General features: G+C 44.3%; 38 protein-coding genes (1 of these 38 running past the window's edge). 29 read left to right on the top strand and 9 right to left on the bottom strand.

Features of this window, described 5'->3' with window-relative positions; genetic code table 11:
* Positions 1 to 1,855, top strand: the 3' portion of a protein-coding gene (locus tag LLW17_RS04945) for a TonB-dependent receptor (RefSeq protein ID WP_228229154.1). The gene continues 554 nt to the left of window position 1, outside the view; 1,855 of the gene's 2,409 nt are visible here — the last part of the coding sequence; the start codon falls outside the window, past its left edge; its stop codon occupies positions 1,853 to 1,855.
* A gap of 21 nt (positions 1,856 to 1,876) precedes the next feature.
* Positions 1,877 to 3,241: a DUF4374 domain-containing protein gene (locus LLW17_RS04940; RefSeq protein ID WP_228229153.1), complete on the top strand. Its 1,365-nt coding sequence runs from the start codon at positions 1,877 to 1,879 to the stop codon at positions 3,239 to 3,241.
* 82 nt (positions 3,242 to 3,323) lie between these two features.
* On the opposite strand, the gene LLW17_RS04935 is transcribed toward LLW17_RS04940, so the two are convergent.
* Positions 3,324 to 5,246, bottom strand: coding sequence for a family 43 glycosylhydrolase (locus LLW17_RS04935; protein WP_228229152.1), 1,923 nt, complete (start codon positions 5,244 to 5,246; stop codon positions 3,324 to 3,326).
* 187 nt (positions 5,247 to 5,433) lie between these two features.
* A complete protein-coding gene (locus tag LLW17_RS04930; protein WP_228229151.1) occupies positions 5,434 to 6,912 on the bottom strand; it encodes an SLC13 family permease in 1,479 nt (492 codons plus the stop codon).
* A gap of 575 nt (positions 6,913 to 7,487) precedes the next feature.
* Here LLW17_RS04930 and LLW17_RS04925 point away from each other — a divergent pair.
* The 4 genes from LLW17_RS04925 (at position 7,488) to LLW17_RS04910 (ending at position 15,422) form a co-directional block, all read left to right on the top strand.
* On the top strand, positions 7,488 to 10,514 hold the full coding sequence (locus LLW17_RS04925; protein WP_228229150.1) for a SusC/RagA family TonB-linked outer membrane protein: 3,027 nt from the start codon (positions 7,488 to 7,490) through the stop codon (positions 10,512 to 10,514).
* 18 nt (positions 10,515 to 10,532) lie between these two features.
* Positions 10,533 to 12,341 (top strand): RagB/SusD family nutrient uptake outer membrane protein, encoded by a 1,809-nt coding sequence (locus tag LLW17_RS04920; RefSeq protein WP_228229149.1) that lies wholly within the window; start codon positions 10,533 to 10,535, stop codon positions 12,339 to 12,341.
* Between the two features lie 78 nt (positions 12,342 to 12,419).
* Positions 12,420 to 13,538: an alkaline phosphatase gene (locus LLW17_RS04915; RefSeq protein WP_228229148.1), complete on the top strand. Its 1,119-nt coding sequence runs from the start codon at positions 12,420 to 12,422 to the stop codon at positions 13,536 to 13,538.
* Between the two features lie 114 nt (positions 13,539 to 13,652).
* Positions 13,653 to 15,422, top strand: coding sequence for an alkaline phosphatase (locus tag LLW17_RS04910; RefSeq protein WP_228229147.1), 1,770 nt, complete (start codon positions 13,653 to 13,655; stop codon positions 15,420 to 15,422).
* Between the two features lie 156 nt (positions 15,423 to 15,578).
* Here LLW17_RS04910 and LLW17_RS04905 read toward each other — a convergent pair whose 3' ends face one another.
* Genes LLW17_RS04905 through LLW17_RS04890 form a run of 4 tightly spaced genes read right to left on the bottom strand, consistent with a single transcriptional unit; the run spans position 15,579 to position 19,962 of the window.
* Entirely contained in the window at positions 15,579 to 17,948 is a 2,370-nt protein-coding gene (locus LLW17_RS04905; RefSeq protein WP_228229146.1) for a DUF2309 domain-containing protein, read from the bottom strand.
* Between the two features lie 2 nt (positions 17,949 to 17,950).
* Entirely contained in the window at positions 17,951 to 19,429 is a 1,479-nt protein-coding gene (locus LLW17_RS04900) for a proton-conducting transporter transmembrane domain-containing protein (protein ID WP_228229145.1), read from the bottom strand.
* Between the two features lie 2 nt (positions 19,430 to 19,431).
* On the bottom strand, positions 19,432 to 19,635 hold the full coding sequence (locus tag LLW17_RS04895; RefSeq protein WP_228229144.1) for a hypothetical protein: 204 nt from the start codon (positions 19,633 to 19,635) through the stop codon (positions 19,432 to 19,434).
* A 21-nt stretch (positions 19,636 to 19,656) separates the two neighbouring features.
* Complete coding sequence (locus LLW17_RS04890) at positions 19,657 to 19,962, bottom strand: hypothetical protein (RefSeq protein WP_228229143.1); 306 nt, start codon at positions 19,960 to 19,962, stop codon at positions 19,657 to 19,659.
* Between the two features lie 92 nt (positions 19,963 to 20,054).
* Here LLW17_RS04890 and LLW17_RS04885 point away from each other — a divergent pair, with 92 nt between their 5' ends.
* From LLW17_RS04885 to LLW17_RS04865, 5 genes are all read left to right on the top strand, one after another.
* Positions 20,055 to 20,972: a LysR family transcriptional regulator gene (locus LLW17_RS04885; RefSeq protein ID WP_228229142.1), complete on the top strand. Its 918-nt coding sequence runs from the start codon at positions 20,055 to 20,057 to the stop codon at positions 20,970 to 20,972.
* Positions 20,973 to 21,190: 218 nt separating this feature from the next.
* Positions 21,191 to 23,164 carry a fructose-1,6-bisphosphatase gene (locus LLW17_RS04880; protein WP_228229141.1) on the top strand — a complete coding sequence of 658 codons (1,974 nt, stop codon included), beginning with the start codon at positions 21,191 to 21,193 and terminating at the stop codon, positions 23,162 to 23,164.
* Between the two features lie 364 nt (positions 23,165 to 23,528).
* Positions 23,529 to 25,490, top strand: a complete 1,962-nt coding sequence (locus tag LLW17_RS04875; RefSeq protein ID WP_228229140.1) for a hypothetical protein — start codon at positions 23,529 to 23,531, stop codon at positions 25,488 to 25,490.
* Between the two features lie 9 nt (positions 25,491 to 25,499).
* Positions 25,500 to 26,339 (top strand): DUF2490 domain-containing protein, encoded by an 840-nt coding sequence (locus tag LLW17_RS04870; protein ID WP_228229139.1) that lies wholly within the window; start codon positions 25,500 to 25,502, stop codon positions 26,337 to 26,339.
* A gap of 76 nt (positions 26,340 to 26,415) precedes the next feature.
* Positions 26,416 to 27,246, top strand: a complete 831-nt coding sequence (locus LLW17_RS04865) for an MORN repeat-containing protein (protein ID WP_228229138.1) — start codon at positions 26,416 to 26,418, stop codon at positions 27,244 to 27,246.
* A gap of 18 nt (positions 27,247 to 27,264) precedes the next feature.
* On the opposite strand, the gene LLW17_RS04860 is transcribed toward LLW17_RS04865, so the two are convergent.
* Both LLW17_RS04860 and LLW17_RS04855 read right to left on the bottom strand, forming a co-directional pair.
* Entirely contained in the window at positions 27,265 to 28,608 is a 1,344-nt protein-coding gene (locus LLW17_RS04860) for a sensor histidine kinase (protein WP_228229137.1), read from the bottom strand.
* On the bottom strand, positions 28,598 to 29,944 hold the full coding sequence (locus tag LLW17_RS04855; protein ID WP_228229136.1) for a sigma-54-dependent transcriptional regulator: 1,347 nt from the start codon (positions 29,942 to 29,944) through the stop codon (positions 28,598 to 28,600). The genes LLW17_RS04860 and LLW17_RS04855 overlap by 11 nt, the downstream gene beginning before the upstream one ends.
* 206 nt (positions 29,945 to 30,150) lie before the next feature.
* Here LLW17_RS04855 and LLW17_RS04850 point away from each other — a divergent pair, with 206 nt between their 5' ends.
* From LLW17_RS04850 to LLW17_RS04775, 17 genes are all read left to right on the top strand, one after another.
* Positions 30,151 to 31,404, top strand: coding sequence for an efflux RND transporter periplasmic adaptor subunit (locus LLW17_RS04850; RefSeq protein ID WP_228229135.1), 1,254 nt, complete (start codon positions 30,151 to 30,153; stop codon positions 31,402 to 31,404).
* A 54-nt stretch (positions 31,405 to 31,458) separates the two neighbouring features.
* A complete protein-coding gene (locus tag LLW17_RS04845) occupies positions 31,459 to 32,163 on the top strand; it encodes an ABC transporter ATP-binding protein (protein WP_099645749.1) in 705 nt (234 codons plus the stop codon).
* 87 nt (positions 32,164 to 32,250) lie between these two features.
* Entirely contained in the window at positions 32,251 to 34,647 is a 2,397-nt protein-coding gene (locus LLW17_RS04840; RefSeq protein WP_228229134.1) for an ABC transporter permease, read from the top strand.
* Between the two features lie 89 nt (positions 34,648 to 34,736).
* Complete coding sequence (locus tag LLW17_RS04835; protein ID WP_228229133.1) at positions 34,737 to 37,094, top strand: ABC transporter permease; 2,358 nt, start codon at positions 34,737 to 34,739, stop codon at positions 37,092 to 37,094.
* A 158-nt stretch (positions 37,095 to 37,252) separates the two neighbouring features.
* Positions 37,253 to 39,652 carry an ABC transporter permease gene (locus LLW17_RS04830; protein WP_228229132.1) on the top strand — a complete coding sequence of 800 codons (2,400 nt, stop codon included), beginning with the start codon at positions 37,253 to 37,255 and terminating at the stop codon, positions 39,650 to 39,652.
* A 138-nt stretch (positions 39,653 to 39,790) separates the two neighbouring features.
* Positions 39,791 to 42,202, top strand: a complete 2,412-nt coding sequence (locus LLW17_RS04825; RefSeq protein WP_228229131.1) for an ABC transporter permease — start codon at positions 39,791 to 39,793, stop codon at positions 42,200 to 42,202.
* 155 nt (positions 42,203 to 42,357) lie between these two features.
* On the top strand, positions 42,358 to 43,959 hold the full coding sequence (locus LLW17_RS04820; RefSeq protein ID WP_350355198.1) for an FtsX-like permease family protein: 1,602 nt from the start codon (positions 42,358 to 42,360) through the stop codon (positions 43,957 to 43,959).
* Positions 43,960 to 44,802 carry an ABC transporter permease gene (locus LLW17_RS18955; RefSeq protein WP_350355197.1) on the top strand — a complete coding sequence of 281 codons (843 nt, stop codon included), beginning with the start codon at positions 43,960 to 43,962 and terminating at the stop codon, positions 44,800 to 44,802.
* 164 nt (positions 44,803 to 44,966) lie between these two features.
* On the top strand, positions 44,967 to 47,363 hold the full coding sequence (locus tag LLW17_RS04815; RefSeq protein WP_228229130.1) for an ABC transporter permease: 2,397 nt from the start codon (positions 44,967 to 44,969) through the stop codon (positions 47,361 to 47,363).
* A 33-nt stretch (positions 47,364 to 47,396) separates the two neighbouring features.
* Positions 47,397 to 48,068 (top strand): ABC transporter ATP-binding protein, encoded by a 672-nt coding sequence (locus LLW17_RS04810; RefSeq protein WP_228229129.1) that lies wholly within the window; start codon positions 47,397 to 47,399, stop codon positions 48,066 to 48,068.
* Positions 48,069 to 48,075: 7 nt separating this feature from the next.
* A complete protein-coding gene (locus LLW17_RS04805; RefSeq protein ID WP_228229128.1) occupies positions 48,076 to 49,554 on the top strand; it encodes a TolC family protein in 1,479 nt (492 codons plus the stop codon).
* Positions 49,555 to 49,681: 127 nt separating this feature from the next.
* The gene (locus LLW17_RS04800) at positions 49,682 to 50,047 is read left to right on the top strand and encodes a hypothetical protein (protein WP_228229127.1); all 366 of its coding nucleotides are present in this window, start codon (positions 49,682 to 49,684) and stop codon (positions 50,045 to 50,047) included.
* Between the two features lie 42 nt (positions 50,048 to 50,089).
* On the top strand, positions 50,090 to 50,617 hold the full coding sequence (locus tag LLW17_RS04795; protein ID WP_228229126.1) for a hypothetical protein: 528 nt from the start codon (positions 50,090 to 50,092) through the stop codon (positions 50,615 to 50,617).
* 47 nt (positions 50,618 to 50,664) lie between these two features.
* Entirely contained in the window at positions 50,665 to 51,846 is a 1,182-nt protein-coding gene (locus LLW17_RS04790; protein WP_228229125.1) for a helix-turn-helix domain-containing protein, read from the top strand.
* Positions 51,847 to 51,919: 73 nt separating this feature from the next.
* Positions 51,920 to 53,566, top strand: coding sequence for a serine hydrolase domain-containing protein (locus LLW17_RS04785; RefSeq protein ID WP_228229124.1), 1,647 nt, complete (start codon positions 51,920 to 51,922; stop codon positions 53,564 to 53,566).
* A 210-nt stretch (positions 53,567 to 53,776) separates the two neighbouring features.
* A complete protein-coding gene (locus tag LLW17_RS04780; protein ID WP_228229123.1) occupies positions 53,777 to 55,156 on the top strand; it encodes a glycoside hydrolase family 43 protein in 1,380 nt (459 codons plus the stop codon).
* Positions 55,157 to 55,536: 380 nt separating this feature from the next.
* Positions 55,537 to 56,034 (top strand): DUF6265 family protein, encoded by a 498-nt coding sequence (locus LLW17_RS04775; RefSeq protein ID WP_228229122.1) that lies wholly within the window; start codon positions 55,537 to 55,539, stop codon positions 56,032 to 56,034.
* Between the two features lie 60 nt (positions 56,035 to 56,094).
* On the opposite strand, the gene LLW17_RS04770 is transcribed toward LLW17_RS04775, so the two are convergent.
* Positions 56,095 to 56,889 (bottom strand): hypothetical protein, encoded by a 795-nt coding sequence (locus LLW17_RS04770; RefSeq protein WP_228229121.1) that lies wholly within the window; start codon positions 56,887 to 56,889, stop codon positions 56,095 to 56,097.
* 377 nt (positions 56,890 to 57,266) lie between these two features.
* On the opposite strand from LLW17_RS04770, the gene LLW17_RS04765 reads away from it, so the two are divergent.
* A complete protein-coding gene (locus LLW17_RS04765; protein ID WP_228229120.1) occupies positions 57,267 to 57,440 on the top strand; it encodes a hypothetical protein in 174 nt (57 codons plus the stop codon).
* Positions 57,441 to 57,671: the final 231 nt, after the last annotated feature.

Genomic DNA, 57,671 nt, shown 5'->3' with positions numbered 1-57,671 from the left:
TTTTGGTTCTGCATTCAATCTCAACAGCATTCCGCCTTCTATGATTCAGCAAATTGAGGTGTATAAAGGGGTAGTGCCGGGGCATTTATCAGACGATGCGTTGGGTGGTGCCATCAACATTGTTTTAGATAAATCTGCCGCGACAAACCTGAATGCTTCGGTGTCTTATGGTTCGTTCAACACGTTTCAGGCCAGTGTAAACGGACTCTACCGTTTCGATAAATCGGGTTTTACCGTCAAGGCTTCGGGCTTTCATAATTATTCAGATAACGATTATGAAGTAAGCGGCAGAAGTATAGTGGTTACCGGGTTGGGAGGTGTACAAACGCCCATTACCGCGAGACGTTTTAATGATGCCTACCGTTCTACGGGCGGGATTGTACAAATAGGCTATACCGATGTGAGCTGGGCAGACCAGTTTTATGTAGGCTTTACCGGGTCTGATGACTACAAGGAAGTACAACACGGCGCCTTTATGACCATTATGCCTTATAAAGGAAGGTTTTATGAGTCTGATGTCGCGCTTGCAAACCTGAGCTACCAAAAAAGCGATTTGTTTGCTGAAGGTCTTGACGTCACTGTTAACGGATATTACGGAAGCCGAAACCGTCAACTCAATGATACCGTGGCCGCGGCCTACAGCTGGAACGGTGAGCGCGCCATTGATTTTAGAGGCGATGAATACGAATATACCTGGGGTTCGCAGCAGGAAGGTGGTCCCACGCTTTTAAAGATAAGCCGTAACGTAGCATCGGTGCGGTCAGGGATTTCGTATGCCTTTAATGATGCTCATAAGGTTCTGTTTAATCACGTGTACAGCAGTATCGACCGGGAAGATAGCGATGCCTTGCGACCCCTTCTTGAAAATACCTTTGTGGGCACACGGGATTTGCACAAGAACATCCTGTCTTTAACCTATGAAGTAAATGCCTTTAATGACCGGCTTAAAGCCAGTTTGTTTGGAAAATACTATCAGCAAAAAACGATAAGCAAAGATCCTGAGCTTGTCACCAACGATGCCGGAAACCGCGTCATCGTTGATGAGGTGGTAAGCAGTAATAAAAAATTTGAAGGCTATGGTTTTGCCGCATCTTATGGGATTACCCCTAAGGTCTTTGTGCTGGCTTCGGCCGAAAAAGCCATTCGCCTTCCTAATGAGACTGAAATTTTTGGTAATGACGGCGATAATGTAGTGGCTAATTCCGGCATTAATCCCGAGCAGAGCAACAACTACAATCTGGGTTTCCGTCTGGGAGCATTCGATTTTAACTGGCATCAACTCACGTTGTCTGCCAATTTTTTCACCCGAAACATCAAAGATCGCATAGGATTGCCAATCGAGACCTCACTCAATGTAAACGATGAGTTGATCGTATATGTCAATCAGGGCAGCGGAACTTCAAAAGGCTTTGATGCGCAGTTGAATTACAACTTCAACGACAAGCTCTCGGCCAACTTTAATATTTCAAAATTCGATTTAAAAATTGAAAACCGGGGTACCGAAGTAGCCGTGCCGAACACCCCCTTCTTAACGATGAATGGCAATCTGCGCTACTCCCTTAAAAACCTGCTTCAAAAGCAATCGCGGCTTGACTTATTCTATACCCTCTATTACACCGATGAATTCTCTTACCTGGTTCCGCAGGGATCTAACACCGTTGGAGACGAATTTTTTAAAGTTCCTGAACAATTGGCGCAGGACCTGGGGCTGAGCTATTTCTTTCCCGATAAATGCTTTGTACTCAGTTTTGATGTCAAAAACATTTTTGACAGGCCGGTTTACGATAACCTGTCTGTGCAAAAACCGGGAAGAGCCTTTTACTTAAAACTCAACTATTCAATCAATTCTTTTTAAACTTTAAATACCAAACAAATCATGAAACGAACATTTTTAAACATTAAAACCCTTGCTTTTGCCGCAATAGGTTCCCTATTTATGGCATCCTGCAATACCGATGACGACAATGGGACAACTGTAATCACAGACCCTGAAGATACCAGCCGCTGGATTACTGTCGCTGCTGCCCGAATGGGCGATAATCCCGGGGATGGTAACGGAGGAACGTTGATCTATGCGTTAAGTAGTGAGGATGCTAAAGATCCCTCGGTATCGATAGAGCCTTTTGACAACGGCTTTATTGTGCCTTCAAACCGTACCGCACGATTGCAGGCTTCTGAAGATGGGTCTACCATTTTCAACATCAGCTATGCCGGTGATACGGGAGGAAATTATACGAAATATGAGGTTCTGGGCGGTCAGGATTTTGAACAAACAGGTTCGGCAATCAGTATAGCGCCCTATGTAGGTTCTGCTCCACGCTGGATTAAGCTATTTGATGGCGATAAAACCGGAGCTGCGGTTTATGTTTCTACCGAAAATCAATTCAATGATAACAACACGCCCGAAGATGAAACCGATGATTTTTACGAGCGTACCGAAGCCACAATGGGAATCGTGACTCTGGATCTGGTAAATTCTCAAATCGTCAATTTTGAAGAGCACAGTGTGCCGCTCAGTGCCGAAGAGGAAGCTAAGGGCTATTACATCTCACGTATTGATATGCCTACCCTTAATGCGGCCGGTGATAAATTATACATCGGTGCCCGTTTAAGTAAAGTAAACCCTGAAACGGGAGAAACAGACCGGGACGGAGAAATTCTGGCTTCAAAATCAATAGTTCTCGATTATCCATCCTTAACCAATCCTAAAGTGATTACTTCCGGAGTAGGAATTGGGAATACAAACGGCTACCGAAGCATTAATGCATTTGAATATAATGGGGCTGTTTATCAGGCCAATCAGGGAGATCCTCAGGGTTCGCATATCCTGAAAATTGGGGCAAATAATGAGTACGATGACTCCTATGTATTCAGTCTTGATGCCGCCTTGGGTGTTGAAGATGCCTACATTTTGGCATGGAGACCGGCAGCAAATGGTAAAGCGGTTCTGGCTTACCGTCATGCAGGCTCAGCAGAAGGCGTAGCGGGAGCCCAGGGCTTTTTCGCTTTGGTTGATCTCAATGCCAAAACAGCTCAGAAAATTACCGGTATCCCTTACGATCCTGATTTTTATCTATTCCAGTATCAGGGATTTGCCGTAGATGGAACTGACATCTATGTAACTCAGGCTCCAGTGGGTAAAAATGGAAACATCTACGTGATTGATACCGAAACCGGCGAAGTCACTAAAGGAGCAGAATTAGTCAATACAACAGGAAGCCATTTTATAGGTGCTTTCTAAGGCTTCAGATGGTTTTATTAAACGAGAAAGCTCCCGGTTTACGGGAGCTTTTTTTAGTTATAGATATGCTTAGACAGAAGTATCAATCGGGAATGGAAACCCCTTCGGTAGTCATGTGTACCCGCTTGATTGTTCCGTCTTCATTATATTCCAGTTTATCGATGCAAACCGATCTGCTGTAGCTTCCGCCATCGGGTTGAATGCTGCCATTGTGGTAAATAAAATACCAGTTGTCTTTGTACGAAACAACGCCATGATGATTGGTATTGCTGTTTCCGGCTACTTCGTTTAAAATGCCTTTATATTCATAAGGTCCGTCAACCCGGTCTGCCATGGCATAGGCGATTTTCTCCGGGAAACCGGTGGCGTAGGTTAAATAATACTTGCCGTTACGCTCGTGTACCCAGGGCGCTTCGGTAAATTCAAATCCTTCAAAATCTATTTTTTTGATTTCGCCATCAATCTCGATCATGTTGTCTTTAAGCTTTGCGTAATAACAAACCCCATTACCCCAAAAAATCCAGGGCTGATCGTCTTGGTCTATAAAAATCGCAGGATCGATGCAGGTCCAGGCGTGGGTTGAGGCGAAGCAATCTTCATTGGTAAGAAGCGGTTTACCCAGCGCATCTGTATAAGGCCCCTGTGGTTTATCGGCCACGGCGACACCGATTCCATTCCAGTTGGTGCTGATGTACCAGTAGTATTTTCCGTTTCGTTTAGCCACGTGACCGGCATAGGCATCGCCGCTGGTCGCCCACGGGAAATCGGTGATTTGCATAGGAACGGGATGCTCAGTCCAGTCTTGCATATCGGTGGTTGAAAACACCAGCCAGTCTTTCATTTTATAGCCCTTTTGATCGCCCTCGTAATCGTGACCTGTAAACAGCCACAAGGTGTCATTCTCCACCAGCGCCGCCGGGTCTGCCGTAAACTTATGCGTGATGATGGGATTGCCGTTGGATGTGAATTTATAGGTGCCGTCAGCTTCGGTCAACAGGGACTGCGGTACACCGCTCCATTTTTGCTCTAAGCGTTTGGCTTCGGCTTTGGTGATGCTGATAAGGCTTCCATGACGCGGAAAAAAATCTTTGGTAAAGGATTCGGTTTCCTTATTGAATTGAAACAAATCGGTACTGCGTTGAAATTCATACCTGCCGTTTGAATATAGGTCGTACATCAGGATGTATTCGTCTGTATCATTCAGCTTAAAGACCGAACTGCCCTCAACCATCGTGGGATCGTCTGCATAGGCATCCAGGTATTCAAAAGATTCGGTATACGGGCCCAACAGTTTTTTGCTGGTAGCCTGTTTGATTCCGTTTCGGATTTCCTTTCCGTTTTCGTCTTTGGTATTTCCTTTATAAAACAAGTGATACAGACCGTCTTTATAAATGATATCGCCGTCAATCGCCCCGTCTTTGGCACTGTAGAGCAGCTTTGGCGTCGATTCAAAACCGGTAAAATCTTTATTGGCATAAGCGGCATAAAAATCGAGCTTCAGGTTGTCGTAAGAGCGAACGGTAAAATACACGAGGTATTTGCGCTTTTTAGTGTCGTAAAAGGTTTGCGGTGCCCAGACCCATTTGGTGTTTTTAAAGGGTTTGGGATAGGTTTTTTCCAGATTGATGATCGAAGAGTCCCAGTTGATCAAATCGTCTGAATGCAGCAGTACAATACCCGGATTGGTCTCCCAGCCGTTTTTCTTTGTAAACATATCGGTCGCGACCATATAAAAACCGTCGTTTTTGCCCCCGCGTAAAATATGCGGATCGCGCACCCCGCCGGTAGCCGAGATTTCAGCAGAAGACAGGACGGGCTTGTTGTTGTTCAGCGCTTTCCAGTTTACCGCGTCGTCGCTTACGGCAAAACGTATTTGCTCCTGTTTATCGCCGGGCCCCTTGCCTTCAAAGTAGGCAAAAAGATAGCCTTCCCTGGTTTCCTGAGCGCTCAGGATAGCGGTTTGGGCGAAAAGCAGAGCGGTAAGAATGTATTTTAAAGACTTCATCGTAAAAAGAACTTAATGGTGTGCCGGGATCAAATCAACTTTTAAAACGGCTAATCCGGGCAAAAGCCTGGAAATAAGTCTCCCGGCGTTCCGTTTTACAGGTTGAAGTTTTAAATATAGTGGTAATTGTGTAAACAACACTTATTTTAAACCGGATGCGTAGTGCGTCGCTTTTGGTTTTTATGTGCTAAGGTTTATCGAGTATAAACTTTTGACTAAAGCCGAAAGGATCAAAATCCCAAAGCAGCGGTAAGGCAAAATAAACCATTGCAGTAAGCAGAACGATTGAGATCAGATTCATCCACAATCCCGATTTTACCATATCGGGGATGCGTAAGTATCCCGAGCCGAAAACCACCGCATTGGGCGGCGTTGCTACCGGAAGCATAAACGCGCAGGAAGCCGCAACCGTGGTTGCAACCAGCAGCATATAAGGGTTTAAATCGAGTTTCAGGGCTATGGGGGCTAAAATAGGCAACAACATCGCCGTGGTCGCGAGATTTGAGGTGAGTTCGGTAATAAAGTTTACGCAGAAGATTACGATAAAAACCAGCAGTAAAAGCGGCAGGGTATCGAGCAGGGTGATTTTAACGCCAAACCATTCGGCGAGTCCGGTGATTTCAAATCCCGATGCAAGTGCCATCCCTCCGCCAAAAAGCAGAATGATACCCCAGGGCATTTTTACGGCCTCCTTCCAGTTGAGGATGCGTTTTCCGGGTTCGCCTGCACTTAGCGTAAACAGGGTAATCCCGGCAATCATTGCGATGATGGTGTCGTCAATTCCGGGCAGAAATTCTTCGAGTATAAACGAGCGGGAAATCCAGCAGAATGCGGTGATGATAAAAACCGAAAGCACCATTTTTTCCTCGCGTTTCATAGGGCCCAGTTCTGTGAGCAGGTTTTGAATTTCGGTCTTACCTCCCGGAAACTCCTTTTGCTCAAACCGGAACGCTATGTTTACCAGATAATACCAGGACACCAGAAGTAACATCATAGAAATAGGCAGACCGAAGCTAAGCCACTTTAAAAACGATATTTCAATACCGTAAACCTCCTGAATATAGCCGGCAAAAACCAGATTGGGCGGCGTGCCAATCAGGGTTGCGATACCGCCTATGGAAGCGCTGTAAGCAATACTCAGCATCAGGGCTTTCCCAAAGATCTTATGCTCGTTTGCTATCGTAGCGGGGTTGTCTTTTAATTGCGAAACGATAGACATGCCTATGGGCAGCATCATCACCGAAGTGGCAGTGTTGGAAATCCACATCGATAAAAAGGCTGTCGCTACCATAAAACCCAGAATGATTTTTTTAACGTTGGTCCCAATTAGCCTGATGATGTGCAGGGCGATGCGTTTGTGCAGGTTCCATTTTTCAATAGCGATGGCGAGCATAAACCCACCCATATACAGAAAGATGTATTTATGGCCGTAAGAGGCGGTGGTGGTAGAAAGATCGAGAGCTCCCGTAAGCGGAAAGAGAACGATGGGCAGCAATGCGGTAACAGCAATAGGCACAGCCTCGGTCACCCACCATAAGGCGATCCAGATGGTGGCACACAAGACATCATAGGCAGCCTGCGGCATACCTTCGGGTGCTCCCAAAAGCTGAAGGATTACAAAAAGCAGCGGACCTGCGATTAAAAAAATACGCGTATCGAGTTTCACGGAATTCAGATTTTAGATGCTCGGGTTTTTGACAACTTCAGCATTTTTCAGATTTGAAAAATACTCATAATTATTAGGTTATGAACGTAGTAGCTTCAGTCCTGTGAAGTTGATTATTTTTTACGAAATCGATTTCTTATGGGTTGAAATTCAGTTTTTTGCGAATTATTTAAACGTAAAACATACACGTATCTGACTTCGCTTTTTTAAGAAATTGTTACCAAAAGCCTTTCGCCCATTTAAAATAGGTTTAGTTAACATCAGATTTAAAATGCGTCAACAGACTTTCGGATCTTTCTTCAGGGCTTTTAAACACCTGAATTTAAATCGTATGTATGTCCTACATAAAACACTTAAATACTCTCATTCCACCTTGATAAAAGGTTTTAGCAGCCTTATAAGTTTAACGCAGCGGTAACCTTCCCGTAAATTTCTTCTGTAAAGATTGTGATTATTTAGCGGTCAGAATCGTGGTCCTGTAAAATAATATGTAACACAAATCCACAAAAAAAGCGCAGCTGCTACCAACAACTGCGCACTCAATTATTAAGCATTGTCCAATCAATAACTTAAACATGAATTTTAAAATTAAGACTATTCGGTCTAAAAGTATGGGTGTTTTCGCTTCACTTATACTTTTGTCCCCTACACTTGAAGCGAGATCCACTTTTGGAGCTTCGTTACCGGCAACACCTGCCTTCACTGCGACCGCACAACAGTCAATTTCCGGTACGGTGACAGACAATAACGGAGTACTGCTGCCCGGTGCTACCGTAAAAGTACAGGGCACGACGCGTGGCGTCACCACAGATTTTGACGGAAATTTTACGATTGACGCCCAGGAAGGCGAGGTTTTGGAAATTTCCTATGTAGGTTTTCAAACCCGAACAGTGACGGTGGGTGCGCAAACCCAATACAGCATTCAGCTAGAAGCAGACACCTCAGAGCTTGATGAGGTGGTGATCATTGGTTACGGGACTCAAAAACGATCTGACCTTACCGGCGCGGTGAGTTCGGTGACTTCTGAAGAGTTTAACCAGGGTGTGGTTTCTAACCCCGGTAACCTGTTACAGGGTAAAGTGGCCGGTCTTAATGTGACTAATGCCAGTGGTGAGCCCGGTGCCGGTCAGGATATCGTAATCAGAGGGGTGGGAACCCTGCGTTCCGGTACTTCCCCGCTTTATGTGATAGACGGTTTTGTACTGGATAACTCTTCAAACGGAGTGCCTACAAACCCGCTTAACTTCATCAACTCTCAGGATATCGAATCGATAAACGTGCTTAAGGACGCTTCGGCTTCTGCGATTTACGGTTCGCGTGCTGCAAACGGGGTGGTAGTCATCACGACCAAAAAAGGTAAGGAAGGCCGTACCCAGATGAATTTTTCGGCCAGTACGGCAATCGCTACTTTGGCCAATAAAATCGATGTGTTTTCGGCAGACGAGTTTAGACGCGTGGTACAGGAAATCGACGGCAGTCTTAACGATAACGGGGCAGATACCGACTGGCAGGATGAGCTTACCCGCACTGCGATAAGTAACGACATCAACTTCTCGATGAGCGGCGGTACTGCCAAAACTTCGTATTTCACCTCTTTAGGTGTTAACGATCAGGAAGGTATTTTAAACAACAGCGGCTTAAAGCGTTATTCGGCACGGGCCAATGTTTCTCAAAACGGACTTAACGACCGTCTTAAGGTAGACATCAATCTAAGCGCCACCCGTACCGAGTATAACCGCCCCAATATTAACAACGCGGTAAGCAATATGCTCAGCCTGAATCCAACTACACCGGCCTATACAGACGGAGAGCCTACGGTTTTTGGAACCGGTTTGAATCCGCTTACTTTTGAGCGTATCTACGGAGATTATGCTACCAATAACCGGATGATCGCAAACATTTCGCCTTCGCTTGAGATCCTTGAGGGGCTTACCTACAAACTCAATCTGGGGGTTGATTACTCCAAGACCGATCGCGATGTACAGTACATTCCGTATGCCGAAGATCCTGATTTCCGTTTGGGTTCTGTCAATTCGACCTTTACCGTAAACGAAAACCAACTCGTTGAAAACACCTTAAATTACACTAAGGAGTTTGGAGGTCATGGTTTGAGCCTTCTAGCCGGTCATTCCTATCAAAAATTCTTCATCCACGCCAAGGGCTATTATATTGAAGATTTTCCGGATAACGGCATCGAGCCACGATATCAGTTGGGCGAAGGTAAAGGCGAGCAAAGCCAGTATTCTAACGCGACCAAAAACGAACTGCAATCCTTCTTCGGAAGAATCAACTACGATTTTGCAGACAAGTATTTAATTACTGCCACCCTGCGTTCAGACGGTTCTACCAAGTTTGGAGACAACAACAGGTATGCGATCTTTCCTTCGGTTGCTTTGGGATGGAATATCTTCAAAGAAGAGTTTATGGCAGACAGCGGCATCAACAACCTGAAGCTGCGTGCCAGCTGGGGTAAATCGGGGAATCAGGAAATCCCATCGAAGCAAACGCGTTTGAGTTATGGCGAAAGCTTTGCAGATGATGATATCTACCCGCTTAACGATGGCGTGGTCAACCGCGACGACTACAACTACGGTCTTGTTTTTGCCCGTACCGCAAACCCCGATCTGCGCTGGGAAGAAACCACACAGACGAATATCGGTTTAGACTTCGGCTTTTTAGACTATGCCCTTTCGGGATCGGTAGATTATTTCGCTAAAGAAACCACCGATGTATTGCTGTATTTCTCTACTCAGGATCCTATTGATGAAGTAGGCTTCAAGTGGCAAAACATCCCCGGAATGAAAATCAAAAACAGCGGTATCGAAGTGGCTTTAGACTACCAAAGTGACCGCAGCCGGGACTTTTCGTTCAATATTGGCGGAAACTTCTCGTATATTAAAAACAAGATCGAAGATTCGCCTTTTACCATCGTGACTACCGGTACTGCCAGCGGTTCGGGGCAAACGGGGGCTACCATTAACGGGTACATCAACGGTGAGCCTATAGGTAATTTCTATATGCGCGAGTTTTTGGGTATTGACGAAGACGGCTTTAATATTTTTAGAGATGTTAACGGTGACGGCCAGGTTGATGACAGCGACCGCGTCTCTGCCGGAAGCTCTATCCCGGACCTGATCTATGCGTTTTACTTCAAATTCAACTACAAGAATTTTGATTTGGCACTCAACTTCAACGGGGTGAGCGGGAATGAAGTGTATAACCATACCCGTATGAACCTGTTCAATAAAACCCAAATTTCAAATTCGCTGAACACGACAGATCAGGCTATAGAATTCCCTAACGAAGACCCGAACAATTCAAACACCGTGTCTACCCGTTATCTGGAAGATGGCAGTTTCTTAAGACTGAACAACGCCACCCTGGCTTACAATCTGCAACCGGAAGCTTTAGGACTCGAAAACTGGTTTCAAAACCTGCGCCTTTCGGTCACCGGGCAAAATCTGTTTGTGCTTACAGACTACACCGGCTTTGACCCCGAGATCAACACCGGTTCGTCTTCTGATGCCAAGTCTTTTGGTATTGATTACTTCACCTATCCCAGAGCACGCACCGTTGTGTTTGGGCTAAATGTTTCCTTCTAATTTTAAAACTGAATAGTTATGAATTTCCATATAAAAACCCTTTTTGTTGGTCTTAGCGCGCTACTGTTGTGGAATTGCACCGACCTTGAAGAAGAAATCATTGACGAATCCCTCACCGGGACAGACGGTCTTACCGAGCCCATCACCGGTTCGCTGTCTGCCGCTTACGGAATATTACCCAGTACTTTTAGACACACGCGGTATTTTGGGCTGCAGGAAATCGCTTCAGACGAGGCTATATTACCACCGCGTACCGGTTTAGGCGGTACCCAATGGGCAGATAACGATACCTATACCACCACACACCGCCACCTTATTTCGGCAGGAAATGATCTGGTAAGCAGCTCGTGGAGCTATCTTACCACCGCTTTGTTCAGAACCGTTGCAGCTATAGACGTGTTGAAGCCATTGGCTGAAGCCGGTGATGCCGAGGCTGTTCAGGCGCTGGCAGAAATGCGTGCGCTGCGTGCGTACGAGAATATGCTGTTTTTAGACAGCTGGGGGCTTGCCTTCCAAAAAGAAGCGACTTCAGAAACTTCTGTAGTCCTGCGCGGTGCAGATGCGGTTGACTATATAGAAGCCGAATTTTTAGCGTCTTTAGAACACATCAATACCGATAAAGCTCCTGGCCGAATGTCTCAGGCCGCGGTACACGGTTTTCTGGCAAAATTATACCTGAACGCTGCGGTTTACCGCGATCCCTACGGCACGCCTAATTTTACCGATGCCGATATGAACAATGTGATTACCTATACCGATAAGGTGATCAACTCGGGCAGCTTTGCCTTGTCTCCGGAATATTTTGACCTGTTTAATGATGAAAACCACAATAATGCCGAACTTATTTTTGCATTAGACCTTCGCGGTGTCCTGAGCAGTGATCACAACCGCTGGGCATACTGGTCTATGTCGGGTTCTTTGTTCCCAAGACCCGGCGATAAATACCTGAGTATGGACGGTACCGACGGTCCTGCTGCCACGCCCGATTTTTACCAGACCTGGGTTGATGCTTACGGAGATGTGGATCCCGCAGATGCTGATGCCCGTTTTTACCAAAAGAATGCGCAGGTACCGGCAGCGCTTGAAGATATTTCGGGTCTTACCCCGTATTTCAGAGATACCCTGGGCTTAAAAACCGATAAGGATCATTATTTCCTGGCAGGTGCCGATTTTGAAATCGACCGTGGAATCATTCGCGGTACGATGTGGGCGCCTCGTAAAGAGAAGTTTAGATCGGGCGATTTTATGACCGGTTCAGACGGTTCGGGAGAGACCAAATACCGTATTTATCCCCTGGCTGAAGCACGTGAGAACGGTTCAGATCTTGAAGATATCGTGTATTATGTTGACCATACACTCGACATCAGTATTCAAAATACCAACAGCTACGCCGGTGGTTACCGCTTCGCGAAATGGCAGTTTTCAAAGACTTCGCCTGATGGAAACAACTACAGTGATGTAGATCTTGTGTTACTGCGTCTGGCAGACGTGTATCTGATGCGTGCCGAAGCCAAATTGCGCAAGGGCGACAACGGCGGTGCGCTGGCCGATGTAAATTTTGTACGAGCTTCCCGTACGGCAAGACCTGATCAGACACCGAAACCCTGGACGTCGATCACGCTTGAAACGCTTTTTAGAGAACGCGGTTTTGAGTTTTACTGGGAAATGTCGAGACGTACAGACCAAATCCGTTTTGGTAAATACGAAGACACCTGGACCTCAAAAACCGATGCCGATGTAAAACACCGTCTGTTCCCAATTCCACAGACTGCGATTGATGGGGCTTCAAACACCCCCGGCTATCTGGAACAGAATGAAGGCTATTAACTAAATAATATGTAGTACATTTAGTTTTGAAGACGGCAGGGAGTGATCCTTGCCGTTTCAAATTTTAAAAAATACCGAATGATGAATTGTATTAAAAAAAGTATGGCTGTGCTGAGCGCAGTTTTGGTAAATGCCTGTGCAGTAACGGTTAGTGCTCAGGAAAAACAAACCGAAGAACCCCTGAGTGTGATTTTAATGATTGGCGACGGGACGGGAATTCCACAGGTGTCGAGCGCCTTTTATTTTGGTGAGGAGACTCCCAACTTTGAGCGTTTTGAAGAAATAGGCCTGCACAAATCCTATTCTACCAGTCATTTAATTACCGACTCGGCAGCCGGTGCGACAGCCTTTTCCACAGGGCAAAAAACCTACAAACGCGCGATTGGGGTTTCAAAAGACACGATTCCGCAGGAGACTATTTTAGAAAAACTGAAAAACGAAGGCTATCAAACCGGACTCATCTCCCTGACTTCGATTACGCACGCGACCCCGGCATCTTTTTACGCACACGTAAAAGACCGGGATTTACACGAGGAAATCGCTGAGCAGCTCGCAACAGCAGATGTAGATTTTTTAGCGGGTGGAGGCCGCAAATTCTTCAGTCAGCGCGCCGATGGTAAAAACCTGTTCAATACGATATTGGAGCGTAATTACAATCTGGATACCCTTAAACTGGGCAATTCAAAAGCCGGAATGCGCAACGCCTTTATTATTGAAGACGAAGGGCTTCCATCTAAATTAGAGGGGCGTGGTGATTTCTTGAAAGAGGCCAGTCTTGAGGCGCTGGAGTATTTTGGCAAAGCCGAAAAACCTTTTTTTCTGATGATCGAAGGTTCGTACATCGACTGGGGCGGTCACGATAGGAACCCCGAAATGATGATCAGCGAGGTGGTCGATTTTGATAAGACTCTAGGTGCGGTACTCGATTATGTGGAGAGCCATCCCAATACCCTGCTTGTGGTCACTGCCGATCACGAGACCGGCGGGGCCAGCATTGGCAAGTACTATGAGCTGGATGCCGAAACCGGAAAGAAAACCGAAATCCCCGAAAAAGTAGCTGTGTATTTTATCACCGATCAGCACAGTGGTGAACTCATCCCTGTTTTTGCGAAAGGAAAGGGAGCCGAAAACTTTAAAGGGATCTATCAAAACTCCGCGATTTACCATAAAATTTTAAAAGCGATAAACGCTCGCTAAACGGACTGTCAGTCTGAGCTTGTCGAAGACGATTGGATTAGTCTGCATTTCGACAGGCTCCATGTGACGGTCTGCATTTCAACAGGCTCAATGAAAACCTTAAAATTTATTTTTGTGAAAAAGCTATTTTTTCTGTGTGTGCTTTTCGTCTTTAGCGGAAGTTATGCACAGCGTGAAACCCCGTATCAGGTGCACGCGCACAACGATTATGCACAGGAGTTTCCGTTTTGGGGAGCTTATGTGGGTGGCGCGGCAAGCATCGAGGCAGATGTGTTCTTAAAGGAAAACAGGCTTTACGTTACGCACAGCGAGGCCGAAATTCTTCCGGAAAACACGCTGGAACGTTTGTATTTAAAACCTTTAGCCGAATTGGCCCGCACCGGTGACCTGCGAAAGCTTCAGTTGCTTATCGATATCAAATCTGCTGCCGAACCTACGCTGAAGGCTTTGGTACAACTCCTTGAAAATTACCCGGCGCTTACGCAGTCTGAAAATCTGGAGTTGGTGATTTCGGGAAATCGACCGCAACCGGAAGATTACGGGAAGTACCCTGATTTTATTCAGTTTGATCACCAAAATACAGATGATTTAAAAAGCATCGACCTGAGTAACGTCGCACTCGTGAGTGTAAATTTTAAAAACTACTCAGTTTGGAATGGTCTGGGGCGTATGGTCGCTGCAGATTTACAACGGGTAGAAGCCGTTATCAATACCGCGCACGCTGCCGGAAAACCGGTACGCTTCTGGGCAAGTCCCGATACCAAAACAGCCTGGGCTACTTTGGCAAATCTGGGAGTAGACTACATCAATACCGACACACCCGCCCGGGCTACCGATTTTTTGAATCAATTGAAGCCGAATACCTATACCAATACCGGACAGGTTGAGGTTTACAAACCTGCTTTTGCTTTTGATTACAGTGCCCGCCCCCAAAACGTGATTTTACTTATAGGGGATGGCAACGGGCTTACGCAGATTACTTCGGCGCAAATCGCAAATGGAGGATCGCTGAGCTTAACCCAATTGATTGATATCGGGTTTTCAAAGACGGCCTCTGCAGATGATTTGGTAACCGATTCTGCCGCAGGTGGTACCGCGATGGCGACCGGTCAAAAAACACACAACCGCGCGATAGGTGTGGACTCGTATGACCAACCCCTGCAAAACATCACCGAAATACTCTCACTTCGGGGCTTTAATACGGGTTTGATAAGTACAGATGCTATTGACGGCGCGACACCGGCATCTTTTTATGCGCATCGTGCTGAGCGGGATGACTCAGAGGGTATTTTAGCCGATTTGAAAGCGAGCAGGATCAACTTCTTTATGGCAGGCGGCAAGGCAAAAGCCGATCGTATTTCAGCGGCATTTACGATTAAAAGTCTCGACTCGTTTACAGATTTGACTGTAAAAACCGCCGTTTTTCTGGGCGAAAGCAAAGTACCCTCGATAGCCAACGGGCGTGGGGAGTTGTTTCCGCAGAGTTTGACCCGGGCACTTTCGGTACTCAAGGCTGCCGAAAAGCCCTTCTTCCTGATGGCCGAAGCTGCTCAAATAGACAGCAACGGGCATACCAATAACGCCGCCGGAATTATTCAGGAAATGCTTGATTTTGATGTTGCCATCGCAAGGGCATTACAATTTGCAGACACCCATAAAAATACGCTGGTGGTGATTACGGCAGATCACGAGACTTCAGGTTTTGGGATAATGGGGGGAGACCTCGATCAAAAAACCGTGCGGGGCGATTTCCTTTCAACAGATCACAGTGGAGTTATGGTACCGGTTTTTGCCTATGGTCCCGGCGCCCAACTCTTCCGCGGGGTATATGAAAACACCGAAATTTTTCAGCGTATTCTGGAAGCGCTTGAGCTAAAACCTTAAAAAGGGAAACTGTCTAAAAAGCAGGGCGTGTCCTCTTGAGCCTGTCGAACTATTTTCAACTTACTGATTATTAAAATCGGTTTCGACAGGCTCAACCTGACAACTCAAGTTATTAAGACTTTTTAGACAGCCTCCTCTCATTTTTAAGAATTCCGGTTAAGCCATCACCGCTTGTTCCGGTTTTGAACTTTTAGCTGAAAAAGATTTCTCTACCGTTTTCCAGTCTAATCCTTTCGCGTAGCGGAAAACTTCCTCATTTTGCTGCGGATCAATTACCAGCAGGTGAATCCATTTGTTATCGAGCAGGCTTTTCAGCTGTGGGTTGTCGATAAGAATCTGCGATACCCGCGATACCGGTGCCTGTATCACTACCGAAAGCCGAAGGGGTAAGTGGTACAACTCATCATCTGAACTAAAGAGCGACTGCAGGGGTAAACCTACTTTCAGGTCGCCGCCGTTGCCCTGTACGACTCCAAATTTTCCGGTGATGTTGTGCGTGATTTTAGAACCGCCACCATACTGCTCGTTGTCTACCGCAGAGAAGTAGTAGTGGTTGTTGATCCACTGCGTTACCGTCATCGGGCCTTTCATAATAGCTTCAAGGGCTTTGCCTTCGGTATCGGTTTTCCAGTCGTAGGAGTGCAGGAAGCACTGCCCGTCCAGATCCATATTTTGGGTAAGTGCACGTGGCCCTACTATAAAGCCTGCATTTTTAGAGAGGCCCCATTCCGGGCGGGTCTCACTCCAATTATTGGCTTTTTTGAATGCCTTGAGATTGGTATTGCCTGCAGTTTGAAAGCTTTCGGCATTGGCTGTTTGCTGCGCCTTTTTCAAACTTGCTTTTAAAGACTCCAGCTGAGCTTGCCGGGCTTTGGTGAAGGCACTGTCAAACAAGACAATCGCGTTGGTGGTGGTGTTGTGCTCGGCACCTACAAACAGCGTGTCCTGTGGGATTTCAATCCCGTGCTGCTCTTTTAACTGCCGCTGTACCTCGGGCAGGTTGGCCAGAGCAGCCAGCATACGCGCGTTATGTCTGCCGGGGCTGGCTGCGCAGGCGCCACAATCAAGACTGGAGCTAAAGGGATTGTTGGCCGAGTGGCTTCCGTGACCGGCAAAAACAACCACTGGGGCAAAAGTCTTCCAGCCCATCAGGTCAAAGGCGCCTTTAACAATCGCTGTTTTTTCAGCCAGACTGATGTTTAAAACAGGCTCATCTCCGTGTGCATTTTTGTGCATATCGGGTTCGCAGCAGGATTCCAGGTCATTTGCCCGTTGCTCCTTTCCTTTATAGATGCTCGCAGGAAACAAGGTGCGTCCCATTAGGGCGATTCCGTAGAAAACCCCAGATCCTTCGACGAAACCAAAGGCAGAAGGCAGCATGTTTTTCATCCGTTTAAAGGCATAGTCTTTAAAGTTTTTCAAGCGGTTTTTCTGCGCGTATTTTTTGAAGGCCGCCTGTTCTTCTTCCCGGGGTTTTTCGGTAACCGTATAAGCCGATTCTACGATGGGAGGGCAGGCTTTACGCGTAATACCGTCGCGGGTACTTTCATAATCCATCGCGATACCGAAGAAACCGGCGTAGCCAAAAGTCTCATAGTTACCCTGAGCCTCGATATTGCGGCGTATGGCTTCTGAGCGGGTGTCAATACAAAATACCAGTTGGGCATCAGGTCGTGTGTTTGCTTCTTTTCGCTCTGCGGAAATACCACTTTTTTCGAGCTTGCTCAGCAGGTTTTTCTGCCAGCTTTCTTCCCAGGCTTTGAGCCACAGGTATTGCAGCTGCTGGGCTTCACTTTCTTCTTTTTGACGGGCAATATCCACAAAAAACGGAAGGTTTAAGCGGTCGCAGGTCCAGAGGCGTACCGCCAGATATTCTTCCAGACTTATGGGGTATTCCTGCTGCCAGTCGGTCGCTGCCTGCACCCGTTGTCTGATATAGCCCGTCCAGCCCGGTAATGCGGCCAGATGACGTGTAAAAATCTCTTCCTGCTCTTCAGGGCTGTATTCCTGCAACAGGTTTTCAAGGGTTTTTTCCGGGGTTTTGGGAATGTCTTTGAGACTTACTCTTCCGATTTCGGTGTCGTAAATGGCGAGATACCTCCAGGCGGTATAAAAACCTTCGGTTTTAAAGGGCATAGACCATTCGGCCAGACCTTCATCCAGGAAGGCAGCAAGCCATTTTACCATAACCCGGTCCAGCTCCTGGTGGGCATTTGCTGAAATTTCGGGCTTTTGGGCTTCTAAAAAGTTCAGATAATGGTCCGGTGTTTCGGTAAAGCCTTCTTTTTTAAGAGCAGCTTTTAAAAGTTTCGCATCAATTGCTCCGTTTTCCCAGGCTTTGCGTAGTGCTTTTACACCCGGAAATGCCTGTGCAGAGCGGTATTCTCCTGCTAAAAGTCCGGCTTTTCTAAAACTCATATCCTCATATCCCGTAAGCGGGTTTGAAGCTACAAAGGTGTAGAGCGGCCAGGTGTTGCCAACCGTGCGGGCGGCTTTAGTGATGGTATGGGCCAGTTGTGGATTCATAATTATTTTGATTTAGAAAGGAGAATTGTTTTTTTATAGGGCTGTGTGAGGTTGAGCAGCTTTACGTATAGCCAGGGCAATCTGTGGTACAGTCCCAGTTTCATCGCAAAAAAGCCAATGAGGAAAATAATACCAAAGATGATCTGTGGCCACGAAAGCGGCAGAGCCTGCTCGGGTCTGGGCAGATCGCGCATCAGGAAGGTGATGCCGTTATAGATGAGCGCGTAGGCCCCAATTCCCAGAAAAAACAGCACCGGCGGAATGAATGTTTTTTGAAGGGTGCTCAGGCTTTGTTCCTTAACAATATTGTAGGTTGCCTGGCCTACGGTGATGGCGACAATAAGGGTTAAGAAAACGCTGCTGTTGAGGTTAAGACCTTTACCGGTGAGTACAGCAAAGAGCATAGCTCCCAGAATTCCGTAGATAGAGACCACGACGGCCTGCAGCGGCTTGATGTGCAAATGTGCCGGTTTTTCGGGTTTGGTTTGCGCGATTTCTTCTCCTGAAGATAAAAACAGGTAGGCCTTGTAAAAACCGTGCAGGATGAGGTGGGCAATAGCCGCGTTAAAAAATCCGAGACCACACTGCATAATCATAAAGCCCATTTGCGCAATGGTAGAGCAGGCCAGTTTTTGTTTAACGTGTACCTGAAGCAGCTTTGCAAACTGCGCGATGATCGCGGTAAGACCGCCTATGATAAACAGGAGCGTAAGTGTGTTTGATGCGAAAAGTACTGTGGCAAAAAGCGTTAGTAAAATACCCGAACCGTTTACAAAACCCGCGTGCATTAACGCCGAAGCCGGTGTGGGCGCGGTCATCGCACTCATCAGCCAGCGGTGAAAAGGGTAAATCGCAGACTGTACCAAAGCGGCAAGAATGATAAGCAAAGCTGCCGGAAGGGTGACGTATTTAGGTAAGCTGGCCATACTGGCTGAAAGACCTGTAAGGCTTTGTTCACCGGTGTACAGCGCCAGTCCTACCACGGCAAGGCCCAAAAATAAGCTGCCTGTAAGAAAATAACTCAGCGTAAACCGGGAAGCTGCGCGAGCTTCTGCCCGGTCCCTGTCAATGCCTATTAAGCGCGACATTAAAACCCCCATGAGCAGCCAGCTGGTGAGCAACAAGCCCAGGTGGTTAGAGACTACCAGAAGCATAACGGTTGCCGTAAAGACAAAAGTAAGCCCCATAAAGCGGCCGTGGTATCGGAAACCTTTGAGGTAGTTTGCAGCATAGGTGCTTACTACGGCTCCAAAAAACGTGACCGTAGTCCAGATCAGGAGGCTAAAATGGTTAAAGATGATAAAATCACCAGCTTTGAGCAGCAAAGGCTGGTTTGCCATAAAGATAAGGCCTGCGAGATTGGCGATAAATAACAGCCATAAAAGGATGCTTACCAGACGGGCAATCCCATTGCTTTTTACTGCAGCAGCACCGGAGTCCTGTTTAAGCGAGTGTGTATGTGTTGCGTATTGCGTATTCATCTTCAGGAGTTAATTGATTTTTGAGCAGTTTCACCGGTTGGGCTTGCTGATTTTGCCAATTTTATAAGTACAGCCAGTATCGTAATTCCGGTGGCGAGGGTCAGTTTTTCAAGGATAACCGGGTTTTTTATAAACTCATCTGCAAGGCTTGGGACAAGCAGCAGAAGTATAAAAATCACGGTCTGGAGGAAGGTTAAGATTTTCATCAAATCGAATTCGGGAGGCTGTTAAAGCAATGTGATTTTAATAGCACCATCTACTTTAAGGCGGGTATTGGTCTGAGCAAGTTTTTTGAAGGTTTGCTGAGCTTTTGCTTTTTCGGCTTCCAAAGCTTCAATACGCGCATTGATTTTATCGGTGTTGATGGTGTGATCTTTTTCCCAGATCTGTAGTTTTCTGATTTTGTGGAAATTGATTTTTTCGTCAAGCAAATTCATAATCACGGTAGAAGCTTCAGCCGGACTAAATTCGCCGTCGATGAGCTGGAAGGTTTCGGTTTTGTTTGAGGTAAGGGCGTTGTTCTCGGTTTTCATAATGCAGTTGCGTTTAAATTCGGTTACAAAGTTGAAACATCTAAGGCATAAATTTTTATTTATATTTGTTATCGAATACATTAAAATTATTTATGAACTACACTTTGCATCAGCTTCAGATCTTTCAAAAAATCGCAGAATTGAAGAGTATTACCAAGGCTTCAGAAGAGTTGCATCTCACGCAACCCGCTGTGTCTATTCAGCTTAAGAATTTTCAGGAGCAATTTCCCATTCCGCTTACCGAGGTAGTGGGCAGGCAGTTGTACGTGACTGAATTTGGGATGGAAATTGCCCGGACGGCTTCAAAAATTTTAAGGGAAGTAGAGGCAATAAACTACAAAACGCGGGCATTTCAGGGCGAACTTTCGGGCAGATTGACCATTTCGGTGGCTTCTACGGGCAAGTATGTGATGCCTTATTTTCTGTCAGGCTTTCTGCGAAAGCATCCCGGTGTCGATTTGGTTATGGATGTGACCAATAAATCGCTGGTGGTTGAAAGTCTGGAGCGCAATGCAGTAGATTTTGCCCTGGTCTCGGTACTTCCTGAAAAACTGAAGGTAAATACCGTAAGGCTGATGCCAAACAGTCTGTATTATGTGGCGGGCAGCACGATGAACCTTAGCGTCACCACCCCCAAAAAGGTGCTCTTCGAAAAGGTGCCGATTATTTCGCGGGAGGCGGGGTCGGCCACCCGGGCTGCGATGGAACATTTTATAGCCCAGCGCAAGTACACGGTAAAAAAGACGATGGAGCTTACCTCAAACGAGGCGGTCAAACAAGCGGTTCTTGCCGGTCTGGGCTGTTCGATTATGCCAATCATTGGATTGCGTAACGAACTGAAAAGCCAGAAACTGAAAATCATTTCGGTTAAGGGCTTACCCATTAATACCTATTGGAATCTGGTCTGGTTGCAGGCTAAAAACCTGTCGCCCATAGCCAAAGCTTTTGTGGAATATCTGGAAGCTGAAAAGGAGGGCATTATTGCAGAACATTTTGAGTATCTGGAATAGGAGGGGCTAAAAACCCTACCACCGCAGCATAAACCTCGTCTCTCTTTAGGCAGTGCTCAGCAGCTGAGCTTTACCCTTATGCCAGTTCATGATCTGCTTGCTGATATTCAGGCCTATGCCCCCTCCTTCAAAATAGAACCGGCGTTACATCTATTTAAAGGCAGAATTCCCAATCAAAAAAAGTATCTTGGAGTTGTTGGTTTTTTTCAAATGTACCTATGCAAAACGATATTAAATATTTAAAACTGCTTTCTGAGCAGTATCCCAATACAGCCGCGGTGGCAAAAGAGGTTGTCTTACTTGAGGCCCTGCTTTCGCTGCCCAAAAGCCCCGAATTGTTTATAAGCGACATACACGGGGAGCACGAGTCTTTTCGGCATATGCTCAAGAATGCATCCGGTCGTATTCGGCACGAACTTTTGACGCTTTTTGAGGACGAACTCACCGAAGATTCCCTGCGCAGCCTGGCTACCTTGATTTATTATCCGCAGGAAAAACTGGATATTTTGAAATCCAAAAATTCGGATCTCGAAGAATTTTATACAATCGCGGTAAAACGCCTGTTGAAAGTCGCGCATCGGTTTACCGCAATTTATACCACACGCAAACTGGATCTGTTGTTACCGGTAAATTATAAAGTAGTTATTCGTGAACTGCTTGACGGGGAATCTGCCCCGGAACAGAAATTTGCTTACCGTCAAAATTTGTTGCGCTCCATCATCGCGATTGGTGAGGGTGATCAATTGATTATTGCCCTTGCAGAATTCATACAGCGGCTGGCTATTGCAAAAATACACGTGATCGGTGATATCTATGACCGCGGTCCCAGTGCAGAACAGGTTATGGACAGTCTCATCGCATACCATTCGGTAGACATACAGTGGGGCAATCACGACATTGTATGGATGGGTGCAGCATCGGGTTCCCGCGCCTGTATGGCAAACGTGATCCGGCTTTCGCTACGATATGGCAACACCCAAACCCTGGAGAATGGGTATGGCATCAATTTGTTGCCTCTGGCGTCGTTTGCACTTGAACATTACCGCGATGATAGCAGCCTGGCTTTTAATCCGAAAGTTGCTCCTGAGGATTTGCTTAACGAAAGTGAGGGCTGGCTCAATCGCATTATGCATAAAGCCATCAGTATTATTCAGTTTAAGCTGGAAGAGCAGCTGATAAGCAGAAGACCGGAATTGCGGATGGAACACCGTAAAATGCTGGAATGTATAGATTTCTCTAAAAATGAACTCACAGTTGAAGGTGAAACCTATGCGATGAAAGATGATTTTTTTCCTACTATCGATCCGGAAAATCCTACCGGGCTTTCCAAAGGGGAGCAGGAGCTTATGCAGCAACTTGCCGAATCCTTTGAACAGAGTGTGCGTCTTCAGGAACACGTACAGTTCTTATACGAAAAGGGAAGTATGTACCACATCGCAAATGATTGCCTGTTGTTTCACGGGTGCATTCCTATAGACAAAGACGGCAATCTGGCTGCAATAGAACTTTTGGGTAAAAAAAGAACTGGCCGGGAGTATATGGATTTTTTAGATAAACTTGCCCGCGAGGCCTATTCCGGGGTTTCAGGAACACGTGAAAATGAACTGGCAAAAGACATGATGTGGTATCTCTGGGCAGGACCAGACTCACCTTTATTCGGAAAAGATAAAATGGCCACTTTTGAGCGGTATTTTGTGACCGATGAAAAGCTGCATAAAGAAACCAAGAGTCCGTATTACCAGTACAGGGATCTGCCCGAAACAGCCGATAAAATCCTTAAGAATTTTGGCCTTGATCCTGCAAACAGCCTCATCATAAACGGTCATGTGCCTGTGGCTGTCAAAAAAGGGGAGAGTCCGGTCAAAGCGGAAGGTAAATTACTGGTCATAGACGGGGGTTTTGCAAAAGCCTATCAGGAACAAACGGGTATCGCGGGTTATACGCTCATTTTTGATCATATCGGTAAAAAAATCATCGCGCATCTTCCTTTTGAATCTACGGAAAAGGCGATTACCGAAGAGCTGGATATTTTGGAAGCGGAAACCATCTATTCGTATGAAGACAAGCCCTTAAAGGTGGAAGATATCAGGGACGGCAACAAGATAAAGGAACAGATAGCAGACCTCAAAGACCTATTAAACTCGTACCGCCTTGGCTTACTTACCGAACGTTTTCCACGAACGAGCAACTAGTGGATTTTAGAAGGATGTTCAGTTCTGGTTTTGAATCAATTTATGGGTTTTTTAACCCTAAAACTGAAGCGTAAACTCCGTTCCGGTTTCGGCAGTGCTCTGCAACTGACATTTCCATTTCTGCCTGAAGGCGAATGAAAATGTGTTTGTAGTAAAACTCTTTGTGACTTTGAGTATAAACCCTCGAAACCAGTAATTTACGACAAGCTTATGGGTGTGCTGCCGGAAACTCATAAAGTGAAGTAAACTGCCTTCATATCATAAAATTAAACTCAAACGTTTTCTCTTAAAAAAAGGTGAATTGAGGCCGGTATTCAGACCAAACAGGTTCTAAAACCATACTTTTGCGAAAAAGAAACTCATTTTGGAGAAATTACTAACAAAATTAGGAATGTTCCATTTGCCCTTTTTTGGTTTAAAAGGTCAGGGTTTTTGGTGTGTCTGTTGCCTGATATGCTTCTGTAACCTATGTTTTGCCCAGGAGATTTATGAGGGTGATTACGAGATCTCTGATTTTTCGGGCACAGCTACATACACGTATACCCTTAAAAAGGGCGATACCCTAAAAACCGGTCCTTTTTTATTTCAGCATACATCTCAGGATAATATTGACCCTATTGAAATTAAAGGAAGCTTTGAGAAGGATATTCCGGTAGGTTTATGGGAGTATTCCAGCGGTAACTACGTTCCGCAGAAGGAAAAGGAGTTTGTTGATTTTTCTTATGTGACCAAACTTGATGGATTAAAAAAAGCCATTAGCGGCAATTACCTCGAAGGTAAACCAGATAGCACGTGGACTATTCAACTCGACAGTATCAGGAATTCTAAGTTGTCTTCCAATCAGTTTAAAAGTGAAATCACTTATAAAGAAGGAATACCTCAGTTATCCTTTACAATAGAAACAACCGAAAATTTACTTGCGGGGAGACTTTTGCGCAATGGTTATGCACACGATACCTGGACGCTTTTCACTAAAGATGGCATCAATGAACTAGAAAACTGGGTTTTTGATAACGGGGTGCTAAAAGAAGTGCACATACGGATTAATGATAGTTTAGAAAAGACGATATCTTTTAATCTGGACGGAATAGAGGATGTTGAGGTTATTGATCTGGATGAAAACTACCTGACCATAATGGAGTTTGGTTTGCAAAACCGCGATACCACACACGTATTTGATCACGGATTAAGCAGTTTGCTTAAGGAGAATGCTGCTTATCAACATCAGGTAGAGTATATGATGTCTGATCTTGGCGCATCGGTCAAATTGGCGGGCATGAAAGTGGAGGTGCCAAAATATGAATTGTCAAGAGAAGAAGAAAGGAATCTTGATGCCATCGCCGACCATTATCAAAAGTCCCAATCTATAGCCAATACCGTTCTAACAGACACCCGGCTTGTATTGAAAAAGCTTACAGATCAGAAAGTAGCTCTGTTTTACAATTCCGCTGAAGACATACAAGTTAGATATCTGGAAAAGTTGGGAAAACTGCTTGAGTACAGAAAGGATCAGGTCATTAGCTTTATTAAACGTGATGACCTGATTAAAGGTCTGTGGCCATCAGGATTGCCTCCCCGGGTGGTTATGAGTCAGGATACATCCGGACGTGAAATTACTTATCCTATACAAACAGATTTAACGTATAAAACGATAACAGACAATTTACAGGATGTAGAGGATATGGCTCATTTTACGGAAGCACTTCTTACTGAGATACAAGATGATTTAGGACTTTCTTCAAATGATTTGACGCCGCAAAAGAACGCTGATACTAAAGAAGACGAGTTGGTCAAACAAGCCACACAGCTCAAAACATATATTGATTCTATCGCTAAGCCTCAACGCGATGATATCAAAAAAACAGTATTGGCGTTAAAAGAAAACACAGATAAGCAATTGCAGCAGTATGCCGTGATAGCCCAGGATAGTGTAGAAACTAAAAACAGGACGGCACAGGAACTCAACGTTTGCTTTGCCGAAAAGCGGGAGTTAGTAGATCTCCTGATCCAGATACCAGAGGATCAACAGAGGCTTAAGGAAGCATACACAGAAGAGGTATATGTGATCTTTACGGCAACTACAATGGAGGAGCAAGTAAAAAAACACATTATTAACTCATATGATGAGCAGATACTTCCTGAACTCCTTAAGCAGTTGCGGGAAGGTTTGCCCTGCACCGGAATTCAAGCCTGGATGACCACCTATAGAAATATTCAGGATCGTTTATTCAAACTTCGCAACGAAGATACCGGCCGCCTGGAACGGAAGTTAAAAAGAGAAGATAACCCTCAGGAAGTTCTAAGACTTTTGGGCGTTACTCAATAAAGACCAGCTATGCCCTCACAAAAGATCATTTTACCTTTCTTGTTAGCACTCACTCTGGCCTTTGTTAATCCCGTCAGGAGTCAGGATAGTCCTGACATGGACTCTGAAGCAGAAACCAGAGAGTCTAAGTATAAAGACGTCAAGAGGAAATTCTGGTTTAATACGTATGGCAACATACGCATCTCAAAACGCTTGTTCTGGATCGCGCAAACGCATCTTAGATTTGAGGAGACAGCCGGTACTCCCTATGTGGGTCAAATTGGCCAGATTTACAACAGGCACGCCATTGGGTACATTTACGATAAGAAAACCAATTTTGCCCTGGGTGGAGTTTTGCGACTTAATTTCAATACAGATCCTGACAGCGAAGGCCCTGATTTATTGCCGGAATACCGAATATGGCATCAATACCAGTTTGCGATGCCGGTTTATAACGCTATGGCCTATCACAGGATACGCATTGAACACCGATGGTCAAAAAGTTTTGGTGAAGAGGATGAATATATTTTCAGGAATCGGTACCGCTATATGTTTAGACTCAAAGTGCCTTTAAACAAGCCCAGTCTGCAGCCGGGCGCGCTATACGTAGCTCCGGAATCAGAGGTGATCTTACAAAGCGGAAAACAGGTTATTGACAGTCCATTAGAAGATGTACGGCTCAATACAACTTTAGGCTATATCATAAATCCAAGACTAACTGTAGCTGCCGGATTTATGTACAGTTTTGGCCAAACCCTTGATGACGGTTCTGTTTATAACCAGAATTATACCTTTAGAATTCACATGTATTTCTCACCAGATCTACGCAAGGTTAAGAACAAACTACCTTCTGTACATTTTAGAGACTAGAATACAGAAGTTTTAATAAGCTGTAACGGAACGGTAGCTTAAACCGATCTGTCTTACTAAAAAGTTTAGTGAACTTATGAAAAAGATTTTACCCTATATACTCACAGGTATTGTCACGGCAGTAGCTGTGTATCTATTCATAGAAAATCAACATCTTAAAAGTAATGCTGAAACAGAAGGGGATGCAGATACCCTGGGATTTTCTGTTGAGCAGCGCAACGAGATTGCCCGTGCAGATTCGTTGCTTCTAGCGGGATCGTATGAAGAGGCACAAAGCGCCTACGACAACTTACCCGAAAGTGTAGGGCTTGAAAGGGAATTGCGGCGGAAGATTTCCACAAAAATCCTCGACCTGGACAATCAATTGCGCTACACTAAAAACAAGAAATCGCTCAATACTGTTACAGATACAACGCTTACAAAAAATGAGGATATAGAATTGCAGGAGGTAGATTCTCTGAACTTTGCCCTGACTAAAGCCCAACTGGAACTCAAGAATATCAGAATGCAAATGCAGCAAAAAGTCTTTGGTGAATACCTGACTTTTAAGAGCAAAAAAGGAAACAGACTGCATTATGTGGGCGAGGTAAAAAACAAAAAAGCTAACGGATTGGGAATTGCCATTCTCGATACCGGTAGCCGCTACGAAGGGGAATGGCGCAATGGAATGCGACACGGTAAAGGCACGTTTTATTGGATAGATGGGGAGCATTATGAAGGGAATTATGTAAATGATATGCGCAGCGGTATGGGTACCTATTATTGGCCTAACGGCGAAAAATTCACGGGTGAGTGGAAAGACGACCTCCGTAACGGGGAGGGCGTTTTTTATGGTAAGGATGGTGAAGTAATCGCCAGCGGTATTTGGAAAGACGATAAACTGGAAGAACAGGATAAAGATAAATAGGTTTTTAGTCCTCGGACTTTAAAACTGCAGCGTAAACTCCGTTCCCCTTTCAGCATCGCTTTTAAGCTGAATTTTACCTTTATGCAGGGTCATAATCTGCTTGCTGAGGCTGAGACCAATGCCGCTTCCGGTTTTTTTGGTGCTAAAAAACGGAATAAAAATACTTTCCCGTATTTCTTCGGGTATGCCGCCGCCGTTGTCGCGTACTTTTATTTGCACCCTGCCCTTACTGTTTTGAGAAGACGTTACCACGATCTTTGGTTTTTCGACCTCCTGCGTCGCATCAATCGCATTCAGGATCAGGTTGATCAAAACCTGCTCAATGAGATAGCTGTCAATCTCGAAAGCCATTTCCGGATTTTCGGTTTTAAAATGAAGTGCCACCGGCTTATCAGCCAGTGAAGGTTGCATGAGGTCGCTGATGCTTTTAAAGAGTTCATTTACCTTAACCGTTTCCAGATTGAGATGCGTTACTTTACTCAGGCTGCGGTAGGTTTTGGCGAATTTCATTAGGCCTTCGCTACGTTTTTTAATACTGCTGATGCCCGCGTTGAGGTCATCCAATTCCAGCGGATGTAATTCTGCATTTTGCTGGTTGTTTTGAATGTGGTTTTGTAACGTTTCGGCGAGCGACGAGATGGGCGCAATGCTGTTCATAATCTCGTGGGTCATCACACTCAGGAGTTTTTTCCAGGCGTCAGACTCGTTTTGGTTGAGCGTATTTTCAATATTCTGAAGCACCACGAGCTTAAACGCATCTTCTTCCAGCTGAAAAACCGTTTCGGAAATCAGCACTTTTAACTGTTCGTTACGCAGGCTGAGGTTAACCGATACCGCTTCGGTACGGTAGGTGTCAAACAATTCAGTGTACAATTGCGGTCTGCGCTTTTCGACAAAACCTATGTTTTTAAAAGTGGGCAAATCGAGCGTGTTAAGCAGCGACTCGTTGACCCACAGCACTTCGCCGGTATCCAGATTGTAGGCGATGATGCCCACTTCAACCATTTCGAGAATTTTCTGCAGGTACACAAACTGCGCCTGCCGCTCGTTGTTGATGGCTTTGATGGTCTTGTTGACGTTATTAAAGCCCCTGTGCAGGTTGCGTAAATCCTGCGGCCCGTGTTTTTCGGAAAACCAGCGGGAGAAATCCCGGTATTTTACAGCCTCAAAAAAGTCATCAATCGCGACAAAGCGCCGTATCAAATAGCGGTATAGGTCGTACAGAATGATCAGCGTAATACCGCCGCCAATCAGCGAAAAAAGCAGACTCGTGTTGACTATTCCCCAGGCGATGCCCGTAAGTGCGGCCAGTAAAAGCAACACCCGCAGCAAAAGGCCGGCGATGTAGCTTTTATAGATCATATTTATTGAGTCTGCGGTAGAGGGCGGTACGGGTAATGCCCAGTTCTTTAGCCGATTTGGAAATGTTGCCCTTATTCTTTTCAATCACCTTGAGGATGGTATTTTTTTCTACCGCATCCAGGTTGGTGGTCTTGAGTTTATGCTCGGTTTCCGATTGCTGTTCTATGGGCGAAAAGGCTAAATCTTCGGCTACCAAAACCGAAGCTTCGGCCATAATCACAGCACGTTCCAGAGCATATTGCAGTTCGCGAACGTTGCCCGGAAAGCTGTGTTCTTTCAATTTTTTGATGAAGCCGGGATCCAGGCTGAAGCTTGCCTTGCCGTATTTTTCGGCATACAGCTTTACAAAATACTGGGCCAGCAGGCTCAGGTCTGTACCGCGATCCCGCAGCGGCGGAATCATCAAATCAACCGTGTTGATGCGGTAAATCAAATCTTTCCGGAATTTGCCTTCATCTGCCAGATCTTTCAGGCTCAGGTTGGTTGCGCAAATAAGCCGGATGTCTACGTTTACAGGTTCATTAGAGCCTAGCGGTGTTACCTGGCGATTCTGTAAAACGGTGAGTAAACGCGCCTGTTGCCGCAGGCTGATGTTTCCTATTTCATCCAAAAACAGCGTGCCCCCATCTGCAGTTTCAAAACGGCCTTTGCGGTCTTCACGCGCATCGGTAAAGGCTCCTTTTTTGTACCCGAAGAGTTCACTTTCAAAGAGACTTTCAGTCAGGGCACCTACATCTACTTTTACAAAAGGCTTGTTTTTACGCAGTGAATTTTCGTGAATAGAGCGTGCAATCAGGTCTTTCCCGGTTCCGTTTTCGCCCAAAATCAAAATATTGGCATCAGTAGGCGCCACTTTTTTCAGCTTTACAAAAACCTCCTGCATGGGTTCGCTATCACCTATAATTTTGGTTTCCGAGTCGAGTTTAATTTTTGGACTTCCCGCTTTTTTCTTTTTGGCTAAAATTTCAGCAATAGACTCCAGCAGTTTTTCATTCTTCCAGGGCTTGACCAAAAAATCAGACGCTCCTTCTTTAAGTGATCGAATGGCCAGATCGATATCACCGTAGGCCGTAATAAGCATCACGGCAATTTCAGGTTTTAGCGACTTGATTTTGTTGAGCCAAAAAATCCCTTCGTTACCGGTATTTACGAGTCCGTTGTAATTCATATCGAGAATCACCACGTCAAAATCCTGTTTGCTCAGAATAGCCTGCAGGGCGTTGGGATTTTTTTCAACCACAACCAGTTTTACCTGAGGCTTGAGCAAAAGACGAAGCGCGGTAAGTACATCTTCATCATCGTCAATGACCAGTATGTGGGCGTCTTTGAGTTGCATAGCTACAATATTACAATTTTCGGTTTTTGAGTAACGGCCAGAAAGCGGCTAATTTTTGGCTGTGCCAAAAGTGTATCGGAAGCGTACATGAAGTGTATCAAAACCGAACACTTTGATTAAGCGTATTATTTTTAAATAATTAATAATCAATAACTTATAGTTTTGGCACAATATTGCTTTGTAACTAAGTGCAAACAAAAATTTTTATGGACATCCCTTTAGAAAAGAAACGTTTTACCACACAGAAAATACTCATGATCGCAGGCGGTATTGCCCTTGCAGCTTTAATTGTTTTTGTGATTCTTTCCACCACCGGAACCTCAAAACTCAACGTTCAAAAAGAACGTCTGAGCATCGCGACAGTAAAACAAGATGTGTTTCAGGAAAACATTCCGGTAAACGGGGTAGTGATGCCCATTACCACCATTTACCTCGATGTGCTTGAGGGCGGAAGGGTTGAAGAAAAGTTTGTGGAAGACGGCGCGGTGATGAAAAAAGGCGAACCCATTTTACGCCTGTCCAATACCGATCTCGAGCTGAGCCTGGTGAATCAGGAAACGCAGGTGTACAATTTATTGACGCAAATGCAGATTTCGCAGAACGCCGCGCGTCAAAATACCATCGTAAAACTCAACCAGTACACCGATGTGGAAAACAGCCTCATCGAAGCGAAACGGGTGTACGAACTCAACAAAAAGCTCTACAACAAAGACGCGATTGCGCGTCAGGATCTGATCAAATCTGAAAATGATTACAATTATCAGAAAGAGCGTATGCAGCTGGCCGAACAGATTCTGGCTCAGGATTCAATTGCGGTGAAGCAGGAGAAAAATCAGGTTTCCAGTTCGTATTCACGTACGCAGAACGCTCTGGAATTGATGCGTCGTAAAGTGGCGGACCTCGTGGTGCGGGCGCCGGTAGACGGGCAGCTTACTTCGCTTGATGCCGAAATAGGTCAGTCTAAAAACAAAGGCGAGCGCCTGGGGCAGATAGACGTGTTGAGCGGCTATAAAGTGCGTGTGGATATTGACGAGCATTACATTTCCCGAATCTATACCGGGCAAAAAGGCTCTTTTGATTTCGACGGAAAAAGCTATACACTGGTCATCAAAAAGGTCTTTACTCAGGTAACAAACGGAAGATTTCAGGTAGATATGGAATTTGAATCGGATGTGCCCGAAGGGATACGCCGCGGTCAAACCCTGCAAATACGGGTGGCGCTGAGTCAGGAAAAACAGGCTTTGCTCATCCCCAAAGGCGGATTCTTTCAGGAAACCGGCGGCAACTGGATTTTTAAAGTGAGCGAAGACGGAAACACTGCCTATAAAGCAGACATTTCGCTGGGCAGCCAGAACACCGAATATTACGAGGTTTTAAGTGGCCTGGAGCCGGGAGACCGCGTGATCACCAGCAGTTACGATAATTATGATGAAGTGCAGGAACTGGTACTTCAGGATTAAAACAAAAATATGACAACACTACTCTTAGCATTTATAAACCTAATCCTTTCTTAGATGATCAAAATAACAGACTTAGAAAAGTATTACGCCACCGAAGAGGTGCGCACCATCGCCCTCAATAAACTGTCTTTTCAGGTGCAGGAAGGCGAATTTGTAGCCGTAATGGGTCCTTCGGGCTGCGGTAAATCGACTTTGCTCAATATTCTTGGATTGCTGGATGACCCGGATGGCGGCAGCTTTATCTTCAACGGTATTGAAGTAGCCGGTTTTAACGAACGCAAGCGGGCCGATTTGCGCAAGCACAACATCGGGTTTGTTTTTCAAAGCTTTAACCTGATTGACGAACTCACGGTTTTTGAAAATGTAGAGCTTCCGTTGATTTATACCGGCGTTAAACCAGCCGAGCGCAAAAAGCGGGTAGACGAGGTGCTCGAAAAAATGCAAATCATGCACCGCCGCAAGCACTTTCCGCAGCAATTATCGGGAGGGCAGCAGCAGCGTGTGGCCGTAGCCCGGGCCGTAGTTAACAATCCCAAGCTTATACTTGCCGATGAACCTACGGGTAACCTGGACAGCAGCAACGGTAACGAGGTGATGGATTTGCTTACCGAACTCAACGAAGCCGGCACGACCATCATTATGGTGACGCACAGCGAGCACGACGCCAAGTATAGCCACCGCATCATCAGGATGCTAGACGGTCAGAAGGTCACCGAAAATGTACTTTCAGAATACAAAAGCAAAACCTTAGAGGTTTAAGATTTCAGGGGATTCATTCATCAATCGGCAGCAGCCGAAACAATCAATCAAAAACGGGACTTCATCACTCCCAAATTTCTTAAAGCTATGCTTAAAAACTATTTCAAAATCGCCTGGCGAAACTTACTCAAGCACAAGGGTTACTCGGTTATCAACATCTTAGGTTTAGCGTTGGGAATGGCAGTAACACTTATGATAGGCCTTTGGGTTGCAGACGAGTTAAATTATAATGCCTATTATAAAAATAAAGAGCGCATTGCCCAAATCTATCAAACCGAAACTTACAACGGGGAGACTAATACGGGTGTGGCAATATCCAGACCGCTTGAGTTTGTCCTGCCTGAAGAGTATGCAGATAATTTTGAACACATTGTAATGGCTTCCTGGGAACAGTCTATGACCTTGCGCGTGGGAGATAATGTTGTGAATAAAAACGGAATGAGTATTCAAGAAGAGGCTCCCCAAATGCTTGATTTGCAGATTACCCAAGGAGAGCTTAATCCATTAAAGGAACAGAATGCTGTTATGATTTCACAGTCTTGTGCCAAAGCACTCTTTGGCACTGAATCGGCTTTAGGTAAAATCATCAATTTGAATGACCGGGACAACATGATGGTTACTGCGGTGTATGAGGATATTCCCAATAATAATTCGTTTCACGCTATCGACTTTTTTATCCCGTGGAAACACTACATCGTGTCTGAACCCTGGTTAAAAAATGCAGCTGACCAGTGGGGGAATAATTCTTTTCAGCTTTTTGTAGAAGTAAAAGAGCAGGCAGATTTAAACCAGGTTTCTCAGGCTATAGCAAACATAAAGCAGGAAAAAAACCCGAATTCGGTTCAGTTTAACTCAAAATTTTTTCTGTGGCCTATGGAAAAATGGCACTTATACGCTGATTTTGAGAATGGGATTTCCAGCGGAGGACGTATAGAAAATGTATGGCTTTTTGGCATTATAGGAGCGTTTGTATTGTTGTTAGCTTGCATCAATTTTATGAATCTAAGTACCGCACGATCTGAAAAGCGTGCGATGGAGGTAGGTATTCGGAAAGCCATCGGTTCTTCAAAAAGCCAACTCATAGGGCAGTTTCTCAGCGAATCCTTTCTAGTTGTATTTTTTGCTTTTGGTATTGCTTTAGGGTTGGTACTGCTGTTTTTAGACGGCTTCAACGAGCTGGCCAGCAAAGCGATAGATTTCCCTTGGAACAGTACGATCTTCTGGGTTGCAGCTTTTTTATTTATTAGTCTTACTGCTTTTATTTCAGGTAGTTACCCTGCTCTTTATCTGTCTTCGTTTAGACCTGTTAAAGTTTTGAAGGGAACATTTAAAGCCGGAAAAATGGCTGCCTTACCTCGAAAGGTATTGGTAGTAACTCAATTCAGCGTTTCAATCGCTCTGATAATTGGGACGCTTATTGTGATGTCTCAGATTGAATTCAGCAAAAACAGACCGATAGGTTATCAAACGGAAGGTTTGATTCAAATTCCAGTAATGAGTTATGAATTCGTAGGAAAAGATGATTTGATGCGTCAGCAGTTTTTAACCTCGGGAGCAGTGATGGAGATGGCTACTTCCAGCAGTCCCAGCACAGATGTATGGTCTAACAGAAGCGGCTACGACTGGGAAGGTAAACCCGAAGGTTTTCAGGAAGACTTCGCCTTTACCGAAGTGTCTTATGAGTATGTAGAGACTTTGGGACTGAAAGTAGTGGAAGGTCGGGGTTTCTCCAGAGCATTTGCTACAGATTCCAGTGCAATTCTTCTTAATGAAGCTGCAGTTAAATATATGGGATTAAAAGATCCTGTGGGCAAAATCATTCGTCAGGGAAGTGAGGAAAACCCAACGCTTTTACGTGTGATAGGCGTTGTGGAAGATGCGGTTGTACAGTCACCCTATGAACCGGTAAAGCAGGCTGTTTATGTTCTGGATAAATACGGCAACGCCAGCTACTGGAATTTACGCTTAAACCCGGGTCAAAGTGCGGGTGAAAATTTGGCGCAGATTGAAGAGGTGTTTACCCGCAACTTTCCAAATACTCCTTTTAGTTATGATTTTGTAGATCAGGAATATGCCAGAAAGTTTGCCGAGGAGGAGCGCGTAGCGAGCCTTGCAAAAATATTTACCGTGCTTGCCATAGTAATCAGTTGTTTAGGCTTGTTTGGCTTAGCTTCGTTTGTAGCAGCGCAACGCACTAAAGAAATAGGCGTGCGTAAAGTGTTGGGTGCTTCCGTGGCTAACCTGTGGCTGCTGCTGTCTAAAGATTTTGTTTTGCTGGTTGTGATTGCTTTGCTCATCGCCTCACCGGTCGCATTCTACCTGATGCAGGAGTGGATTCAAAAATTCACCTATCGAACCGATATTTCCCCGTTGATATTTATAGCTGCTGCATTTGGAGCTCTTTTAATAACCTTGATTACCGTAAGCTTTCAGGCCATTAAAGCCGCAATCGCTAACCCTGTAAAATCCTTGAGAACAGAGTGAATCCCTATTGGCTAAACCTCACAGGTTTTAGAAACCTGTGAGGTTTGCTCTAAGTACAATAAGAATAGCAATGAAAATAACAATAGATCATGCTTAAAAACTATTTCAAAATCGCCTTTAGAAACCTTTGGAAGAACAAGGGATACAGCGCACTCAATATTTTTGGCCTTGCCATAGGAATCACCTGTGCCAGCATCATTCTGCTTTGGGTTGAAGATGAGATGAGTTATGATACTGTAGTTACAGATCAGGAACGGGTGTACAGTGTGCCTACCAATCAGGTCTATGAAGGGCAAACACGTACGTTTTTTCAGGCGACACCGGGACCTTTAGCTGCAGCTTTAAAAGCTGAGATTCCTGAAATAACCAGGGCAGCGCGCTTTCGTAATGCCGACTTTTTGTTTAGCGTGAATAATTCTTCGGTTGTTAGTAGCGGTTCCTACACTGATGCCGATTTTTTGGATCTGTACGACCTGAAATTTATTGAGGGCAATGCATCTGAAGCGTTTAAGAGTAAAGACGGAATCGTTATTACGCAGGAGTTGGCTCAAATTCTTTTTGAAAATCCAAACAATCTATACGGACAGAGTGTTCAGATTAACCAGAAGGAACATTTTAAAATAACCGGAGTAATTGAAAATCTTCCCAAAAATACCACTTACGGTTTTAGCTGGCTTGTACCTTTTGAAAACTTTACTCAGGACAAACCCTGGACTCAGGACTATGGCAGCAATTTTACAGACACCTTTGTGATGCTGGCGCCGGGTGCTGATTTCAACACGGTTAATGCCAAAGTAAAGCAGGTTTTACCGGCAAAGACCGACGATGCAGATACCCAGGCCATTCTGCATGCAGCAAAAGACTGGCATCTGAGATCTGATTTTAAAAACGGAGAAGTGGTAGGCGGAAGAATAGAGTACGTGCGCTTATTCAGTTTTGTGGCCCTGATCATCTTAATCATTGCTTGCATCAATTTTATGAATTTGTCAACCGCCCGAAGCGAGAAACGGGCAAACGAAGTAGGGGTGCGTAAAACTTTGGGTTCAGATAAAAAGCAGCTGATTCTTCAATTTATAACCGAGGCGATGCTTACTGCTCTATTGGCTGCGGTATTGAGTGTATTGGTACTGCTGCTCATCATTCCTGCTTTTAACGGACTTATAGGAAAGCAGCTTTCATTAGGTCTTACAGTACCCTCACATTTAATTTCATTATTAGGAATAACGCTTACCTGCGGAATATTGGCAGGCCTTTACCCTGCGTTTTACCTTTCTTCTTTTAAGCCCATAGCGGTTTTAAAAGGCAATCGCATACAGGCTAAAGGAGCCGGTTTTGTGCGGAAGGGGCTCGTGATAACCCAGTTTTCGGTTTCTATTGTTTTCATCATAAGCACCCTTCTGGTTTATCAGCAGGTGCAGCACGTAAAAAATCGGGATTTAGGCCTAAATAAAGAAAACCTGATTGAAATACCTGTAAATGGAGATTTGATTAAAAACAGGAATGCGATAGCAGAAAGCCTGAAGAATACCGGGATGGTAGGCAGTTTGGGTTTATCAAATTCAAACATAATGTCTGCCGGTAATAACGGTTCGGGTTTGAGATGGCAGGGAGGAACCGATACAGAAGATGTTTTGGTGTCTTTCAGGTATGTCACTGATGGTTATTTAGAAACGACCGGGATTAAGATTCTTGAAGGTCGGGGTTTCAGTACAAGCGTAGCACAAGACAGCACGCACGTACTTATCACCGAATCATTTGCAAAACTAATGGGAGCAGGCAGTGCACTGGGTAAAACCATAGACTGGTTTGGCGATACGGTTACCGTTGTTGGAGTGACTAATGATTATTTATATGGTGATATGTATGGCACCAGTGATCCGGTTATGTTTTTCAACTTTCCGTCTGAGGCCCAATACATGTATCTGAGGACCAATCCCAACTACCCGGCAGATGAAATCTTGAGTACCATAGAGCAAACCCTCAAAACCTACAACCCGGGTTATCCCTTTGAATACGAGTTTGTAGATGCCGCGTTTGACCGGCGGTTTAAAAACGAACAGTTGATGGGTTCGTTATCCCAAATTTTTGCGGCGCTTTCCATCTTGATATCCTGCCTGGGTCTGTTTGGACTTTCGGCTTACACCGCACAGCAACGGCGCAAAGAAATAGGGGTGCGCAAAGTGTTAGGCTCGAGTGTCGCCGGTATCGTGCGCTTACTGTCTAAAGATTTTATAGTTCTGGTACTGGTTTCCATAGTAATTGCAGTCCCATTGGCCTGGTATATTATGTACAGCTGGCTGCAGGGATTTGCCTATCGCATATCGATTAACGTCTGGGTATTTGTAGTTGCGGGTATTGCCGCTATAGGAATTGCCCTGTTAACCGTAAGCTTTCAGGCCATTAAAGCCGCAATCGCCAACCCCGTAAAATCCTTGAGAACCGAATAAGCCCCCGAGCCCCCGAGCCCCCTAACCCCCGAAGGGGGGATTAATGGAAAGGGGAAGGGGTTAAATGTTAATGGTTAATTGGGTTATTAGGTTACTGAGTTATTTAAAAGACTAACTCCAAATTCAATAAAGAATAACAATAGCAATAACACTAGACAATGTCAAAGAACTATATCAAAATCGCCTGGCGGAATATCAAAGCAAACCGCCTGTTTACGGGTTTAAACATCATTGGCCTGGTGGTTGGCTTATGTGTTTGTATTGTGCTGTTTTCCTTTGTAAATACCGAACTCAGCTTTGATAAAATGTATTCGCACGCTGAAGCCATTTACCGTGTGAATATGAAGACTTCCGAAGTATACAACTTTGAAACCTGGGCCGAACTACCCAACGCCGTTGGTCCGGCGATGGTCAAAGACATTCCGCAGGTTAAAAGAATGACGCGGCTCATTAAAGACGATTTTGGAGTCACGGCCTCTTTAAAAATTGGGACTAAAAACTTTACAGAAGACGGACTTTACCTTGCAGATTCTACGGTGTTTGAGATGTTTGACTTTAAATTTTTAGAAGGAAACTCAAAAAATGCATTTGCCAACCCCAACTCGGTGGTACTGTCTCAGGCTGCTAAAGAACGGTTTTTTGGTACTAAATCTGCTCTGGGTGAATTTATCACTGTAAACAACCGCGATACGCTTCAGGTCTCCGGAGTCTACACAAACCTACCCCGTAACAGTGTGATAGACTGCGAGCTGATTTACAATATCATGGACTCGTGGATGGGGCAAAATGAGTATTGGAGCAATGCCAGCTATGAGACCTATGTGCAAGTACAACCCGAAACTCCCGTGGCACAAATTGAATCTCAGGCAACCCGGTTGATCGATAAATATGTTGCTAAAGAAGGACAGTATTTCACCCGGTTTTACCTGCAACCCTTAACCAAAATACACCTGTACTCAGCAGGAATTGGCGACGGATATTCTTCAAAGCTGGGAAGTATTACCACTGTTAGAAGTTTGGTATTTCTGTCTGTACTGGTATTGCTAATCGCCTGCATCAACTATATGAATCTGGCGACAGCAAATTCGCAGAAGCGCAGAAAGAGCATAGGGGTTAATAAAGTTTTGGGCGCCAGCCGGAAGCATATGCTTTCCCTGTTTTATGTAGAAACCGCGATTCTGGTTTTTATAGCCGTGGTTCTCGCTTTTGGGATTTCATTTTTGGTACTGCCTCTGTTTAAAAATTTCACCGGTAATACGCTGCATTACAGTGATCTGTTAGCTACACCTATTTTAATTGGCTTAGCTCTTATCTGGCTGCTGGTTACCCTCGTTGCGGGTAGCTATCCAGCGCTTTCTATGACCGGAATTTCGCCGCTTTCGCTGGTGAATAAATCCACAAAAAAGCATACCGCCTCAGAAGTTGTGCGAAAGGGTCTCGTGGTGTTTCAGTTTGCGGCTTCTATCATTTTAATTATTGCGGTTACCGTGATCGTGCAGCAAATGGATTTTATAAAAAATAAAGACCTGGGTTATAATCCCGATGGCGTGGTTGCGGTTTCGGTAAAATCTGCCGAAAACAGGCAGCAGGTTCAAAATCTGCAAAACGCTTTAAACCGAAAGACTTATGTAGCGGGTATTGCAGCCGTACAATCTATACCCGGGGCCGATGAAAGCGGCAGGTCTGTAAGCCGTTTAAGCACAGATCAAACGGGAATGCCCATCGCGAGTTGCCGTACCGAAGGTAATGTGGTTGAAACCTTAAAACTGAAGCTTCTTGCCGGTTCTGAGCTTCCGCAAAACATTCCCGAGGGAGATTCGCTTGTGTATACGTTGATAAACGAAAAGATACTCCACTACCTGAATTATAAAACCCCTGAAGATGCGGTAAATAAACCCATAAATACAGAGCTGGGCGGTAAAGCCATTATCACGGGCGTGGTGGCAAATTTCAACTTCAATTCACTTAAAGAAGACAGTGGCGGGTACATGTATTACAAAGCCAATGATGCCCCTGAAGGTATACGCACCCTCCTGATACGCTACAATACCCAAAACCTGCAACAATTAATCAGCGATTTAGAGCAAACCTTTAATGAAAATTTGCCCAATACAGCTTTTGACTACGCTTTTGTAGACAGGCATGTCGCGCAGCTTTACGCTTCAGAAGAGCGCACAGCACGTACGGCAACCTTATTTTCGGTGCTGGCCATTTTTGTTGCCTGTTTGGGTCTTTTTGGTCTCGCGGCCTTTATGGCAGAACAACGCACCAAAGAGATCGGGGTGCGTAAAGTTTTAGGTGCCAGTGTTGCGGGAGTAACACGACTGCTCTCCAAAGATTTTTTAAAACTGGTAGGAGTGGCCTTTTTACTGGCGTCTCCAGTGGCATACTGGATTATGAGCGCCTGGTTACAGAATTTCAGCTACCGTACGCCTATACACTGGTGGGTATTTGGTCTTGCAGGTCTGGGAGCAACACTCATCGCGTTTGTAACGGTAAGCTTTCAGGCTGTAAAAGCCGCAATAGCTAACCCTGTAAAATCATTAAGAACCGAATAAGCCCCGAGCCTCCGAGCCCCCTAACCCCCAAAGGGGGGATTAATGGAAATGGGTTAAATGTTAATGGTTAATTGGGTTATTAGGTTACTGAGTTATTTAAAAGACTAACTCCAAATTCAATAACAATAACAATAGATAATGTTAAAAAACTATATCAAAATCGCGTTTAGGAATCTGTGGAAAGACAAAAGCTTTACCCTGCTTAATCTGCTGAGACTGAGTGTCGCATTTGCGGCAGCGCTGCTGCTGGGGATGTATGCTTTTTTTGATTTGTCGTACGATCAATTTCACGAAAATAAGGAAGACCTTTTTCAGGTGTATTACAGCGAGCAGACCCCCGATGGTCAGGAACTGGCGACCTCTATGCCGGTGCCTTTTGCGCCTGCACTGGAGCGGGAACTGCCCAATATCAAGCACATTTCCCGCTACATCAGCGATCACGCCCTCAATCTGGAGGAAGGTAAGGAGCTTGATTTGAGATTGATCTTTACAGATCCTGAATTTTTTGAGATGTTTAGTTTTGAAACGCTCAGAGGTCCGGTTGATGTTTTGAAAAACGATTCACAAATAAGCATTACCGAAGAGACCGCCCAACGTTTATTTGGCAAGACCGAAGTGCTGGGCGAACGCCTAAACCTGCTTGTAAACGGGCGCAACGAGGTGTTTACCGTAGGAAGTATTCTTAAAGATATTCCGGTAACCAGCGGGCTTCGGTTTGACGCGGCAGTTAATTTCACCCATTCTCCCAATTATGCCGAAAATGTTGACCGTTGGGATTCCCGAAATCATTCGGTTTTTATTCAGCTTAGTGCAGATACCACCCCAGAGGCACTCACGCAAAGCGCGGTTTCCTTTAACAACCTGCATTATCAGGGAAACATTGAAGATCTTAAACGTGACGGCGCGCAACCCAATGCAAACGGCAATTATTTAGAACTTAATCTCCTTCCTTTTAAAGACATTCATTTTGCTGATTTTAAAGGAGATTACTTAAAAGTGAGTCGGGCTTATCCCTATATGATTTTAGGGATTGGGTTACTCATTCTGTTTATTGCGGGGATCAATTTTGTGAATATGAGCATTGCGCGTAGTGCCCAGCGCCTGCGGGAAATAGGTATGCGTAAAACCCTCGGCGCGGCTAAAAAACAGTTGTTTTTTCAGTTTTGGAGCGAAAGCGTCTGGATCTTTTTAATTGCACTCCTGCTGGGGATAGGTCTTAGTCTGGCTTTAGAATCCCCTTTTCGCCAGCTCTTCAACACCCCGGCGAGACTTACAGATATGAGTTCGTCAACACTTGTAATCACCCTTTTAATTTCATTTATCCTGATCACGTTTATTGCGGGCGGCTATCCGGCTTTGGTTTTGAGCAAACTGGGCACACTCAAAGCCTTAAAAGGAAAGCTTGATTTAGCCGGTAAAAACCGGGTGCGCAATGCGCTGATGGTGGTGCAGTTTAGCATTGCGATTGTGTTGATTTCCGGGACTTTGGTCCTGGGGAAGCAGCTGGACTATATGCGGAATAAAGACCTTGGGTTTAATAAGGAACAGGTGGTTGCTATTCCTTTAAACGGAAAGCGCACCAACCGCCAGAATGTGGCTTTGCTGCGCAACGAACTAGCCGGGAAACCGGGTATTCTTTCGGTTACGGCTTCAGACAACAACCTGGGTCTCGGGAAAGACGGAAGCACCTATTTTAGCCGGATGGGCTTTGATTATAAAGGCCGTGGCGTTTCTACCAATATGCTGGTAGTTGACTATGATTACCCGGAAACTTTAGGCCTTCAGTTGAAAGAGGGGCGTACGTTTAGCCGAAGTTATTCCGGCGACAGCCTTTCTATTGTAATCAATGAAGCGATGGCGCGCGAACTTCAGGAAGAAGATCCCCTAAACAAACAACTTATTATTGACGATTCCATCAAATATACCGTGGTGGGCGTCCTGAAGGATTACAACTTTCAGTCGCTCAACAAAAAAATCGAACCTATAAGTCTGTTTATGAAAGGCGATTGGGATTTGTATTATGCTTTTGTAAAGGTGGCTCCTCAAAATATGGCCCAGACTTTTGAAAGCATCGAAGATGCCTGGAAACGCATTGAGCCCAACGCCGAATTTCTCGGCTCTTTTTTAGATGAAAACATCGACCGCACCTTTAAACGCGAGCGCACGATGACCACCATCATCAGCAGCGGTTCGCTGATTGCCATTATCCTAAGCTGTATCGGACTTTTTGCGATCTCGATGCTGGTAGTGACGCAACGAACCAAAGAAATCGGGGTCCGTAAAGTGGTAGGCGCCAGTGTCGCGCAAATCACATTTTTATTGACTAAAGATTTTCTGAAACTCGTAGGCGTCGCTTTTGTAATTGCCGCCCCGGTTGCCTGGTGGCTGTTATCACAATGGCTGCAGGATTATGAATACCGTATTGAATTGCATCTTTGGATTTTTCTGGCAGCCGGTCTGCTGGCGGTTTTTATAGCCCTGTTTACGATAAGTTTCAGGACCATACGGGCAGCGCTTAAGAATCCGGTGGAATCGCTGCGTACCGAATGAGCCCCGAGCCCCCTAACCCCCAAAGGTGGAATTAATGGAAATCGGTTAAATGTTAATGGTTAATTGGGTTATTAGGTTACTGAGTTATTTAAAAGATCAACTCCAAATTCAATAAGGAATAGCAATAACAATAACAATAGCAATAACAATAGATCATGTTAAAGAACTATATCAAAATCGCCTGGCGGAATATTTGGAACAATAAGTTGTTTTCCTTCATTAACGTCATCAGTCTGGCCATTGGCTTTAGCGCATCTTTTGTGATAGGTCTTATGGTGTATTATGATTTTACCTTTGATACATTTCATAAAGACAGGGATCGTATTTACCGGGTGGTGACCGATTTTGAAACCCCCCAGGGAAATTTTAAGAATGGTGGAGTAACCCCGCCTATGCGTCTTGCTGCGCGTGAAGAATTAACAGGCATTGAACAATCGGCTTACTTTTTTAACTGGTGGATCAGCGAATCTAAAGCTGCTTCCGGCGAACAGATTTTTCGTGATCCCGAAAAAATCATACTTACCGAGGCCAGCTATTTTGACATTTTTGAGTATGACTGGATTGCCGGTTCTAAAGAAACTGCACTACAAAAACCCAATCAGGTTGTACTTACCCGCAAACGTGCTTTAGAATACTTTCCCAACCTGCCTTTGACCGCAGTAATGGGGCAGACCCTTGTGTATAATGCCGAGGTGCAGGGTGTGGTTTCGGGTATTGTTGAAGATTTTGATAAACGTTCTGACCTTTACTTTGATGAATTTGTTTCTTTAGAAACCGTCAGGCAAACCGATAGTAAAGATCAGGTATTCAGCGAGAGTTGGTCTATGACAAACAATGCTTCTCAGCTTTATATTAAACTTTCGGAGCATAGCACCGAAGCGCAGATTCAAAGCCAGTTAGCAGCATTAAGTAAGCAACACGTAGATGCAGATATGATAAAGTACAACAATAAGCGTACGTTTCATCTGCAGCCCCTTTCGGAGTTGCATTTTGATCAGGAGTATGGGATATACGATTATTCACGGCCTGAAGCTGATAAGAATATATTGATCAGCCTTATTTTCGTAGCCATTTTTCTGCTGCTTTTAGGAAGTATCAATTTTATCAACCTCAATACAGCCCAGGCGACGCAGCGCGCAAAGGAAATAGGTATTCGTAAAACCCTGGGGAGTTCAAAAAGGCAATTGGTTCTGCAGTTTCTGGGAGAAACCTTTTTGCTTACCCTGCTGGCGGCTATTTCTTCGGTTTTGATAGCGATCCTCGCTTTAAGGTTGTTTAATGATTTCATCCCCGATGGGGTTGATGCGGGGCTTATGGCAAGTCCGTGGTTTGTTAGTCTCGTGCTTGGACTTCTAGTTATTCTTACGTTTTTATCGGGTTTTTACCCGGGAGTGGTTTTGTCAAGATTTAAACCGACTCGAGTTTTTAAAGGAACGGTCACAAACACTGCAAATAAGGCTTCTTTACGAAAAGTATTAACCGTGTCGCAATTTGTCATTGCTCAGGTTTTTGTGATTGCCACTCTGCTTGTAAGCAAGCAATTGTATTTTATGATGCACAGTGATTTGGGTTTTAGAACCGATGCCGTGGCATATCTGCAAACTCCGTGGGAGGATCAAAACGTTAGCAAGCGACTCGTTTTGGAACAGGAAATCAGGAAACTACCGGGGATTTCTAATAGTAGTTTGGGGGGAATGCCTCCGGCTTCACACAATATGGCTACCCGGATGGGAATCTACAAAACCGAAGATCAGTAAGTGATTCAGGAACTTCAGATTCTCAATGGAGACAGCGAATATTTAAATGTTTATAATATTGATCTTCTTGCGGGAAGAAAACCATTGAACGATACTATTGAAGAATATGTGATTAATGAAACCGGAATGAAGGCTTTTGGTTTTCAAGATCCAGAAGGCATAGTTGGAAAGTATATAGAGCTGAATAGCAATACGCGCTTGATCGTGGGCGTGATGAAAGACTTTAAGCAACGCTCTCTTAAAACCGAAGTTATACCCTTGGTGCTTACCGGAGATACCGGCAGAGAACGCCGTACAAATTTCAGGACTGTCCATTTGGTATTGGATGATAAACCCGACGGCTGGAGTAGCACTATAGCTCAGGTCGAGCAGGTGTACAAAAAAGTATATCCGGGCGAAGATTTTAAAATGACCTTTATTGATGAGACAATTGCAAACTTCTACGAACAGGAGCAGCGCATCGCAGGTCTGCTCAACTGGGCTACCGGACTGTCCGTTTTGATAAGTTGTCTGGGACTTCTGGGGCTTGTGATTCATACGACCGAACGTCGCGCCAAAGAAATAGGTATACGCAAGGTTCTCGGGGCCTCTCTGGCGCAACTTAATTTATTGTTGTGTACAGACTTTTTGAAGCTGGTGGTTTTGGCCTATCTCATTGCGGTGCCTTTTGCCTGGTGGGGCTTACACAATTGGCTTCAGGATTATGCCTATAAAACCGAAATGAGCTGGTGGGTTTTCGCCCTAAGCGGCATCGGAATGGTTGTGCTCGCTCTTGCGATTATGAGTTTTAAAACGTTAAGGACCGCATTGAAAAACCCCGTAAAATCTTTACGAACCGAATAAGCCCCGAGCCCCTAACCCCCAAAGGGGAATTAAAGGAAAGGGGTTAAATGTTAATTGGGTTATTAGGTTACTGAGTTATTTAAAAGACCAACTCCAAATTCAATAAAGAATAGCAATAACAATAACAATAACAATAACAATAACAATAACAATAACAATAGATAATGTTAAAGAACTACATCAAAATCGCCTGGCGGAATTTAGTAAAGAATAAACTCTCCGGTTTTATTACCATCGGTGGGCTGGCTGTAGGGCTTACCGCCTGTACGCAAATTCTTTTTTATGTGGCGCACGAGCGCAGCTATGACAGCTTTCATACAGATTCTGACCGTATTTATGCAGTGGAGGCTCAGGTAAATATGGGCGGAGATAGCATTTATATGAACTCGATGAATGCCACGGTTGGAGAGCTCACCGAAAATGCAAGTCCGGCGGTTTCTAGCAGCCTGCGTCTAAAGGAAGAATACAAGCCGGTGATCATCACAAATACGAGCCAGCCCGGCACGCGATTTTCGGAAAAGGACTTCAGCTATGCTGATGCGAATTTCTTTGACTTCTTTTCATTTAAGTTGAAAAATGGCAACACGGCAACTGTTTTAAGCAAGCCCTATTCGCTGGTGCTTAGCGAGGATATGGCCAAAAAGTATTTTGGTAATCAAAACCCTATTGGCGAAACACTATCAGTGCGAAAGGACAGCACCTACCTGTTTACCGTCACCGGTGTGATGGAAAATACACCCAGCAATTCGAGCTTACACCCCGACTTTTTAGCATCGCTGAGCAGTATGCCAACCATGAAAGAGTTTGAGAGGGATTTTGATTCGGAAGTCTTTAGATTGGGTGCTTTTCCTACCTATTTAAAACTGACTAATCCCACAGCTAAAAACGCGGTTGAAAACACGATGCAAAAACTCAGCATTCAGGGTAATGCAGAGGCTTCTGATGTTTACAGCCTGAGTTTGTTAACCGATAAACATTTAAACGGAAGAGACGCTTCAAACACTAGGTACATCCGTATTTTTCCGTTGATAGCGGTGCTAATTCTGTTGCTTGCCTTAGTCAATTATTTGAGTTTATCTACCGCACGGGCAACCCTGCGTTCTAAAGAAATCGGCGTGCGCAAAGTAAATGGTGCCAGCAGAAAAAGTGTGGCGTTTCAGTTTTATGTGGAATCTACCCTTTATGTAATCTTTGCATTTCTGCTTTCGGTAGCCCTTAGTGTAGTTTTAAACCCCTGGTTTTTTAGCCTTCTGGACATTGAGATTGACGCTTCCTTTTTCCTTAATAAAAACTTCCTCCTGATCCTTACATGTCTGTTAGGTTTTACCGTTTTGGCAACCGGTTTTTACCCGGCATTGGTGATGTCTGCCTTCAACCCTGTTGAGAACCTTAGAAGCAGCAGAGCTTCAAAAATGGGAGAAGAACGCTTACGTAAGGTTTGTACTACTGTCCAGTTTGTCATTGCGATAGCCCTTTTAATAAGCGGTATTATCATCCATCAGCAATTGGATTATGTGCGCGGGGTGGATACCGGTCTAAACCGTTCTGACGTAGTTATGGTAACACTGCAGAATACCATGGGGACTAACAGTACGCCTTTTAGAAATGAGATCGAAAAGCTCTCACAGGTAACCAGTACGGCAGTAGCTCAATATCCTATTTACAAAGGTTATAATATGTTTTTTGCGTCTTCAGAACAAGTGCCTGATGCTACGGGTCTGCCCATATTTTCGGTAGATGATGATTTCTTTAAAACCCTGGGTGTAACCTGGGAAACAAAGCCGGATGACGAAAATTTCTATTCTAAAAGCGATCCGGTAATCATCAACGAAGCGGCAATCAGTAAATTTAAACTGGGACCAAACCCTATAGGAGAAAGTCTGCTTTTTGGAAACAGTAAAAGAGAAATTGTTGGTGTAGTTAAGGATTTCCATTTTGAAAATCTGGATGCGCCCATAAATGCAGTGGCTTTGTTTGTGAATTCAAAAACTAAAGCAACCACAAACATTCTGGGCAAAAGTGGCGGCTGTTTATTTGTGCGTTTTCAACCGGAGAGTGATGTGCCCCAATTGCTTTCAAAAATGGAAACGATCTATACCCAATACGATTCTGCTACTCCTTTTGAATACCAGTTTCTGGATGATGCGTTTGACACGATGTTTCGTTCCGAAGAACGCTTGTCACACGTGTTTAACCTGTTTATCATTCTGGCGATGCTGATTGCCGGTATGGGGCTTTTTGCCCTAGCAACCTTCAGCGCACAGCAGCGTATGAAAGAGCTGGGAGTTCGTAAGGTTCTGGGTGCATCGGTGTTGCAGCTTACCACCTTACTTTCTTTTGATTTCCTTAAACTGATTTTACTGGCTATTCTGATCGCCTCTCCGCTGGCGTGGTATTTTATGCACGAGTGGCTTCAGGATTTTAATTACAAAACAACTATACACTGGTGGGTCTTTTTAGGAGCAGGCGCGGGAGCTCTAGTCCTTGCCATTTTAACGGTAAGTTTTCAGGCCATTAAGGCGGCGCTGGCAAACCCCGTAAAATCTTTACGAACTGAATAACAATAGAAATAATAATAACAATAAAAATAAACCATGCTCTTACAACTCAATCATATTTACAAATGGGTCAAACAAGGCGGCAAACGCGTCTTTTTACTAAATGATATCAGTCTTGATGTCGAAGAAGGCGAGTTCATCTCGATTATGGGTCCGTCAGGTTCCGGGAAGTCCACTTTACTCAACGTCATCGGGATGCTTGACGAATTTCAGGAAGGGGAATACATTTTTGATGGCGAACCGGTGCATAGCCTCAAAGAAAAGCAGCGGTCTAAACTCTACAAAGAATACATCGGTTTTGTGTTTCAGGCGTATCACCTCATCGACGAACTGACCGTTTATGAAAACATCGAAACTCCGCTTTTGTACAAGAATATCAAGTCTTCCGAACGCAAAGCTTTGGTAGCCGATATGCTCGACCGCTTTAATATTGTGGGCAAAAAAGACCTGTTTCCGGCGCAGCTGAGTGGCGGGCAACAGCAACTGGTAGGTATCGCCCGGGCACTTATAGCAAAGCCCAAACTCATTTTGGCCGATGAACCCACCGGAAACCTGAACTCGAAGCAGGGTGAAGAAATTATGGAACTTTTTAAGGAGCTCAATGCCGAAGGGGTGACCATCATTCAGGCGACGCACTCCGAGTCTAACGCGGCTTACGGCAATCGCATCATTCACCTGCTTGACGGGAGTAAACAGCTTCAACCCTAGAATTAAAATGACACGCGGGACTCATCAACCCGATAGTTTAAAAACATACAAACACATCAATCAAAAGAATATGAAAATTCCATTCACAGGCTTGTTAGCGGCCTGTCTGTTTACAATCTGCACTATGCAGGCGCAGGAAACGCTTACGCTCGAAGATTGTATCGAGATTGCTTTGGCTCAAAACTTCAGTGTACAGCGAGCGGAAATTAATGCGCAGGGCGAAAGCATTCAGTATAAACAAAGCCGAAACGCGCTTTTGCCCAGAGTAAATGCCGATTACAATTATGGCGTGAGCAATGGCCGAAGCATTGACCCCTTTACCAATGCCTATGTGACCGAGCAGCTTAACTTCTCTAATGCAGGGCTCAGTCTAAGTGCCACCGTATTTAATGGCTTTAGATTGCTCAACAGCCTGAAGCAAAGCAGGCTCAACAAGGCCGCTGCCGGGATGGAAGTGGAAGAAGCCCGCCAAAACCGAATGCTTGATGTTACGCTAAACTTTTTGCAGGTGTTGAATGCCCGCGAACTCGTAAAACTGGCCGAAACCCGCTTACTTACCAGCCGCGAACAGCTCAAACGGCTGGAAAAACTCAACGAAGAGGAGAGCGGCAATCCATCTGATTTTTACGATTTGAAAGGTCAGCTTGCATTGGATCAAAATGCCATAACCGAAGCTACTAACAGTCTGAAAAATGCGCTTGAGGAGCTTAAATTCTTGCTGAATACCGAAGCCGAAATACAGGCGGAAAGTCTGCTTTTAGTAACCGAATTTAAAAATCAGGAGCTGTCTGCCGAAGGGATTTACGAGCAGGCTTTGCAAAATCTGGCTGCAATCAAATCCCGTGAAATCAGGCTGGAAGCTGCCGAAAAAGGAGTGGCTGTCGCCCGCGCGCAGTACGTACCTGAAATCAGTTTATTTGCCAATCTGAATACTAACTACTCGAGTGCTGCACGCCTGTTTGAAGAGACCGGAACAGCGCTTTTAGAAACTACCGATTTTGTAAGCATTTCGGGAACCGACTATAATGTGTTTACTCAGGAAACCCGGTTTGATTCCCGCGGGATATCGTATAGCGATCAGTTTAACAACAACCTCAATTCTACCATCGGGGTTTCGGTGAGTATTCCGCTGTTTAATGGGTTTCGAGCCAAAAACAACGTGCAATTGCAAAAAGTAGAGCAGAGCAGGGCTGAGGTAGCTTTGGCAGAAACCAAACGCGCGCTGAAGCAAAACATCACGCAGGCCTATAACGACTGGGATGCAGCGGCTACGAGCTATGAGTTGCTTGAGGAGCAGGTTGCGGCTTATGAAAAGTCGTTTGCGATCAACGAAGCCCGTTTTAACCTGGGTGTGGCCACCAGTGTCGAATACATTACCAGTAAAAATCGACTAGACAACGCCCGAATCAATTTAACCAACACCCGCTATACCTATCTCTTACGGGATAAGGTGCTGGAGTTTTATAAGGGTAGGGCGATTAGATAAGTGGGTTTTGATCTAATTTTTATTGATTGACTCTTTTTGAGGAATACCTTAAATGGATTTTGTAGCAATGGGCTATATTTACGCAAAACAGAGCCTAGAATATAGTTAGTTGATACTCTAAGAAGGAATGGAGATTTTAGTATTGCCGGTTTTTATTTTGATTTTCATTCTTTTTTTGATCCACTCGAAAATTAAATTTTTGGAGCTCAGAGACGGGAGTAAAAAATTAAAGGCGACAGTTGTTGAATACAGTAAGGAAAGGGGATCTATGAGAAATGATTATACGTTGCTAAATTATCCTTACCTACGTATTCTTTTAGATGATGCCTACTACGTTAAGCAAAAGTTGAGGTATGCTAATAATTGGAATAAGCCATTTGAAATAGGTCAAGAAATTGATGTGTTTTGGTTGGGCTCTGACTTACTGTATTGGGATGCCTATGATACCGGTTTTTACAATTATTTACCGAGCAAGTGGAGCTTTTGGACTTAAAGTTTTAGCCAATATTTGATATCTATAATAAGCAAATCAAAGATGAATTATGAAGCAATATATCCCCTAATTCTGTTTTTGCTTTTGATAGGCTGCTCTAAACAGGAGAAATTAGATATAAAGGGGGTTTGGTATCTTACAAGCTCTGAAAAACCAGATCATTATTCTGAAGTTCATATTACTGATACAGGTTATGTAGTTGTTGGTGAAAATGGGCTGAGTTATCTGGCAACTTACAGACTAAAAAGCGACACCCTAATTCAATATTTAAGAGACCATTTTGTAGATCTTAAAATAACAGACACTCTAGAATTTACAATTGAGCGCAAACAAGATTCTTTAGAGCTTGTAAATGTTATTAATAGAGAAGCCAGATCAAAGTGGGTTCGAATTAATAGCGTTGACCCCTATACTTTTGGTGGTGATCAGGCTTTAGACAGTTTTGCACAAAAGTTTAGGATGAGATACTTTAAAAATTTCGTTTCAGGATTCGTTCCAGAGAATTTTGTACACAAGGCAATGCATAATTTCGATTCTAGCTGGGGTATACAAGAGAAACCTTTCAAGTAGAGTTGTAAATATTGGTTACTTTCGGTTGTGGTTTTAGACTTTGGTACATGAGCAATGATGAAATCCTATTTTTTGATTTTAATCAAAAGAGCGCTACCCTTTTGATCTTCTTCTTCAATGCGCTTATATTTTCAGTCGTATTGCTTAAACGTGGAATTAGTGAAGATCAGCAAGACAGCAAATGGCTGGCGGCTTTCATCTTTTTGTGCGGTTTATATGTTTGTCCGTTTATGCTTGGCTATGCGGGTTGGTATTCGATCACCAGCTACCGGGAGTTTATGTTTTTTATGCCCTTTCAACAGCTTTTTCTCCTGGGCCCCGTACTCTATTTTTACGTCCGTAGCCTTTTCGATAAAAATTTCAGTTTCACAAACCGCCAACTGTGGCATTTTCTTCCGGCGTTACTGTATCTGATCTATAGCTTTATCGTGTTTATTACCGATAAGTTTATTTTAGATCGCTTTTACTTCTATGCAGACGAAAGAGATAAAGACCTGGTTTTTTGGTATCAGATGGCCGGTTTGCTGTCTATGTTGGGCTATTTGGGACTCTGCTTGTTTCGATACAAGAATTACCGGAAAGATTTAGAACAGGAAGTCAGCTACGCAGAAGAAGTGTCTTTTAAGTGGGTCAAAAACTTCCTGCTGGCATTTAGCCTAATCCTGTTTTTAAGAGTGTTGTTTTTTATTTTAAATCCGGAATGGGCGCAGTTCGGTCGTAAATACTGGTATTACCTTAGCTTTTCAGCAGTGGGTATGTATATTACTATTGAAGGCTACACCCACGCTTTAAAGGTGCGGCTTCCGCAACGGGTAAGTTCTGATAGTTTACTTGAAAATAGCGAAACCCAATCTCCGGAAAGAGACATCCCTGTTTCCGCAGAAGAGTTGCACGTACTTAAAGAAGAAATTGAAAGTCTAATGAATTCAAAACAGTTGCATACTAATCCGCGCCTCACTCTAAGTGATCTCGCCCTCGAACTGAATACCAATCGCAACCGCATTTCAGAGGTCATCAATCAGGGATTTGGGCTTAATTTTAACGAGTATATTAATGCGCGGCGTATAGAGACTGTGTTAGACAAACTAAAGTCTGGAGAGCATCTTGAGAAAACACTTTTGGGGATCGCCTTAGACTGTGGATTTAATTCTAAGAGTACCTTTAACCGGGCTTTTAAAAAGCACACGAAACTTACCCCTCAACAATTTATTACGAAAAACAACCTGTAAACAGGTGTCAAATGGTCATTTGAAGCGATTGCCCCAGGATTAAGACGCAATTTTGGAGCATAAATCAAAACCTATGCGAATTTTAGTATTACTGCTATCTCTTTTTTTATGCACCCAAATCTTTGGGCAAATAGCGCTATCACCACCACAACAAAAAGCTTTAGACAGCATTGTTGCCCTCGATGTTCCCGAGAATGCTCCGGGTGTGGCAACTGCATTAATTTCCGGTGGAAAAGTGATTTATCAAAATTATTCGGGATACGAAAACCTTGAAAATAAAACCCATATCGACTCGCATTCTCGCTTCAACATCGCTTCAAACGCGAAGCAGTTTACCGCACTGGCCATTTTAATATTAGAGGAACAGGGGAAGCTCAAACTTTCAGATGATATCAGAACGTATGTTCCTGAATTATATCCCACTCTTGAAACTCCGGTTCGCATAGAGCATTTGATACAGCATACGAGCGGAATTCGAGATGTGTACGATTTATGGTCCCTTCAGGGCATTACCTGGTGGAAACAGACGTATAATAATCAGGATGCACTTAATTTATTAAAGGCTCAGACTGATTTAAATTTCACACCCGGGTCCAAATATATGTACAGCAACTCAAACTATATTTTGTTGGCTGAAATCATATCCAGAATCACAGAAACCTCTTTTAGGGATTTTATGAATCAGCTTTTTGCTGATTTGAATATGCCTGAAACTTCTTTTGAAAATGACTTCCGCAGTATTGAAGAGCCAGTGGCAAAAGCCTATTTCAATTTTGATACCTGGTCTACTTATGACTGGAAATGGAATGTAGTGGGTGATGGCAATTTATTTTCCAGCCTTGCTGATAAGATTGAATGGGAAAAGACGGTTCAGGGTTTTGGCAATCCTAAAATCTCACGAAAACTCATAGAAAAAAGTCAGCAACTGCAGGCGGCTAACGAAAATCTGAAATACGGCTATGGTCTTGAGTTTGATGCCTACCGCGGAAAGCCTTATCGTTTTCACGAGGGGGCAACTGGTGCGTGGAAGGCGACGGTAGTGCGTTTTGAAAATCCGGAACTGGCAGCCGTTACCCTGACCAATAGCGGAAAAGTGATCCCGGCGATGATGACCCGGCAATTTACAGATGTCGTCTTGGGTTTGGAAAAGGAGTCAGCAGATTTTAAAACCGCTCCAGAGAATACCGGAGCCTATGTTTCTGTAGATGCCGTTTTAGGAAAATACCTCACTCCCGGTAATTATGTTTTCGAGTTTTTAAAAGACGATTCCGGAAATCTGATTTTAAACCGTTTAGATCGTGGAGAGGTAGAGCTGGAGCGCGAGTCGGCTAATGTATTTCATCAAAAATATGATCCCGCCTTTAAACAGGAATTTACCAAAACAGAACGTGGTGAAATGCAGGTGACGGCATACTATACCACACACGCACCCTACAGTCTTACACGCCCTGAAGCTAACTGGGAAAATTTTGACTATAAAACGCTTGAAGGCACCTTTTTAAATGCAGAGACCGGAGTGAAGCTGCAGGTGGAGTATGTTGAAGACCATACCTATTCTGTTTACAGAAACGATAAAAAAAGCCAGGCGTTTCTAATAACCCCTGGTAAATTACTGTTGGGAAACTATACCCTTACCTTTGATCATGAAAGCGAAACAGTTGACTCCATTTACCTTTCAGCAGATCGGATACAACAGGTGAAGTTTGAGCGCTTACCCTAAGCTTAAGGAATGAGTTTTTGTGCTTGAACCACTTTAAATTCAATCCAATCGAATCAAAATTGATGGGGCGTGATACGGATATCTTTATTTTCAGTAAATTAAGTGTGTATTACACAATTAAAGCTAAATTACCACATCCTTTATATGTTGCAGCCTAGGGGTTTCGGCATTAAACAGGATGTGCATTAAAGGTTTATAACTTAAAATACTATGAGAAGCAATCAGATTTACGTAGCACTTACTTTTCTTGTCATACTGATGACGTATGCATCTACTGTTGCCCAGGAAACCGTGCCCCAGCGTCCTATCATCCAGACAAAATATACTGCAGACCCGGCTCCATTGGTATACAACGACACGGTGTTTTTGTACACCAGTCACGATGAAGATGATGCCATGGGTTTTAAAATGAAAGACTGGTTGCTGTATTCTTCTACCGATATGGTAAACTGGACCGATCACGGTGTAGTCGCCTCACTGGATAGTTTTGATTGGGTGCCTTATGAGAATGGGGCCTGGGCGGTGCAATGCATCGAACGCAACGGAAAGTTTTACCTGTACTGCCCAATGCCCGGCGGCGTGGGAATCGGGGTTTTGGTAGCCGACAGTCCGTATGGCCCTTTTAAAGACCCTTTGGGTAAACCTCTTATTAAAAACAGCAATCACGATATAGATCCTACCATACTTATTGATGACGACGGGCAGGCATATATGTACTGGGGTAACCCAATGGTCTATTATGTAAAGCTTAATGAGGATATGATTTCCTATTCCGGGGAAATTATGCAGGAAGCCACAACTCCCCAAAATTATCAGGAAGGGCCATGGGTTTGGAAGCGCAACGCTAAATATTATCTGGCGTACGCCTCTACGTGCTGCCCGGAGGGAATAGGTTATGCTATGAGTGACTCGCCTAACGGACCCTGGGAATACAAAGGTATGATTGTAGACGCATCTGAAAAATCAAGAGGTAATCACCCGGGGATCATCGAGTTTAAGGGAAAATCCTATGTTTTTGGGCATACTTACGATTTATTGAAACAACGCACTCCCAAATTCTATGAACGCCGTGCGGTTGATATGGACGTTATGGAATATAATGCAGATGGTACTATAAAAAGTCTTGCTTATTTTTCTGTTGAAGGACCGGAACAGGTAGGAACCCTTAATCCTTTTAGACGGGTTGAAGCCGAGACCATGGCCTGGAGTGAAGGTTTAAAAACCCGCTTTGAAACCGAGTGGGAAGGTGATTTTGATTGGGACCGGGGTGAAAAAATCGCTGACCATTTATTTGTAAGCGACATTCATAACTGGGATTATCTAAAAGTAGCAGGCGTTGATTTTGCAGAGGGCGCGCAGTCTGTTGAAGTGAGTGTTTCGCCTATTTATGGTGGAACGATCGAAATACATGCCGATACCATTGACGGACCCCTGGTATCAACAGTTGAGGTAACCAACATCAGGCAAGAGGGATTATGGAGTACCCTTACGACACCGGTAAATAAGACTATCACCGGAGTACACGATCTGTTTTTTGTCTTTAAAGGCGAAAAGGATTTGTTCTATTTTGACTGGTGGAAGTTTAATTAGGCAGTTTTAAATCTTTATAAAGTCCTTTTCCTTTATCACGCAGTGCATTAGCCATTTCGCCATTTGTCTGCATTACTCACAAAAAAATTTTGATGATTTAGTTTGAGAAAAGTTTTAGAATGAGCTAATGAAGCTAATTCAATATCCCCAATGACTATAGGGAGCATAAGGCTTTATTTCCGAGTAAATACGATCATGAATAGGAATAATTACTTTAGGAATAGGCCTTTTTTCATTTATTCAGAACGCAGTCCTCATAACCTATTTAAAAAAGTTTTCTATGCTAGCACTCCCTGCTCCTGTAAGTTTGGACTAATGCTGCTCTATATGAAAATGAGACTTTATGCTTAAATTCGATTTAGATCTTCAAATTCAACCGTATGCGTAAATCAAAGGCCATTATCGTACTGCTATTTATGCAGATATCCTGCAACACCACGACTCAAAAATCGGACGCCGACAATACGATTAAAGAGGTTGAGTCGCTTGCTCAAAAGAATTTTGACTGGTTGCTGGGCAAATGGGAGCAAACGGATGAAGATCCCGGAAAAGAAACCTTTGAAGAATGGAGTAAACCAAACGATTCAGAGTATCGCGGATTTGGTTATACCTTGCAAAGAGGCGACACCATTTGGCAGGAAGAAATGCTATTGATTCCTTCCGCGGAAAACTGGTTTTTAAAGATTAAAAGTCCCGATGATCCTGAAGCCGTAACCTTTACGTTAAAGGAATATAGCCCATATACATTCAGCTTTGAGAATGCCGAGGTCTCATTTCCCAATCTGATAACCTATCGTAAACAGGGTGAAATCTTACAGGCTGCTGTATCAGGAGGCGATACGGAAATCCGGTTTGCATTTAGACCGGTAAAAGAATAGTTTTTTGGTTTCACTAATTTCAGCCCCGGCCTATTTTTCAATGATTTAAGAGCTACACTTCTACTCACGAACAAATGAGGAAGGTTTATTCTGGTGAATGGGTACGTATTTTTCTACGATGTATTCGGTCACGGCTTTTAAAGTTTTTCCGTTTACGGGATGCAGACCGGGAGCGGTATAGTACTCAATTTCTCCCTGTTCATTTTTGTAATACCACAGGAGCGGCTTTTGATTCTGCTCCGAAAAGAAGGGGGTGGTAATATCAACCTCTACTCGTTTAAAATTTTCAAAACGCTTTTCATCATAGGGTTCAATAGTATTGCCATACGTGGAATAGGAACCTTTTGAGCAGGGTGTTTTTTTATAGAACCTTCCGGTCCAGGTCATACAGTTTTCAGAATCTGCTACTTCACTTGTTTTATTTTGAATTATCAGATAAAGCACAAGTAGTAGCGTAAGCGTAAAGGTTCCAAAAATAGCGGCATAGCGCCAGATTTTCTGACCTGGTTTAGTTGCTGCACCTGTGGAGGAATCCTGGGTTTCATTTTGGTCTTTCAGACTTGAGGGAAGTGGGCCATTATCGGGCTCCTTTGCTTTATGTTTTTCAACGTATTCGGCATAATCCTGATAGCCGAGATACACACAGAACTCTTCTATAGTATTTGAAGACGGATTGTAGTCTTCATCTTTTCTTCTAATATACCTATCGTACGTCCTTTCAATGGTGCGGTAACTCAATCCTGTTGCTGCCTCAACTTCTTTGGCCAAGGCATATTTCTTATGTGAAGCCGACTTGTCTTTGGCTTTTTTAAATACTTCTTCCGTGATTTTCTTTACGTAGAATTCTTCCATCATCCTAAAAATACAAATTATCCCCAGACATTTTTTAGACAACTACTCTGTGAAGACTTGTGTTTAATGATGTCGAAAAGTTGTCTAAAACAAGTCTAATCACTGTCTGCAACCAGACTTCCATCTTCCCTTTACTTTGTCCCATAGGATGCTTGCTGCTGTGTCTTGCTAACATAGCTTTTCTAGAACAGGCATTCTAAAGGAAATCTGTAATGCAGTGGCAAAGGCCAAATTGGAAAGTAGCTTAAAGCTGCTGCATGAGATTTCCACTTTCCAAAAAAACAACGGAGTACTCCAAAACTCAATGGTGGCTGTAAAGCAATAAAACCGGGAAATCCCCGGACGGCCACCCCTTTGTTCAATCACAAAATTTTAAAACGATGAAAAAATTTATATTGGCCATAGCGATCGTGGCATTTAATGGGGTGCTGGCCTCGTGTAGCGCAAGCGCTTATGAAGAAAGTTTAATTAACGGAACCCAGGCAACTGAGGGAGATGACGGTCAGGTAACGCCCCCGCCACCTCCGCCGCCACCCCTTGATGAGGGTAATTAACAGTTTTAAAAAGAAAAGGTTTGTGCTATCCGCATAAACCTTTTTTAGTAGTTTTAGAATAAAAACTGCCTTGTACCGCCCTAGCCTTGTTTTCCTTTTTGTTTTATTGCTTTGTTCCTGTAAGGAGCAGTTAAATTTTGATCGCGGGGCTTCTAAACCTGCCGGCGATAGCATTTCATTTTATTATAAAAATGCTCAGAACAATAACCTACCTTTAGACGATCGGCTAAG

Origin of the sequence: Leeuwenhoekiella parthenopeia (genome assembly GCF_020782115.1) — a bacterium.
GTDB classification, from domain to species: domain Bacteria; phylum Bacteroidota; class Bacteroidia; order Flavobacteriales; family Flavobacteriaceae; genus Leeuwenhoekiella; species Leeuwenhoekiella parthenopeia.
The sequence above is the reverse complement of the archived record's forward strand: the minus strand, read 5'-3'. Positions and strand labels throughout refer to the sequence as shown.

Bases quoted from the DNA above. Each gene is read 5' to 3' on its own strand.
- LLW17_RS04840 (WP_228229134.1), top strand. From the start codon at position 32,251: ATGCTTAAAAACTATTTCAAAATCGCCTGGCGAAACTTACTCAAGCAC.
- LLW17_RS04830 (WP_228229132.1), top strand. From the start codon at position 37,253: ATGTCAAAGAACTATATCAAAATCGCCTGGCGGAATATCAAAGCAAAC.
- LLW17_RS04765 (WP_228229120.1), top strand. From the start codon at position 57,267: ATGAAAAAATTTATATTGGCCATAGCGATCGTGGCATTTAATGGGGTG.
- LLW17_RS04775 (WP_228229122.1), top strand. From the start codon at position 55,537: ATGCGTAAATCAAAGGCCATTATCGTACTGCTATTTATGCAGATATCC.
- LLW17_RS04870 (WP_228229139.1), top strand. From the start codon at position 25,500: ATGCCCTCACAAAAGATCATTTTACCTTTCTTGTTAGCACTCACTCTG.
- LLW17_RS04785 (WP_228229124.1), top strand. From the start codon at position 51,920: ATGCGAATTTTAGTATTACTGCTATCTCTTTTTTTATGCACCCAAATC.
- LLW17_RS04850 (WP_228229135.1), top strand. From the start codon at position 30,151: ATGGACATCCCTTTAGAAAAGAAACGTTTTACCACACAGAAAATACTC.
- LLW17_RS04860 (WP_228229137.1), bottom strand. From the start codon at position 28,608: ATGATCTATAAAAGCTACATCGCCGGCCTTTTGCTGCGGGTGTTGCTT.
- LLW17_RS04905 (WP_228229146.1), bottom strand. From the start codon at position 17,948: ATGAATCCACAACTGGCCCATACCATCACTAAAGCCGCCCGCACGGTT.
- LLW17_RS04890 (WP_228229143.1), bottom strand. From the start codon at position 19,962: ATGAAAACCGAGAACAACGCCCTTACCTCAAACAAAACCGAAACCTTC.
- LLW17_RS04770 (WP_228229121.1), bottom strand. From the start codon at position 56,889: ATGATGGAAGAATTCTACGTAAAGAAAATCACGGAAGAAGTATTTAAA.
- LLW17_RS04885 (WP_228229142.1), top strand. From the start codon at position 20,055: ATGAACTACACTTTGCATCAGCTTCAGATCTTTCAAAAAATCGCAGAA.
- LLW17_RS04880 (WP_228229141.1), top strand. From the start codon at position 21,191: ATGCAAAACGATATTAAATATTTAAAACTGCTTTCTGAGCAGTATCCC.
- LLW17_RS04810 (WP_228229129.1), top strand. From the start codon at position 47,397: ATGCTCTTACAACTCAATCATATTTACAAATGGGTCAAACAAGGCGGC.
- LLW17_RS04920 (WP_228229149.1), top strand. From the start codon at position 10,533: ATGAATTTCCATATAAAAACCCTTTTTGTTGGTCTTAGCGCGCTACTG.
- LLW17_RS04815 (WP_228229130.1), top strand. From the start codon at position 44,967: ATGTTAAAGAACTACATCAAAATCGCCTGGCGGAATTTAGTAAAGAAT.
- LLW17_RS04895 (WP_228229144.1), bottom strand. From the start codon at position 19,635: ATGAAAATCTTAACCTTCCTCCAGACCGTGATTTTTATACTTCTGCTG.
- LLW17_RS04855 (WP_228229136.1), bottom strand. From the start codon at position 29,944: ATGCAACTCAAAGACGCCCACATACTGGTCATTGACGATGATGAAGAT.
- LLW17_RS04845 (WP_099645749.1), top strand. From the start codon at position 31,459: ATGATCAAAATAACAGACTTAGAAAAGTATTACGCCACCGAAGAGGTG.
- LLW17_RS04925 (WP_228229150.1), top strand. From the start codon at position 7,488: ATGAATTTTAAAATTAAGACTATTCGGTCTAAAAGTATGGGTGTTTTC.
- LLW17_RS04820 (WP_350355198.1), top strand. From the start codon at position 42,358: ATGTTAAAGAACTATATCAAAATCGCCTGGCGGAATATTTGGAACAAT.
- LLW17_RS04780 (WP_228229123.1), top strand. From the start codon at position 53,777: ATGAGAAGCAATCAGATTTACGTAGCACTTACTTTTCTTGTCATACTG.
- LLW17_RS04835 (WP_228229133.1), top strand. From the start codon at position 34,737: ATGCTTAAAAACTATTTCAAAATCGCCTTTAGAAACCTTTGGAAGAAC.
- LLW17_RS04915 (WP_228229148.1), top strand. From the start codon at position 12,420: ATGATGAATTGTATTAAAAAAAGTATGGCTGTGCTGAGCGCAGTTTTG.
- LLW17_RS04790 (WP_228229125.1), top strand. From the start codon at position 50,665: ATGAGCAATGATGAAATCCTATTTTTTGATTTTAATCAAAAGAGCGCT.
- LLW17_RS04865 (WP_228229138.1), top strand. From the start codon at position 26,416: ATGAAAAAGATTTTACCCTATATACTCACAGGTATTGTCACGGCAGTA.
- LLW17_RS04935 (WP_228229152.1), bottom strand. From the start codon at position 5,246: ATGAAGTCTTTAAAATACATTCTTACCGCTCTGCTTTTCGCCCAAACC.
- LLW17_RS04800 (WP_228229127.1), top strand. From the start codon at position 49,682: ATGGAGATTTTAGTATTGCCGGTTTTTATTTTGATTTTCATTCTTTTT.
- LLW17_RS04940 (WP_228229153.1), top strand. From the start codon at position 1,877: ATGAAACGAACATTTTTAAACATTAAAACCCTTGCTTTTGCCGCAATA.
- LLW17_RS04825 (WP_228229131.1), top strand. From the start codon at position 39,791: ATGTTAAAAAACTATATCAAAATCGCGTTTAGGAATCTGTGGAAAGAC.
- LLW17_RS04900 (WP_228229145.1), bottom strand. From the start codon at position 19,429: ATGAATACGCAATACGCAACACATACACACTCGCTTAAACAGGACTCC.
- LLW17_RS04795 (WP_228229126.1), top strand. From the start codon at position 50,090: ATGAATTATGAAGCAATATATCCCCTAATTCTGTTTTTGCTTTTGATA.
- LLW17_RS04805 (WP_228229128.1), top strand. From the start codon at position 48,076: ATGACACGCGGGACTCATCAACCCGATAGTTTAAAAACATACAAACAC.